The 57,671-nt window shown below is 35.8% G+C and carries 58 protein-coding genes, 1 tRNA gene and 1 pseudogene (1 of these 60 running past the window's edge); 23 read left to right on the top strand and 37 right to left on the bottom strand.

Annotation, left to right across the window (positions count from 1 at the left end; genetic code table 11):
* The 3 genes in view from glyS to xth are tightly spaced (at most 14 nt apart) and all read right to left on the bottom strand, a layout consistent with a single transcriptional unit that may run on beyond the window.
* Window positions 1–1,208 carry the 5' portion of a glycine--tRNA ligase subunit beta gene (glyS, locus tag DESAMIL20_RS02610; protein ID WP_086033269.1) on the bottom strand. 811 nt of this gene lie to the left of the window's left edge, so only the first 1,208 of its 2,019 coding nucleotides appear in the window; the start codon lies at window positions 1,206–1,208; its stop codon lies beyond the left edge, outside the window.
* Window positions 1,205–2,047, bottom strand: coding sequence for a glycine--tRNA ligase subunit alpha (locus DESAMIL20_RS02605; RefSeq protein WP_086033268.1), 843 nt, complete (start codon window positions 2,045–2,047; stop codon window positions 1,205–1,207). The genes glyS and DESAMIL20_RS02605 overlap by 4 nt, the downstream gene beginning before the upstream one ends.
* 14 nt (window positions 2,048–2,061) lie before the next feature.
* Window positions 2,062–2,829 (bottom strand): exodeoxyribonuclease III, encoded by a 768-nt coding sequence (gene xth / locus DESAMIL20_RS02600; protein ID WP_086033267.1) that lies wholly within the window; start codon window positions 2,827–2,829, stop codon window positions 2,062–2,064.
* A gap of 245 nt (window positions 2,830–3,074) precedes the next feature.
* Here xth and DESAMIL20_RS02595 point away from each other — a divergent pair, with 245 nt between their 5' ends.
* The gene (locus tag DESAMIL20_RS02595; protein ID WP_086033266.1) at window positions 3,075–4,295 is read left to right on the top strand and encodes an NRAMP family divalent metal transporter; all 1,221 of its coding nucleotides are present in this window, start codon (window positions 3,075–3,077) and stop codon (window positions 4,293–4,295) included.
* Window positions 4,296–4,311: 16 nt separating this feature from the next.
* On the opposite strand, the gene DESAMIL20_RS02590 is transcribed toward DESAMIL20_RS02595, so the two are convergent.
* Window positions 4,312–5,121 carry a DUF169 domain-containing protein gene (locus DESAMIL20_RS02590; protein ID WP_086033265.1) on the bottom strand — a complete coding sequence of 270 codons (810 nt, stop codon included), beginning with the start codon at window positions 5,119–5,121 and terminating at the stop codon, window positions 4,312–4,314.
* Between the two features lie 12 nt (window positions 5,122–5,133).
* Entirely contained in the window at window positions 5,134–6,174 is a 1,041-nt protein-coding gene (locus DESAMIL20_RS02585) for an aldo/keto reductase (RefSeq protein ID WP_086033264.1), read from the bottom strand.
* 132 nt (window positions 6,175–6,306) lie between these two features.
* On the opposite strand from DESAMIL20_RS02585, the gene DESAMIL20_RS02580 reads away from it, so the two are divergent.
* Window positions 6,307–6,648 carry a cupin domain-containing protein gene (locus DESAMIL20_RS02580; protein WP_086033263.1) on the top strand — a complete coding sequence of 114 codons (342 nt, stop codon included), beginning with the start codon at window positions 6,307–6,309 and terminating at the stop codon, window positions 6,646–6,648.
* A 123-nt stretch (window positions 6,649–6,771) separates the two neighbouring features.
* Here DESAMIL20_RS02580 and DESAMIL20_RS02575 read toward each other — a convergent pair whose 3' ends face one another.
* The 12 genes from DESAMIL20_RS02575 to hypF all read right to left on the bottom strand — a co-directional run bounded on the left by DESAMIL20_RS02575 (window position 6,772) and on the right by hypF (window position 19,298).
* Window positions 6,772–7,797, bottom strand: a complete 1,026-nt coding sequence (locus tag DESAMIL20_RS02575; protein ID WP_086033262.1) for an ABC transporter ATP-binding protein — start codon at window positions 7,795–7,797, stop codon at window positions 6,772–6,774.
* On the bottom strand, window positions 7,794–8,579 hold the full coding sequence (locus tag DESAMIL20_RS02570; RefSeq protein WP_086033261.1) for an ABC transporter permease: 786 nt from the start codon (window positions 8,577–8,579) through the stop codon (window positions 7,794–7,796). Before DESAMIL20_RS02570 ends, DESAMIL20_RS02575 begins: the two co-directional genes overlap by 4 nt.
* Window positions 8,580–8,607: 28 nt before the next feature.
* Entirely contained in the window at window positions 8,608–9,537 is a 930-nt protein-coding gene (locus DESAMIL20_RS02565) for an extracellular solute-binding protein (protein ID WP_086033260.1), read from the bottom strand.
* Window positions 9,538–9,548: 11 nt separating this feature from the next.
* Window positions 9,549–10,736 carry a molybdopterin molybdotransferase MoeA gene (locus DESAMIL20_RS02560; RefSeq protein WP_086033259.1) on the bottom strand — a complete coding sequence of 396 codons (1,188 nt, stop codon included), beginning with the start codon at window positions 10,734–10,736 and terminating at the stop codon, window positions 9,549–9,551.
* A gap of 10 nt (window positions 10,737–10,746) precedes the next feature.
* A complete protein-coding gene (locus tag DESAMIL20_RS02555; protein ID WP_086033258.1) occupies window positions 10,747–11,967 on the bottom strand; it encodes an NAD(P)/FAD-dependent oxidoreductase in 1,221 nt (406 codons plus the stop codon).
* Window positions 11,968–12,014: 47 nt separating this feature from the next.
* Complete coding sequence (locus tag DESAMIL20_RS02550) at window positions 12,015–13,823, bottom strand: aldehyde ferredoxin oxidoreductase family protein (protein WP_086033257.1); 1,809 nt, start codon at window positions 13,821–13,823, stop codon at window positions 12,015–12,017.
* A 1-nt stretch (window position 13,824) separates the two neighbouring features.
* A complete protein-coding gene (locus tag DESAMIL20_RS02545) occupies window positions 13,825–14,304 on the bottom strand; it encodes a 4Fe-4S dicluster domain-containing protein (protein ID WP_086033256.1) in 480 nt (159 codons plus the stop codon).
* Window positions 14,305–14,447: 143 nt separating this feature from the next.
* On the bottom strand, window positions 14,448–14,732 hold the full coding sequence (locus DESAMIL20_RS02540; RefSeq protein WP_086033255.1) for an RNA recognition motif domain-containing protein: 285 nt from the start codon (window positions 14,730–14,732) through the stop codon (window positions 14,448–14,450).
* A gap of 95 nt (window positions 14,733–14,827) precedes the next feature.
* Window positions 14,828–15,793: a hydrogenase expression/formation protein HypE gene (hypE, locus tag DESAMIL20_RS02535; protein WP_239393373.1), complete on the bottom strand. Its 966-nt coding sequence runs from the start codon at window positions 15,791–15,793 to the stop codon at window positions 14,828–14,830.
* Window positions 15,783–16,871, bottom strand: a complete 1,089-nt coding sequence (gene hypD, locus DESAMIL20_RS02530) for a hydrogenase formation protein HypD (protein ID WP_086033253.1) — start codon at window positions 16,869–16,871, stop codon at window positions 15,783–15,785. The genes hypE and hypD overlap by 11 nt, the downstream gene beginning before the upstream one ends.
* Complete coding sequence (locus tag DESAMIL20_RS02525) at window positions 16,858–17,097, bottom strand: HypC/HybG/HupF family hydrogenase formation chaperone (protein ID WP_086033252.1); 240 nt, start codon at window positions 17,095–17,097, stop codon at window positions 16,858–16,860. Before DESAMIL20_RS02525 ends, hypD begins: the two co-directional genes overlap by 14 nt.
* Window positions 17,088–19,298: a carbamoyltransferase HypF gene (gene hypF, locus DESAMIL20_RS02520; protein ID WP_086033251.1), complete on the bottom strand. Its 2,211-nt coding sequence runs from the start codon at window positions 19,296–19,298 to the stop codon at window positions 17,088–17,090. The genes DESAMIL20_RS02525 and hypF overlap by 10 nt, the downstream gene beginning before the upstream one ends.
* Window positions 19,299–19,566: 268 nt before the next feature.
* Between hypF and DESAMIL20_RS02515 the strand changes: the two genes are divergently transcribed.
* The 21 genes and pseudogenes from DESAMIL20_RS02515 to DESAMIL20_RS02420 all read left to right on the top strand — a co-directional run bounded on the left by DESAMIL20_RS02515 (window position 19,567) and on the right by DESAMIL20_RS02420 (window position 40,701).
* Window positions 19,567–20,787 (top strand): hydrogenase small subunit, encoded by a 1,221-nt coding sequence (locus DESAMIL20_RS02515; protein WP_086033250.1) that lies wholly within the window; start codon window positions 19,567–19,569, stop codon window positions 20,785–20,787.
* Window positions 20,788–20,800: 13 nt separating this feature from the next.
* The gene (locus DESAMIL20_RS02510) at window positions 20,801–22,516 is read left to right on the top strand and encodes a nickel-dependent hydrogenase large subunit (RefSeq protein WP_086033249.1); all 1,716 of its coding nucleotides are present in this window, start codon (window positions 20,801–20,803) and stop codon (window positions 22,514–22,516) included.
* A gap of 1 nt (window position 22,517) precedes the next feature.
* Window positions 22,518–23,201 (top strand): Ni/Fe-hydrogenase, b-type cytochrome subunit, encoded by a 684-nt coding sequence (cybH, locus tag DESAMIL20_RS02505; RefSeq protein ID WP_158090489.1) that lies wholly within the window; start codon window positions 22,518–22,520, stop codon window positions 23,199–23,201.
* Window positions 23,198–23,677, top strand: a complete 480-nt coding sequence (locus DESAMIL20_RS02500) for a HyaD/HybD family hydrogenase maturation endopeptidase (RefSeq protein ID WP_086033247.1) — start codon at window positions 23,198–23,200, stop codon at window positions 23,675–23,677. The genes cybH and DESAMIL20_RS02500 overlap by 4 nt, the downstream gene beginning before the upstream one ends.
* Window positions 23,670–24,020: a hydrogenase maturation nickel metallochaperone HypA/HybF gene (locus DESAMIL20_RS02495; protein ID WP_086033246.1), complete on the top strand. Its 351-nt coding sequence runs from the start codon at window positions 23,670–23,672 to the stop codon at window positions 24,018–24,020. Before DESAMIL20_RS02500 ends, DESAMIL20_RS02495 begins: the two co-directional genes overlap by 8 nt.
* Window positions 24,017–24,676, top strand: coding sequence for a hydrogenase nickel incorporation protein HypB (gene hypB, locus DESAMIL20_RS02490; protein ID WP_086033245.1), 660 nt, complete (start codon window positions 24,017–24,019; stop codon window positions 24,674–24,676). The genes DESAMIL20_RS02495 and hypB overlap by 4 nt, the downstream gene beginning before the upstream one ends.
* A 96-nt stretch (window positions 24,677–24,772) precedes the next feature.
* Entirely contained in the window at window positions 24,773–25,126 is a 354-nt protein-coding gene (gene rpsF, locus DESAMIL20_RS02485; RefSeq protein WP_086033244.1) for a 30S ribosomal protein S6, read from the top strand.
* Between the two features lie 8 nt (window positions 25,127–25,134).
* A complete protein-coding gene (locus DESAMIL20_RS02480) occupies window positions 25,135–25,527 on the top strand; it encodes a single-stranded DNA-binding protein (RefSeq protein ID WP_086033243.1) in 393 nt (130 codons plus the stop codon).
* A gap of 17 nt (window positions 25,528–25,544) precedes the next feature.
* Window positions 25,545–25,811 carry a 30S ribosomal protein S18 gene (gene rpsR, locus DESAMIL20_RS02475; protein ID WP_086033242.1) on the top strand — a complete coding sequence of 89 codons (267 nt, stop codon included), beginning with the start codon at window positions 25,545–25,547 and terminating at the stop codon, window positions 25,809–25,811.
* 37 nt (window positions 25,812–25,848) lie between these two features.
* The gene (gene rplI, locus DESAMIL20_RS02470) at window positions 25,849–26,301 is read left to right on the top strand and encodes a 50S ribosomal protein L9 (protein WP_086033241.1); all 453 of its coding nucleotides are present in this window, start codon (window positions 25,849–25,851) and stop codon (window positions 26,299–26,301) included.
* A 7-nt stretch (window positions 26,302–26,308) separates the two neighbouring features.
* The gene (gene dnaB, locus DESAMIL20_RS02465; protein ID WP_204218553.1) at window positions 26,309–27,694 is read left to right on the top strand and encodes a replicative DNA helicase; all 1,386 of its coding nucleotides are present in this window, start codon (window positions 26,309–26,311) and stop codon (window positions 27,692–27,694) included.
* Window positions 27,695–27,699: 5 nt separating this feature from the next.
* On the top strand, window positions 27,700–30,552 hold the full coding sequence (uvrA, locus tag DESAMIL20_RS02460; protein ID WP_086033239.1) for an excinuclease ABC subunit UvrA: 2,853 nt from the start codon (window positions 27,700–27,702) through the stop codon (window positions 30,550–30,552).
* Entirely contained in the window at window positions 30,512–30,964 is a 453-nt protein-coding gene (locus DESAMIL20_RS02455; protein ID WP_086033238.1) for a TIGR00725 family protein, read from the top strand. The genes uvrA and DESAMIL20_RS02455 overlap by 41 nt, the downstream gene beginning before the upstream one ends.
* Window positions 30,965–31,033: 69 nt before the next feature.
* On the top strand, window positions 31,034–32,680 hold the full coding sequence (locus DESAMIL20_RS02450; RefSeq protein WP_086033237.1) for a methyl-accepting chemotaxis protein: 1,647 nt from the start codon (window positions 31,034–31,036) through the stop codon (window positions 32,678–32,680).
* 8 nt (window positions 32,681–32,688) lie between these two features.
* Window positions 32,689–33,819 (top strand): glycerate kinase family protein, encoded by a 1,131-nt coding sequence (locus DESAMIL20_RS02445; protein WP_086033236.1) that lies wholly within the window; start codon window positions 32,689–32,691, stop codon window positions 33,817–33,819.
* A gap of 29 nt (window positions 33,820–33,848) precedes the next feature.
* Window positions 33,849–33,935: pseudogene (locus tag DESAMIL20_RS10845) on the top strand (IS607 family transposase); the annotation flags it as partial.
* On the top strand, window positions 33,925–35,280 hold the full coding sequence (locus tag DESAMIL20_RS02440; protein WP_086033235.1) for a transposase: 1,356 nt from the start codon (window positions 33,925–33,927) through the stop codon (window positions 35,278–35,280). The pseudogene DESAMIL20_RS10845 and the gene DESAMIL20_RS02440, both read left to right, overlap by 11 nt.
* Before the next feature lie 132 nt (window positions 35,281–35,412).
* Window positions 35,413–36,003, top strand: coding sequence for a LutC/YkgG family protein (locus DESAMIL20_RS02435; protein WP_086033234.1), 591 nt, complete (start codon window positions 35,413–35,415; stop codon window positions 36,001–36,003).
* Window positions 35,996–38,161 (top strand): L-lactate dehydrogenase (quinone) large subunit LdhH, encoded by a 2,166-nt coding sequence (gene ldhH / locus DESAMIL20_RS02430; RefSeq protein WP_086033233.1) that lies wholly within the window; start codon window positions 35,996–35,998, stop codon window positions 38,159–38,161. The genes DESAMIL20_RS02435 and ldhH overlap by 8 nt, the downstream gene beginning before the upstream one ends.
* Window positions 38,162–38,187: 26 nt before the next feature.
* Window positions 38,188–39,459, top strand: a complete 1,272-nt coding sequence (locus DESAMIL20_RS02425; RefSeq protein WP_158090488.1) for an efflux RND transporter permease subunit — start codon at window positions 38,188–38,190, stop codon at window positions 39,457–39,459.
* A gap of 36 nt (window positions 39,460–39,495) precedes the next feature.
* Window positions 39,496–40,701 (top strand): MFS transporter, encoded by a 1,206-nt coding sequence (locus DESAMIL20_RS02420; RefSeq protein ID WP_204218552.1) that lies wholly within the window; start codon window positions 39,496–39,498, stop codon window positions 40,699–40,701.
* Between the two features lie 520 nt (window positions 40,702–41,221).
* On the opposite strand, the gene DESAMIL20_RS02415 is transcribed toward DESAMIL20_RS02420, so the two are convergent.
* From DESAMIL20_RS02415 to DESAMIL20_RS02320, 20 genes are all read right to left on the bottom strand, one after another.
* Window positions 41,222–41,296, bottom strand: a tRNA-Thr gene (locus DESAMIL20_RS02415).
* A 64-nt stretch (window positions 41,297–41,360) separates the two neighbouring features.
* On the bottom strand, window positions 41,361–42,254 hold the full coding sequence (locus tag DESAMIL20_RS02410) for an RluA family pseudouridine synthase (protein ID WP_086033230.1): 894 nt from the start codon (window positions 42,252–42,254) through the stop codon (window positions 41,361–41,363).
* Window positions 42,232–44,172, bottom strand: coding sequence for a transglycosylase domain-containing protein (locus DESAMIL20_RS02405; protein ID WP_086033229.1), 1,941 nt, complete (start codon window positions 44,170–44,172; stop codon window positions 42,232–42,234). Before DESAMIL20_RS02405 ends, DESAMIL20_RS02410 begins: the two co-directional genes overlap by 23 nt.
* The gene (locus tag DESAMIL20_RS02400; protein WP_086033228.1) at window positions 44,169–46,256 is read right to left on the bottom strand and encodes a tetratricopeptide repeat protein; all 2,088 of its coding nucleotides are present in this window, start codon (window positions 46,254–46,256) and stop codon (window positions 44,169–44,171) included. Before DESAMIL20_RS02400 ends, DESAMIL20_RS02405 begins: the two co-directional genes overlap by 4 nt.
* Before the next feature lie 10 nt (window positions 46,257–46,266).
* Window positions 46,267–47,466: a pyridoxal phosphate-dependent aminotransferase gene (locus DESAMIL20_RS02395; protein ID WP_086033227.1), complete on the bottom strand. Its 1,200-nt coding sequence runs from the start codon at window positions 47,464–47,466 to the stop codon at window positions 46,267–46,269.
* Window positions 47,447–47,965 carry a pantetheine-phosphate adenylyltransferase gene (coaD, locus tag DESAMIL20_RS02390; protein ID WP_086033226.1) on the bottom strand — a complete coding sequence of 173 codons (519 nt, stop codon included), beginning with the start codon at window positions 47,963–47,965 and terminating at the stop codon, window positions 47,447–47,449. The genes DESAMIL20_RS02395 and coaD overlap by 20 nt, the downstream gene beginning before the upstream one ends.
* Window position 47,966: 1 nt before the next feature.
* Window positions 47,967–48,473, bottom strand: a complete 507-nt coding sequence (locus DESAMIL20_RS02385) for an RsmD family RNA methyltransferase (protein WP_086033225.1) — start codon at window positions 48,471–48,473, stop codon at window positions 47,967–47,969.
* Window positions 48,448–49,647, bottom strand: coding sequence for a peptidase U32 family protein (locus DESAMIL20_RS02380; protein WP_086033224.1), 1,200 nt, complete (start codon window positions 49,645–49,647; stop codon window positions 48,448–48,450). Before DESAMIL20_RS02380 ends, DESAMIL20_RS02385 begins: the two co-directional genes overlap by 26 nt.
* A 3-nt stretch (window positions 49,648–49,650) precedes the next feature.
* The gene (locus tag DESAMIL20_RS02375) at window positions 49,651–49,962 is read right to left on the bottom strand and encodes a DMT family transporter (RefSeq protein ID WP_086033223.1); all 312 of its coding nucleotides are present in this window, start codon (window positions 49,960–49,962) and stop codon (window positions 49,651–49,653) included.
* 82 nt (window positions 49,963–50,044) lie between these two features.
* The gene (gene fliS, locus DESAMIL20_RS02370) at window positions 50,045–50,422 is read right to left on the bottom strand and encodes a flagellar export chaperone FliS (protein ID WP_086033222.1); all 378 of its coding nucleotides are present in this window, start codon (window positions 50,420–50,422) and stop codon (window positions 50,045–50,047) included.
* Window positions 50,419–50,817 carry a flagellar protein FlaG gene (locus tag DESAMIL20_RS02365; RefSeq protein ID WP_086033221.1) on the bottom strand — a complete coding sequence of 133 codons (399 nt, stop codon included), beginning with the start codon at window positions 50,815–50,817 and terminating at the stop codon, window positions 50,419–50,421. Before DESAMIL20_RS02365 ends, fliS begins: the two co-directional genes overlap by 4 nt.
* Before the next feature lie 22 nt (window positions 50,818–50,839).
* Window positions 50,840–52,201, bottom strand: a complete 1,362-nt coding sequence (fliD, locus tag DESAMIL20_RS02360; RefSeq protein WP_086033220.1) for a flagellar filament capping protein FliD — start codon at window positions 52,199–52,201, stop codon at window positions 50,840–50,842.
* A 32-nt stretch (window positions 52,202–52,233) separates the two neighbouring features.
* Window positions 52,234–53,295, bottom strand: coding sequence for a flagellar biosynthesis protein FlhB (gene flhB / locus DESAMIL20_RS02355; RefSeq protein ID WP_086033219.1), 1,062 nt, complete (start codon window positions 53,293–53,295; stop codon window positions 52,234–52,236).
* Window positions 53,295–54,083, bottom strand: coding sequence for a flagellar biosynthetic protein FliR (gene fliR / locus DESAMIL20_RS02350; protein ID WP_086033218.1), 789 nt, complete (start codon window positions 54,081–54,083; stop codon window positions 53,295–53,297). The genes flhB and fliR overlap by 1 nt, the downstream gene beginning before the upstream one ends.
* Window positions 54,080–54,349 carry a flagellar biosynthesis protein FliQ gene (gene fliQ, locus DESAMIL20_RS02345; RefSeq protein ID WP_086033217.1) on the bottom strand — a complete coding sequence of 90 codons (270 nt, stop codon included), beginning with the start codon at window positions 54,347–54,349 and terminating at the stop codon, window positions 54,080–54,082. The genes fliR and fliQ overlap by 4 nt, the downstream gene beginning before the upstream one ends.
* An 8-nt stretch (window positions 54,350–54,357) precedes the next feature.
* On the bottom strand, window positions 54,358–55,110 hold the full coding sequence (fliP, locus tag DESAMIL20_RS02340) for a flagellar type III secretion system pore protein FliP (RefSeq protein WP_086033216.1): 753 nt from the start codon (window positions 55,108–55,110) through the stop codon (window positions 54,358–54,360).
* Window positions 55,094–55,423, bottom strand: a complete 330-nt coding sequence (fliO, locus tag DESAMIL20_RS02335) for a flagellar biosynthetic protein FliO (protein WP_086033215.1) — start codon at window positions 55,421–55,423, stop codon at window positions 55,094–55,096. The genes fliP and fliO overlap by 17 nt, the downstream gene beginning before the upstream one ends.
* Window positions 55,420–55,689 (bottom strand): FliM/FliN family flagellar motor switch protein, encoded by a 270-nt coding sequence (locus DESAMIL20_RS02330; RefSeq protein ID WP_086033214.1) that lies wholly within the window; start codon window positions 55,687–55,689, stop codon window positions 55,420–55,422. Before DESAMIL20_RS02330 ends, fliO begins: the two co-directional genes overlap by 4 nt.
* Window positions 55,686–56,192, bottom strand: coding sequence for a flagellar basal body-associated FliL family protein (locus tag DESAMIL20_RS02325; RefSeq protein WP_086033213.1), 507 nt, complete (start codon window positions 56,190–56,192; stop codon window positions 55,686–55,688). The genes DESAMIL20_RS02330 and DESAMIL20_RS02325 overlap by 4 nt, the downstream gene beginning before the upstream one ends.
* Before the next feature lie 45 nt (window positions 56,193–56,237).
* Window positions 56,238–57,671: aldehyde dehydrogenase family protein (locus DESAMIL20_RS02320; RefSeq protein ID WP_239393370.1), on the bottom strand; the 1,434-nt coding region annotated here is incomplete at its 5' end.

Genomic DNA, 57,671 nt, shown 5'->3' with positions numbered 1-57,671 from the left:
ATTACACCCTGAACTTCTGGAAATTCATAAACCATGTGCGTTAAAAGGTCGGCTTTTGATAGGTATGCTGCGCGCCTTGCAACCTCCCCTCGCGCACCTAAATCTAAATCATTTGCTATTTTTTGTGTAAGTTCCGCGAGTCGCATTGTGCGATCATACATAGAGCCAAGTTTTTTGTGAAAAAGCATGTTTTTTAATTTATCAACCAAACTCTCAAGTTTAACTTTTAAGTCTTCTTCATAAAAAAAAGCAGCATCTCTAAAACGTGCCCTTAAAACGCGTTCGTTGCCTTTTACAATTACAGAATCATCATCTGTAAATATATTTGATACTACACAAAACTTATTTGTAAGTTTACTATTATCGAAAGAATAAAAGTATTTTTGATTAGCTTTCATAGAACTTATTAACACTTCCTGAGGAAGACTAAGAAACTCTTCTTCAAATGTGCCTTCTAAACAATGTGGATACTCAACTAAGTTTGTAACTTCATTCAATAAATCTTCATCCAGTATGTATTGTTTGCCTTCGTTTGACAAATTCTTAAGCGCTTCTTTAATTAATGACTGCCTTTGGTTTTGGTCAACTATTACAAAGTGCCTTTTAAGTGTTTCTTTGTAGTCTTTTGATAAAAGCTCAACTTTACCGTTTGATAAAAACCTATGGCCAAAGGTGTAAGAAACGCTTTTCTTGCCAAACATTGAGCATTCAACAACCTTGCTATCAGCCAAAAGCACTAAGTTGTGCACAGGTCTAAGATACGCATAATCACCATTACCCCAGCGCATTTGTTTGCTAAAACTAATAGAACCTAAAAATTCGCTAAAAATAGAACACAAAAGCTCTTTTACCGGCGAAAGAGCCTGCTTTTTAAAAACGCATACATAAGGACCTTTTTTGGTATCTTCAAAAAAAATTTCATCCAGGTGGGTGTTATTTTTCTCCAAAAAGCTCAATAGCGCTTTTGTTACTTTATTTTTATCATCAAAGCAAGTGCTTTTTGGTGGACCTAGAATTTTTTGCTTTATTTGTTTTGTAAACTCATGACAGTCAAACAAAGCAGCAATGCGCCTTGGTGTATAGTAAACATTTACATCTTCATAGTCAATATTGTGTTTGTCTAAAATAGCTCTCAATTGGCTATTCTGTATATTCAACAACTCTTTTGCAGGCAATTCTTCTGTTAATATCTCAAACAATACTTTCATATGTGTTCTCCTATATATGCTTTTGCGATACCAACAGCCAAATCTCGTACCCTTTTTATGTAGTGTGTGCGCTCTGACACACTTATTGCGCTTCTCGCATCAAGAAGATTAAATACATGGGAACACTTTATACAGTAATCATAAGCGGGTCTTATAAGTTTTACCTGTATGCATCTGTTTGATTCGGCTTCAAACATATTAAACAACTCAAATAGCATAGCTACATCAGCAACTTCAAAATTGTACGTAGAATACTCCCACTCGTCGTGTTTGTGAATATCTCCATAGGTTAGAGAATCGTTAAATTTCATGTCAAAAACATTTTCAACGCCTTGTATGTACATGCCAAGTCGCTCTGTGCCGTATGTAATCTCAACAGGTATAAGCTTCAACTCCACGCCACCAATTTGCTGAAAGTATGTAAACTGCGTTACTTCCATCCCATCTAACCACACTTCCCACCCAAGCCCCCATGCGCCAAGCGTAGGAGACTCCCAGTTATCCTCAACAAAACGAATATCGTGCTTTTTTATGGATATACCTAAAAACTCCAGACTTTCTAAGTACATATCTTGAATATTTTCTGGTGATGGCTTAATTATAACCTGATACTGATAATAATGCTGAAGCCTATTTGGGTTTTCACCGTATCTACCATCAGTTGGCCTTCTTGAAGGTGCTGTGTAGGCCACACTCCAGGGTTTATCGCCTAAAGATTTCAACACAGTGGCTGGATGAAATGTTCCAGCACCAGCTTCAATATCGTAGGGCTGTAAAATAACACAACCTTTTGATTTCCAAAACTCAGATAATTTTAGTGGTATGTCTTGATAGTTCATGCGCCACTCCCCTGTTAATCGTTGATTTGCGCATAAAGTGGGGCGTGGTCAGATGAGCCACGCTTTGCCCGCTCTTTTGCGTCTATATCGCAAAACACTGCCTTTTTAAAAATTTCTTTTGTCATTAATATATAATCTACCCTCAAACCAACGTTTCTTAAAAACGAATTTGCCCTATAATCCCAAAAACTAAATATTTTTTCATTTTTGTGAAACTCGCGACACGCATCAAAAAAACCAATGTCTAATATATCTTTCATAGCATTTCTTTCTGGACTAGTAAAACCGATTTTGAAGCCCATCTGGTTACTATTATAAACATCTAAGTCCGATAATGCAACATTTAAATCACCCATGAGTATTATCCTATTCGTACTTTTAAGCAATGAGCTTAAATATTCTTTTAACTTTGCTAGATAATCAAGCTTGTAATAATAATCGGTTGCTCCAACGTTTTTTCCATTTGGAACATAGACATTTATAATTTTTATACCATTAATCTCACAGCTTATCATGCGTTTTTGATCCCTTGCATCAAGCACAAAACCCTTTTTAACATCTTCCATAGAAAGCTTTGAGGCAATTGCAACACCGTTAAAACCAACCTCACCAAAACTTTCGATATTGTAGCCCACATCCCTAAAATTATTGTAGGGAAACTTATCATCTGGAGTTTTAATTTCTTGCATGCCAAGCACATCAATATTTTCTTTTTGCAGCCATTCTAAAATCTGATCCAGCCTTACCCTTATAGAGTTTACATTCCATGTCGCTATTTTCATTATTTTTCCTTTCTATTTTAAGTAGATAACGCGCTATTTAAAAAATATGTGTTTTTAACACCTCCGTATAGCAAGCTATATTTGCTTAGCGCTAATACTAAAACCGCGCTTTCGATAGTTTTATATATGATAACACAACTTTTTGCAACTATTCTAGGTATATTTTTTATAGTTTAAGCATTTCGTCTTGACTTTTTATACTAACCTAATATATTTATAAGTGACTAATTTTTGGAGGTTTGAGAGTGAAAAAAAGTCTTAAAATATGGCTTTTGTCGTTTTTGGCTGTATTTGGACCTGGTTTTATAGTAATGATTGCGGATATGGACGCAGGTTCAATTACAACCGCATTTGTATCTGGTGCACAATATGGATATAAGCTCATACCACTGCAGTTATTACTTGTACCTTTATTGTATGTAGTGCAAGAAATTGCCTCAAGGCTAGGATGCGTAACAAGCAAAGGACACGGCGAACTTATAAGAGAATACTTTGGTGAAAAATGGGCGGCATTTTCAACTATTCTTTTGCTTTTTGTCGTCTTTAGCGCACTTTTAACAGAATTTTCAGGCATTGCAGCAAGCACACAAATTATAGGCATACCAAAATATTACTCGATTACCATTAGTGCTTTATTGCTTATTTCTGTAGCTTTAAGTGGAAAATACAAACGTGCAGAAACCGTTGCCATTGTTTTTTCTTTAGTTTCATTTGTTTTTATACCTGCAGCCATAATGTCGCACCCTAATTATAGTGAAATGGCAAAAAGCTTTATTTCACCTCAGCCCCTTAATAACAAAAATTATCTTTTCCTTATAGCCGCAAATGTCGGTGCAGTAATTATGCCATGGATGATCTACTATCAGCAAAGCGCTACGGTTGATAAGCGTTTGCAATCGTGCGATATAAAATTTGCAAAATGGGATACATTGGTTGGAAGTTTTGCCACACAAATTTTAATGATTGTTGTAATTATTCTTGGTGCATCTGTGCTGTATAAAGAGCATATTGCCCCAAACAATGCTTATAACTTTGCTTTGGCTTTAGTGCCCATTGCTGGTAAATACAGTGCTTTATTGTTTGCCGTTGGACTGTATGCATCAAGTATTTTAGCTGCATTTGTTGTGTCAATGTCATTTGCCTGGGCATCTGGCGAAACATGGAATTTTGGACACACACTAAATGCCAACTTTAAGCAAGAAAAGCTGTTTTATTTTATCTATATTGCTTTAGTTGTCCTAAGCGCTATTATTATACTCATCCCAGGTATTCCACTTGTAAAAATTATGATTGATGTAGAAGCATTTAATGGTTTCGTTTTGCCAATTGTTCTGGGTTTTTTAATAATGCTTGCAAGTAGTAAAAAAATACTCAAAAATTATTCATACTCTAGAGCATATATAAGTATAGTCGTACTTCTAGCTTTGGCAATAATTGTTTTGGGAATATATTCTGCTATCGTCTAAGTGAAACTTTGATAAACTATTTAATCAGCGATGACCACGTGGTCTTTTCTAAAAAACTGTCTTCAACAAAAGACTCTAGCTGCAAAAAGCGCTTTAGCGGCATATTAAACATTAAGTAATTAGTGCCAATAGCGTTTTTTATATAATTACGTGCCGATATATCTGTAAACCCTACAACACATCGAGGGTCATTAGAAAAGCACTCTTTGTAGGTAAAGATACCAAGAGTTTGACAGCCAGCAGCGTATGGTATAATACTTCCTTCAAAATCGCTTCTATCATAATTGGATAATATAACCAAAGCCGAAAGCTGATTTGCATCAATTAAAAAAGAAACTAAAATAGGTTTTTCAGTATCTTCTATCTGACTTAGTTGTTTTAATATTACATATTTTTTTGGAATTTCAAACATTGGCAAGTTTGAGACAAATTGCTCAACTAAAGCTGGATCTTTTACATAGCGTTCGCCTTCAACAAAATCTTCTATAAAAGAAGAATGATCGTACTTTGATAGTCTTTCTACCGCATCCTGAGCACTTTTGTTGTGTTTGTTGCCATGTGATAAAAAGTAGCAGAACCCGCTTATTCCACCTGGAAACTTAGTATACTGATTGCCAAAGCCTAAACCTACACCACCACCCCAGCAACCGTAAGTATTTATATCTGCTACAGATATATTGCCTCGCAGTGCATTACTGTATAAAAACATCACGCAGCCCCATTTGCCTTCTTTAAATTGCATGGCATTTTTTGGTTTTTCATCACTCCATAGTAAAGCAATTGGAGGGTATTTTAGGTTTAGCGCTTTTTGTAATTTTGATTCCATTTATTCCCCCTTTTAATACTCAAATTTATCTCTATTTTGGTTTTGCCTCTCATACATCCACTGAGGGTAAAGTGTTTTTGGTTGTGTAACGTTATCTAGCATTTTAAGCTCATCGGCACTTAAAGCTACATCTATACTGTTTATGTTATCTTGCAGCTGACTCATCTTATTTGCGCCAATAATAACAGATGTAACCTCTTGCTTGCTCAAAAGCCACGCTAAAGCCACCTGTGCAATAGAAACACCTTTTTGCTTTGCTATAGTGTCTAATACCTCAATTGCACCGTATGATCTTTCATCTATGGGCGGAAACTCAAAGCCGCTTCTGCGAGCATTTTGGGGTTTTGGATTTTCTTTTGTGTACTTTCCTGTTAGAAACCCTCCAGATAAAGGCGACCATGGCAAAAACGCTAAATTTTCTTCTTTGCAAAGAGGAAGTAACTCATGCTCTACATCACGACCAACAAGAGAATAGTATGCCTGGAGAGATACAAATTCAGCCCACCTGTTTGCTTTTGATAAATAGAGCGCTTTCATTATATGCCTTGCAGACCAGTTTGAACAACCTATGTACAATACTTTACCAGCTTTTACAAGCATATCTAGTGCCTCGAGCACTTCTTCTATGCTTGCTAGCATATCCCAGCCATGAACCTGATAAAGATCAATATAGTCAACCTGAAGCCTTTTTAGGCTTGCCTCGCATGATTCAATAATGTGTTTTCTTGAAAGGCCAATATTGTTAATATCACCTGTGTTTTCAAATGCCTCTTGCGTGCTTGCGCTTCTTACTTTTGTAGCTATGATTAACTCGTGCCTTTTAAAGCCCAATTTTTTTATAACATTGCCCAATATCGTTTCTGATTCGCCAAATGAATACACATCTGCTGTATCAAAAAAGTTTATGCCTGCATCTCTAGCATGTTTTACCAAGCCTAGAGCTAACTCTTCATTTACTGTACCAATGTTTCTAAAATTAGAACCAAAGGTCATTGTACCCAAACACAATTGAGATACCTTTAAAGCCGTTTTCCCGAATTTTTTATACTTCATCTTTCCTCCTTTTTAGTTTACTGCATTAATCTACTGACTGTTTGCGAATTTTTCAAGTATAAGCTGTGAATAATTAACTTGAAACATTTCTATAAGTAATTATTTTAGTTGAAAAAATAATGGAGGTTTTGTATGAGAGAATTTCAGAAAATTGAAAACTTAGAATTTATCGAGCATTCGGCAAACAAAAATGTAAAAATTGGTTATGTGTTTACGCATAAAAACGATAGTGTAGAGTTTACAAGCGCGATTGTAAAAATACCAAAAGGTGAATCAATACCAGAACATACCCACGATGTGTATGATATTATTTGTCCAGTTTCTGGCAAAGGCAGGATTTGGGTAGAAAATGCCGGAGAATGTGAACTTAAAAAAGGTGTTTTTGTAAAAGTACCACCTCATACAAAGCATAGAATTTTTGATGTTCAAGAAGATTTAGAAATTTACGATATTTTTAGTGGTTTTCTTTTATAAATACCCACATCTTATCATTCTTGTGAAAACAAAATTAATACAGAGTTTTATAAAATTTGGAAGCGAGTTTTTTGATTTTGCTTTTGATAAATAGAGCGCTTTTTTGTAATACTTTCTAGCTATTTAGCCGTCTTTTAAAATATTAACAGTTAATTTGTTAAAACTTGCAAAAACCTCTTGATTTATTTTTACATTCAGTTCGTCAAAATAATATTTTGTAAGGTTAACTTTTAGCGGAAAGCCACAATCTAACAAAACAGTATACACATACCCGTTAAAACTAAAATCAACAACAAAACATTTAAAGCAGTTATCCATATCTGTTTCTTGTTTTCTTAAAATAATCATATCCGGCCTTATAAGACACATTACTCTATCAAACTCTACATTACTTGCGACTATGGTTTGATTAGCTACGGTTACTTTATCACTTGAAATACGATTTGCTTTTAGTATGTTAAAATCCAAAAACAAAGCCCCGTGTGTATCGTTTGGAGAAGTTAAAAACTCACTTAAACTTTGCACATACTTTAGATAACCATCTTGCATAATACCTATATAGTCGGCTACATATATGCTTTCTGTGATATCATGTGTGACAAACAAGCAAGCGTAGTTGAATTTTTTTAATATAAATTTCATCTCTTTAAGCAAAAGAGGCTTTTCTAAGTACGAAATATCTGATGTAGGCTCATCAAATAAAATAATATCGGGGTTTGCGCAAAGCGTTCTAGCTAGCGCAACCCTTTGCCTTTGGCCACTGCTTATACTGCTGGGCTTTCTTGTTAAAAACTCTTTTAGATTAAATATTTCAATTACATCGTCAATGTTTAATTTTGCTTTGTTGAATTTTAAACCATAAGTTATGTTTTCATATATGCTCATGTGGGGAAACAAACCAAGATTAGCTCCAATGTAGCCTATTTTTCTTTCTTGGGGCTTTTTTTGTGTAATATTGATGTTGTTTAAAACAATTTTACCTGATCCAAGGGGCTCTAAGCCGCATAAGCACTCAAGAAGTTTTGTTTTGCCTGCGCCATTTTTGCCCAGTATTACCAGGATACTATTGTCTTTTAAGCTAAAATTAATATCTTTTAGCTTAAAACTGCCAAATCTGGCATTGAGATTTGTAACTTCCAAAAGATTCATCGTTTAATCAAAAATCTTAGCGTTAAAAAGAAACCTATACATATGAGCAAAAGGTAGGCTGCAATGGCAGCCGAAGTTTCTAGGTTCATTTCGTTAAAAGCATTGTAGATTTTAACAGGTGCTGTCATGGGATAATATGCAAGCATAACCACAGCACCAAACTCAGAAATTGCCCTTGCCCACACTAAGATAAAACCAGAGTAAATGGCGCTTTTAGACAATGGCAGATATATATCTTTGAACACATTAAATTCGCCTGCCCCAAGCATAAAGGCTGTTTTTTCAAGCTCTTTATCGATGCTCCTAAAGCTTTCTTTGGCAGAATTAACCATATAGGGCAAAGATACAAACAGCATGGCTATTACTATGGCAACGCGTGTGCCTGTAATTTGAAAGTTGAATAAATGATAGGAAAGGCTTCCTATGATACCTTGCTTGCCATAGATAAAAAGCAGCGCAATACCAGCTACCGTATGAGGTATAGAAATCGGTATATCAGCCACTGTTTCTATAAATTTGTTTAGTTTTTTAAAAAAGTTTTTAGCTAAAAGATAAGCAAACGGCACACCAATTACTATTGAAACCAACCCACATATAAATGATAAAGACAAACTGTTAAAAATAGCTTCTAAAACAGAACTTTCTTCAATTACACTCAAGGTTTTTGAGTTTATAAACAGTGTAAGGCGCGCAAGAGGAACTATAATAAATATAAGCACCAAAGCACTTATAAGCGCAAAAGCAAATTTTAGTGTTCTATCGCTTAGGTAATTGTGTTTCATAAAGAAAAAGGAGAGGAAGAACTTCCCCTCATTTTGTTAATTTTTTTACAATTTCTGGTATCTGGTTTTTAGCACCCACTGCTACTGCAGGGCTAATTGCAGGCTGGCCACTCTCATTCAATATTTTTTGGCCTTCTTTTGAGATTAAAAAGGCTAAAAATTTCGCTGCCAATTCTTTGTTTTTTGCCTGATTTGGTATTGATATGCCGTAAATTATAGGTATGCCAGGGGCTACTTTACCAGATTTTAGCTTAAATGACACCTGAGAGTAATACTTTGCAAATTTGGGATCACCAAAGTTAATTTCGTCTGGCAGTTTAACATAATCTAAACCATACTGCTTTGCAATGGATAGATACTCAAAAGCATAATCAAGCTCTGAAGCTTTTAGGTAGGCTATCAAGTCTTCTGCTTTAGGCCTTATGTTGTTTTTATTTACATGTGATAAAAGGTAGTCTGCCAACTTAGGATCATGATAGTATATAGATGCAAGCTTTAAAACCATAACGGCCGTATAACCGCCTGGATCTAAATTTGGGTTTCCATAACCCCAACTTACATCTTTCTTTGAAAGTATCTTGTACCAGTTGCTTGAGTTTATTTCTTTTGAATATTTGCTTTTTGGCGTATAAGCCAATACTTCTTGGTTTGTAGAAAACTGTAGATACCAGCTTGTGTACTTTGGCATTAAGTCTTTAGGAAATAAAGAGTAATCAGCCAGTGCCACAATATCTGGTATGCGGTGCAAATCGGTAATCATTCTTACGATCTTCACACTACCAAAAGGTTCATTTTGGAACACTACATTAGTGTGGTAAGTCTTATTGAAAGCCTCTTCAATTTCTTTAAAAGGCTTTGCAAGGCTTCCTGCTTGCATTACAACAAGCGTGTCAGCAAAAGCGCTGCTTGCAAAAAACACAACAGCAAAAATTACAGCAAGTTTGGAAAAAAGTTTCATATGAGTACCCCCTAAATAAAAAAGAATTCAAAAATATCAGCTAGTCTAGCATTTTGTATTTCTTTTGGTATAGCCAAAAAGGCATTGGCTTTCGATAGAGCACTAAAGTCACCAGAGCCATTATAGGGTATTTTATAGGCTTTATAGCCATTTTGATCAAATCTTACATCAACAGGCAAAAAATGCATTCTATCTGGTTTTTTATTGTAATCAAAAGTTATGCTGCACTTTAGAAACCTCACATCAAAATCACTGCATCCAAGCATCTTTGAGATGATGTTGCCTACAAAGAGTCTAAATACACTAAAGGTAGATACGGGATTTCCGGGTGAGCCTACAATATAACAGTTATCCTTTAAAGCTATAATTGTAGGCCGACCTGGCTTCATATCTATTGTTCTTACAAGTATTTTTGCACCAATGTTATTCAGCGCATCTGCCGTATAGTCTTTGTCGCCGAAGGAAGAACCACCCGTTATAACTACAATATCGCAAGTTTTTGTTGCTATATCAAGTGTTTTTTCTATTGTTTGCAAATCGTCTGGGAGTTTGCCGTAGTCAACTGCTTCTTGATTAAACTGATTTATCTGGGCAATTAAGCTGTAGTGCGAGGTATCAATAATGCTTGAGGGCTTTTGTGGCTCTCCTGGGCTTACCAGTTCATCGCCTGTTGTAATTACACCAATCTTTAGCTTTCTGTAGACCTTTATGGATACACAAGAAAGCTGGGCAAGTAAGTTTACCATATTGGTTTTTATAAGCGTGCCTTTTTTTAATACAGTTTCGCCTTTTTTTAAATCTTCACCAAAATAAGCTATATTTGAACCTTTCTTTGGTGGTTTTTTGGATACAATATAGCCTTCTTTTTCTGTAACTGCTTCAAACTCAACCACGCTATCGCAATACTCTGGGACTTTGGCGCCTGTCATTATACGGACCGCATCTTTGGGCTTTAGTGCTATATCTTTGTTTGATCCTGCAAAAAGCTCATCGGCTATTTTTAGCTTAAGCGTATCATCTACATCTGAAAACCTAAAGGCAAAACCATCCATTGTAGCTTTGTTAAATGGAGGAAAATCTATATCTGATGCAATATCAACAGCCAGCACTCTATTTATAGAGTCAAGCAAACCCACTTTCTGTATTTGAGTAATAGGCTTTGGCTGGATTGCTTCTATTGCTTCATAAAATGTCGTCATCTTAACCCCTTTACCTATAGTTTATGCTGCGCAAAAATTTTGCGTAATTTGCAAATTGGTTTAAATTGTGAAAAGTGTTTATTTTAGTGCGTGTCTTTACTAAGTTGTAGTAAAACCCCGCATCGTTTGTGTCTTTAATGAGTGTAGCGCCAATGATTATGCCTAATTCATCAAAAAAAAGCTTCCTGTAAAAATTTCTTTGCGGATCAAAAAATTCAATACTTTTTGCATCGTCTTTGTTATAACCCACAACTGCCACATCTGTGCCAAAAACTTCTGTGGTGTTGTTTTTTATGCTTCCTTCATAGGAAACATCAAAACCTGCTATGTTTTTTGATGCAATAGAGGCTTGCTCTACAGCTGTAATCCAGTTTCCTTGAATGAGGCTTTTGCCTGCAATGAAATCTTTACCTTTAGCACAATCACCTGCTGCATACACATCTTGCGCGCTTGTTTTGCAATGCTCATCTATTACAATGCCTATGTCAATATCAAGCTCATCTTTTAAGAAGTCAACATTGGGTACAACCCCTTTGCCCACAAGCAGACAATCACAGTTTATTGTTTGGTTTGATTTTAAAGTAAGCTTTATTGAGCCGTCTTTGTTATCTTGAGAGCTTTCTACATCATCATGTTTGTAAATAAATACATTTTTGTTTTTAAAAGCCTCTTCTAATATGTAGGAGGCTTCTTTGTCCACTACTTGAGAAAAAACTCTATCGGATGAAACGATTATATATTTTTTAACATCGTCTTTTAAATGAGAAAGTGTTGGGATGCTCACAAGACCAGCCCCAAGTGCAGCTACAGACTTTGCGTTTGCAAAAAACTCATGCAGTTTATCTGCATCGGAGATATTTCTTAGCGTCAATACTTTATCGTGCTTTATATGGGGCGGCCTTGCTGAAGCACCTGATGCTATAAGCAAATTCTTATATGTGTACACACCTTTTTCCGTGTGGATTGTTTTCTTATTTGTATCAACTTTTATTACCTCTTGTCCCAAATAGGTGTAAACGCCGTTTTTTGAGTAAAAGCTCCTATCTACTATGTATAGGTGGTCTCTATCCGTATCAAAACCTGCATAGTATGGTGTTAAAACCCTTGAGTATGCCGGCTCGTCTTCCTTGTCAAATACTGCAATAGAGATTTTTTTGTCAACTGCTCTAATTGTTTTTATGGCACTTAAACCTGCTGCAGAGTTGCCTATTATAATTAGATCATAATACATTTAGCCCCCCACTAAAAAAGGCGCGCTTAAAAAAACGCGCCCATAATTTATGCAATATTGAGTTCTTTGAGCTTTTCTTGTGTTGGTATGCCGTCTAAGCCCCAACCGCGCTCTTTATAGTACTCAGGCAAAAGCACAGAAAGCTTTGCCACCATTCCCTTTCCAGGGCCTTGTTTAACTGGCTCTTCAAGGAGTCTTTTTGGCAGCGTATCTTCAGATGGCTCAATGCCTGCGTTTAGGTTAAATAAGCGCTCCAGGTTGTATATGCGCTCTCCTGCTTTCATCATATCATCTTGCGTATAATCAAGTCCTGTTGCACTGGTAAAGAGGTTTGTTATGTGGTTTATGTTTATTGCAAATGTAGTAAACAAACACATACCCACAGAGTCAACAACGGCTGTTACATCCTGAAATGTTTTTGTCCAGAATGCTTTGTTTTCTGTTGTGTGTGGGTCAAGTTTTTCGGGCACGCCCATAATCTCTGGCGATATCATATAGCCTCTTACATGGCAAGCACCGCGGTTTGAAGTGGCATACTCCAAAGCCATGCCTTGTGCTACACGTCCATCGTATGCTGGGAATTCCTGTTTTTTAACGCTCATGGAAAACTCTGGATGTCCATAGAGGCTTGCAAGCCTGTAAGAGCCCAGCGCAAGCTTATCCCCAAAACCTTCTCTTTTCCCCGTTAGCTCAATCATTTTAACAAGTGAATCAGCATCGCCAAACTTCAGTGGCATTCCTATATCGCTTTGGGGGATTATACCTTTTTCAAACATCTCCATAGCGCATGCTAGGGTAGTGCCTGCGCTTATTGGATCCATGCCGTACTCGTTGCATAAATAGTTTGCTTTTGTTATAGCGCTTAAATCCGATACACCGCAGTCTGAGCCTAAAGCAAATATGGTCTCATACTCTGGTCCCTCGCCTGTTTGAGCCTTGTATCTGGGATCAGCCAATTTTGTTACCCTAGCGCACCCAATCATGCAAGACATGCAAGCCTTGTTTCTAACAAGCAGCTGTTTAGCCAGTGTCTCGCCTGAGATTTTTTCTGCATCTTCAAAAACATCTTCTTGGAAGTTTCTTGTTGGGAATAAACCGTTTTGGTTAATGACATTTACAAGTACCGCTGTGCCGTATGCTGGAAGACCAGCTGCGGTTACGGGTGATTCTTTTATTGCACGAAATGCATCTGTTGCTGCCTCTCTAAATTTTACCCTATCTGCTACTTTAACACCCAATGTACCCCTTACGGCTATGGCTTTTAGGTTTTTAGAGCCCATTACAGCACCTACACCGCTTCTGCCTGCTGCCCTGTGCTTATCATTCATAATAGCAGCAAACAGTACCTGCCTTTCGCCAGCTTGACCAATGGAAGCGATTTTGGCATCCCTGTGGAAGGTAGAATGCAGGTAATCTTCTACTTCATCTGAATTTTTACCCCAGATCTTTGAGGCATCTTTTATAGCTACCTGGTTATTGTAGATTGTTATGTATACAGGATGAGCGGCTTTGCCTTCTATGATTACTAGGTCAATGCCTGCGTATTTTAACTCAGCAGGAAAATAACCTCCAGAGTTTGAAGAGGCGATTGTACCAGTAAGCGGCGATTTTGTAATCATCATATAGCGGCCATTTGCTGCACCGTATGTGCCAGTTAAAGGGCCTGGAGATAAAATAAGTTTGTTGTCTTCAGAAAACGGATCCACTGTTGGGTCAACTTCTTCTATAAAATATTTAGAAGCCAATCCTCTGCCGCCTAAGTACAGCTTTGCCCACTCGTAATTTAGTGGTTCAAAGCTATATGTCATCTTTGAGAGATTTATCCTTAAAACATTTCCTATCCATCCACCTAACATACTACACCTCCAATTGCCCTTCTTTTACGGCATTTACATAATTTAATATTTTAGTCCTAAGAGGTGCATCCTCTTCCTCAAAAGTTAGACAGCCTGTTGGGCAAAATGCCACACATTCTGGGAAATCGTCGCCGCAAAGGTTGCATTTGTCTGCCTTTTGCTTGTACTCCACATATTTTATCATACCAAATGGACACGCACTTACGCATGTTCTGCACCCTACGCATTTTTCCTCAATCACCTCTACAACACCCGTATCTGGGTGCTTTACAATAGCTTGCGATGGGCACGCCCTAGCACACCACGGATCATCGCACTGCTGACAGGTAACTGTTATAAACGATGCTTCTTCTAAAAATACCTCGTTGTAGATACGCGATAGGCTTGGCGCAAACATCCCCTGATGCTTAAAGGAACAGGCAAGCTCGCACGTTTTGCAACCAATACACTTTGAAGGTTCAATTCTGATTCGTTTTGCCATAAAAGACCTCCTCATTAACTTATTAATTAATTATACCCCAAATTTATGTTTTTTCAATTTTTTATGGTTTTTTAAGAAGAATTTAAGTTTTAAGGCAAGTAAAATATATCAGCAGGGCTATCAAGCCCTGCTTTAAAAGAGGATTAAAATCTGTTTCTTGAGTTAGAGTAGTTAGATCTTGGTCTTGGGTTTGACTCCCTAGGTTTTGCTTCATCGACCCTGATGTTTCTGCCGTCTAAGTCTGTGTTGTCTAGAGCATCTTTAGCCTTTTGAGCATCATCTTTTGATTCCATCTCTACAAAGGCAAAACCTTTACCTTCAATAACTTTTACCGATACCACACTGCCATAACCTGAGAAAACTTCTTTAAGTTTCTCTTCCGTTGTTTGGTAATTTAGATTACCTACGTACAACTTGTTCGTATTCACAAAACACACTCCAAAAAAGAATTTCCGATGAGACCTTTTGTACAGCCTGCACCAATTTTAAATAATCTATCACAATAAAACTCAAAAGTCAAGTTTTAACAAATCCTTGGCATTTTTTCTACAATAGGCATAGAAAGCAGTCTTTTTGTGCCATAGCTTAAGTTAAGCAATACTTTTTGAGGGTGATCTTTTGTAATCTCGCCAATTAAACTAGCATTTTTGCCCAGTGGGTGTTTATGGAGTAAATCTAGAATTTTTGATGCATCTTTTGGAGGTACAACTATTACCATTTTGCCTTCATTTGCACTGTAGTATGGCTCAATACCGAGCATCTCAGAAATGGATAATACTTCTTGAGAAATAGGTACAAGTTCTTCAAATACTTCAACACCAAAATCCCTTTTATAGCATAACTCGTTTAAACACATAGCAAGCCCACCACGCGTAGGATCTCTCATCCAGTGTATTTCTAGATCAGATTCAATAATTGGCAAGATAAGACCAGTTAGTTCTGCACAGTCAGATGCTAAATGTGAAGTTAATTGAAGATTTTCTCTTTCGTTTAGTATTGCAAAACCATGCTCACCTATATTGCCTGTGGCAATTATCTTATCGCCTTCTTTTATTTTTGAGCCATCTATCGGCCTTATAATTTTACCTATAGCAGAAGTATTAACATAAAAGCCTTTATTTGATTCTATAACCTTTGTGTCTCCACAGACAATCTCGACATTAGCGCTTTTTGCTTCGCTAAGCATTGATTGGACAATTTTTTTTAAATCCGAAATTAAAAAACCTTCTTCCATAATAAAAGCACTTGATAAATACATAGGTTTTGCACCTACACATAATAAATCATTCATAGTACCACTAACCGATAATTTACCAATATCTCCCCCTCTAAAGAAAAGTGGGGTTATCGAATGTGAATCGGTTGTAAATGCTATATCGCCTAAAATTGCACTATCTAAGCCTGCGTTTGCTTTAAAAATATTTTCTATCAGCTCGAGCGTAAGCTTGCCACCAGAGCCATGATCCATTGTGATTTTATCAAATGTCACCTTTAACCTCCCACCAGTTTCTGCAGGTACCTTCATCTGAAACCATACAAGGCCCAACAGGATTATGCGGGTTACATATTTTAGCATACATAGGACACTGTGGCGGCTCTATAGTGCCCAATATCACTTCTGCGCATCTGCAACCTTTTTGCTCTTCTGTATAGCTATCGCTAAATGGAATGTTAAACTTTAACTTTGCATTTAAGTAATTGTAAGTTTTTTTAAACTCAAATCCACTGTTTTTTATTATACCAAGCCCTCTCCATATACTATCTGTTATATCGAAAATATCATTGAGTGCTTTCTGCGCTAACTTGTTGCCTTCATAGTTTAAAAGCCGCTCGTACTCGTTTTCCACTTTACAAATATTATCCTCAAGCTGATTTATAATCATTAGTATGGCGCCTAAGACATCGACTGGCTCAAAACCCGCTGCAACGCATGGGAGATTAAAACTACTGGCAACTTTTTCATACGGTGCAAGACCCGAGACTATACTTGCATGGCCTGGTAAAATTAGCGCATCAATGTTTAGTTTTCCAGCTTTTAGCAATTCTAATACGCCATTTGGTGTGTATTTGTGCACGCTAAAAAAACTCAAATTTTCTGGTAAATTTACGCTTTTTATTATGCTTGCAACAGGCGCTGCTGTGGTTTCAAACCCCACAGAAAAAAATATTGCATCTTTTTTAGCCTGTTTTGCATAGTAAATAGCCTCATCCAAACCATATACCATTTTTACATACAAACCTAATTTGCTTGCACTTAATAATGAGTAAGCGCTTCCTTTGACCCTAAGCATATCGCCAAATGTCAAAATTGTACAGTCGTTTTTTATGCCATAGTTAATAATAGCATCTATGTCTTTTGAGCTTGTAACACACACAGGGCAGCCGGGCCCTGCTAGCAATTTGATATTATTCGGCAATAAATCCCGAAGTGCGTACCTTGCAATAGCATTTTCATGTGTGCCGCATACATGCATAATGCGCAATCTATCAAATTTCTTTGCTTTTTGTTTAATACCATGGGCAAGCGATAAAACTAAGTCTTTGTCTTTAAATTTACTCCACTGCACCTTTTGCCCCCAAAAGACACTGCTCTATGAGTTCTAAATTTTCTTTTGCTTCTTGTTCGTCAAGCTTTGATATAGCGTTTCCTGCATGTACAAGCACATAATCGCCTACTTTGGGGTTGTCTATCAACATAAAAAAACAGTGCTTTTTTGTTCCACCTGCCTCAATCACACCGCTTATTCCGTCTTCGTAAACTTCAACAATCTGCATTGGTATACCTATACACATATCCCCTCCTTCGCTAAATAGATCTGGCCGATAGCAATCGAGCCATCATTTATTGGAAATCTTGAGTTAAACATAACCTTTAAGCCAGCTTTAATTAATTTTTTATAAAGGCCAGCAAAAACTAAACTATTTTGGAAGACTCCGCCGCCTAGCGCTATAGTATCTATACCTGTGTGTTTTGATATTGATAGGACGTTTTCAAATATGGCTTGTGTAAACGTATTGTGAAAAACTCTAGCGGATAATAAATCTCGCCTTTTTGCTATTGTTTTTAGTGTTTCTGAAAAATCAATAATAAAATCATTGATCTTATAATCAAGTATTTTTGTTGATTTGTGTTTTTCTGCCTCATATTCCAAAAGCATAGCAGATTGTGCTTCAAAAGTATTTTTGTGCTTTATATTAATCAAGGCGCTAACTGCATCAAACAGCCTTCCAGCCGAGCTTGTAAGCGCTGGTTTTAGTTTTGGTATTAGCGAAATTACATCTTTGTACTCAGGAAACAAAAATTTTACATATTCAATATCTTTTGTAACTTCATACATATATGAGGCTGCTATGCGGTATGGCTCTTTTATGGCTTTGTCGCCAAAAAAAATGGGAAAGTATTTAATATGGCCAATGCGTTTTATTAGCGTTTTCTCTTTAACAAAAAACTCACCACCCCAAATATTGCCATCATCGCCAAAACCTGTCCCATCAAGCACTACTGCAACACAATCGCCATAATAATCATTTTCCATTAAAACACTTGCGAAGTGTGCCTTGTGGTGCTGTGTTTCAACTACGCAAGGAAATGCCTCTCTTGCATAACTGCTTGATAGGTAATTTGGATGTTTGTCACATATAGCTAAATCGACTTTTTTTATGTCAAAAAATGATAAAAAATCATTAACTTTCCTGCTAAATTGCTCGTAGTTTTCGTAATTTGACAAATCAGGCGTGTATTGGGATAAAACTATCGTATCTTTTAGTGTTATTGCAATATTATTCTTCATATCTGCACCTAGCGCTAAAATATTGGGTTTTACGCCTTTTAGGTAAAACGGTGAGGGCGCAAACCCTCTTGCATATCGATAGATTAACTGCTTGTTTAGAGAAAAATGTACAATGGAGTCTTCAATGGGTCTTAAAATTTTCCTATTGTGAAGCAGCACAAAATCTACACCACTAAAATTAACAGCATCACTATCTTTATAAATGAGTGGAGACTCGCTTAAATTCGCACTTGTTGCTGCAAGGCAATCCAGGCGTGAAAAATAAAACAAAAGTAGATGAATCGGTGCATATGGCAGCATTATGCCCACAAAAGGACTTTCAAGGTTTACTAATTTTAAATAATCATTTTTGGATTTTGCAAGCAATATGGGTTTTATTTGAGATTCTAATATATCAATTTCGCTTTTTTGTAGATAAGCGTATTTTTTTGCAGTCTCAATATCTCTTACAATTACAGCAAAAGGCTTTTCTTCTCTGTGCTTTATGTATTTTATTTTTTCAACGGCCAGCTTATCTAAGCAATTGCAAATTAAATGATACCCGCCTATGCCTTTTAGCAAACCAACTTTAGATCTTGTTAAATCAATAGCTGCTTTTTGAATTGCCTGGATATCTTTTAGCACAGCTTGATTGTTTTTTACATAAAAATAGCGAGGACCGCATTGTTTGCACGAGATAGTTTGAGCATGAAAACGCCTTTGGCTGCTATCGGTATACTCTTTAGTGCACGCATTGCACATTTCAAAGGCACTCATTGTGGTATTTAGTCTATCAAACAAACCATCTTTTGCAATACTAAAACGAGGACCGCAATCTGTGCATGTGATTAAGGGGTGAAGGTAGCGCCTGTTTGTAATGTCAAACAATTCTTTTTGACAACTTTTACACATGCCCCAATCGGGCGTTATATTGATATTTTTTTGGTTATTTTTTTCTTGGCTATATTTAATTACAAAGCTTCTGTAAGCGCATTTTTTTATTTTGTGGACGCTGTAGTCTATCGATCTTATAAAAGCATTTTTAGGCTTATTTTTAATGATAATTCTTTCAATATTTATTGGCTTTGCTGATTCTATATACAATTCAACACAGCACGATGAGTTGCGCACCCAGCCTGTATAGCTCTTAAATATGTTATAAAGAACAGGTCTAAAACCTACACCTTGCACAATACCATATATTTTAACTTTAATTGCTAACATTTAGTGAACAAATTAAATATTTAAATGATGCAGTTAAAATATCACCCACAAAAATCCCCCCTCTCTCTTACAATTGCCATCCTAATAACATTACTATTCAATGTCAATACAATTTTATCATAATTGTATTTAATTTCATATATATTATTGCATATTTAATGACAAATATATGACAAATATATAATTAGAAATAATTAATTTTTTTATTGACAAACCCAAACTTATTACCTAAAACAATTTGTAAATATATGCAAAAGAGGAGTTGGCTATGAAAAAAGACAGTCTTAGCTATGAAGCATTGTTGTCTGAAGTAGATGAGCGTCTAAAAAACGGTTGCTCAAAAGAGCGAGAGCAACAATTCTACACCAAACTCAAAGAAGCTGGTTTTTCAAGAAGGGATTTTTTAAAATGGACATCTATGATTACAGCTGCCTTGAGTCTGCCACCCATATTTGAGCCGCGCGTTGCAAAAGCAGTAGCAGCAATTGCTCAAAGACCTACGGTTATCTGGCTGCACTTTGCAGAATGTACGGGCTGTACTGAAGCTTTCTTAAGGACTATAAACCCTAGCATTGAGCAGGTAATTTTTGACACGATTAACTTAGCTTTTCACGACACGCTTATGATGGCATCAGGAAAAAGGGCAGAAGAAGCTTTGGAGTCAGCAATAGCAAAATACAAAGGCAGTTATATATTAGTAGTAGAAGGGGGCATACCCACAAAAGATGATGGCATATACCTACGCATTGGTGCAAATGCAGAAACTGGGCTTCACAGGCTCAAGAGAATATCAAAAGATGCAAAATATATACTAAATTTTGGCACCTGCTCATCCTTTGGCGGTGTGCAAGCAGCGTACCCAAACCCCACAGGCGCAAAAGGTGTGCATGATATTTTGGGCTGTGAGGTTGTAAATGTATCAGGTTGTCCGCCAAACGCTGTAAATATGATAGGCACTGTAGTGCACATTTTACTATTTGATAGAGTACCACCGCTTGATTTAAGCTACAGGCCTATTTGGGCATATGGCGGCAGAATCCATGATAACTGTGAGCGCAGAGCGCATTTTGACGCAGGCGAATTTGTCCAAGAATGGGGCGATGAAGGCGCAAAAAAAGGCTGGTGTCTGTATAAAATGGGCTGTAAGGGTCCACTTACATACAATAACTGTCCAAGGTACAGGTTCAATCAGGGTACAAACTGGCCAGTAGGCGCAGGCCATGGCTGTATTGGATGCTCAGAACCTGATTTTTGGGATACAATGGCACCATTTGAAGAGCCAAATGATAAAGCAGGCATCAGGATACCAGCATTTGGTGGTGTAGAAGCTACAAGTGATGCAATAGGCGAACTTGTAACCGGTATTACAATTGGTGCAGTAGGCGTACACGCAGCAGGCTCAATTATAAGAGCAAAAGCTCAAAAGAAAAAAGAAAAAGAAGAAAAAAATAACAAGAATAACCAAGATACACCAGATGAAAAAAAATAAGAGGGGGTAAAAAATGGCTAAGATTTCAACAAAAGAAGTTAACCAACACTTGGTTGTGGATCCAATAACGCGCATTGAAGGTCATTTACGCATAGAAGTTGATATAAAGAATGGCAAAGTATCTGATGCATGGAGTTCTGGTACATTATGGCGCGGCATAGAGCCTATACTGCAAGGAAGGGATATTAGAGACGGTGGCTTGCTTGCACAGCGCATTTGTGGCGTATGTACTTACTCTCACTATGAAGGCAATACTATGGCTACAGAAGTAGCCCTTGGTATAAGACCTCCAACAAATGCAAGACTTATTCGAAACCTAATTAATGCCACTCAATTTATGCACGATCATATAGTCCATTTTTACGCACTTCACAGCCTCGATTGGGCTGACGTTGGCGGTGCTTTAAAAGCAGATCCACAAAAGGCTGCAGATTTAGCTTACGAATTTTCAAAAACACCTTATAATGGCTCGGTTTCGCATTACAAAGAAGTTAAAGCAAAGTTAGAAAAATTTGTTGCAAGTGGACAACTAGGCCCATTTACAAATGCTTATCTAGGCAACCCTTTGTATAAAATGTCCCCGGAAGCTGATCTTGTAATGATCAGTCACTACTTAGATGCATTGCATACACAGGTGATTGTTGCACAGATGCAAGCAATATATGGTGCAAAAAATCCACACCCTCAAAGCTTAGTCATAGGTGGCATATCAAGCGTAATGGATATGCTTGACCCAAACCGCCTTGCAGAGTTCCAATTTAAGCTCGATAGTGTAAAAAATTTTATATACAACGCATACTTGCCCGACATTGACATGCTTGTGCATTTTTACAAAGATGAGTTTGTAAAAGACTGGGGTATTGGAAACTACAATTTCTTAAGCTATGGCGGTTTTCCAGAAACAAACGATTGGGAAGCAAAGTATAGATACCTGCCCCAAGGTGTAGTATATGATGGAAATCTCAATATATTTGAGTCTACAGTAGATGAGAAATCAATCACAGAAACCGTTGCCCACTCATGGTACGAAGGCTCGAAGACAGGTTTATACCCAGGCATTGAAGAAACAATACCTCAGTATACGGGCCTAAACCCCAACAACACAGTTAAAAAAGACGGCAAATACTCTTGGATAAAAGCCCCTCGATACAAAAGAAAAGTTATGGAAGTAGGGCCTCTTGCTAGGTGGATAGTAGGATACGCTACAAACCATAAAGATATGAGAAAACGCTTGGATGAATTTTTGAAGAAACACAACGCAAGCTTTGAGCAAATGTATTCTACAGTAGGCAGAACTGCTGCAAGAGCCTTAGAGACTGCCTATATTTGCGATGGCACGTATATATTTATCAAAGACTTAATTGCAAATTTAAAGCAAGGTGACGAAAGCACATGGACACGCTTTGAGTTTCCAAAAGAAGAAACAAATGCCTGCGTGGCACTTGTTGAAGCACCACGTGGCTCCCTAGGGCATTTTATTACAATAAAAGGCAAAACAATTAAACACTATCAGGTAGTTGTACCATCTACATGGAATGCTTCTCCAAGGGATGAAATTGGCCAAAAAGGGGCATATGAAGCTTCGTTAGTGGATTTGCCAGTACCAAACCCAGAAGAACCGCTGGAGATTCTCCGCACCATCCACTCATTTGACCCATGTTTGGCATGCGCTGTACATTTAATTGATGCAGACACTGGCAAGTTGCGCGAATTTAAAGTCGAGGTGTAATATGGATAACGAAGTTAAAATGCACTATAGGTGGACAGTTGCACGTAGACTCATACACTGGACAACGTTCATTTGTATAGTAGTATTGACTTTCACAGGCTTTTATATAGCTGATCCTTTCTGGTTTATCTACTCGCCAGGCACTCGTGAAGCTTATAATACATTTGCTATGGCAGATGTTAGGTTTATTCACTTTACTTTTGGGTTCATATTTATGTTTGCCATTATAATGAGGCTATATTATGCTTTCTTTTCCAGATACGACGCAGATTGGAAAAGTTTATTGTTTGAATGGTTTAATATTAAAGAATGGAAAACTGTTATTTCCTATTACATCACATTTAAGCCCTATGGCGTGCCAATTAAGAGTAAATACAACCCGCTTCAGTCATTATTTTACTTTTTATTTATTATTGCCTGTATTTTTCAAATTATCTCTGGACTTGTAATGTTTACAATGGGTCAAAACACCATTCGTGGGATGTCTTTTATGCAAAAAGCACTGTACTGGTTTGTAAGCCTAATGAGTGGTTATGCGAATGTGTATGATCTGCATAGATTACTTACATGGTTTTTTATAGTTTTCTTTATAGGACATGTTTATATGATACTAGCCCATGATGTAGGCGACAAAAAAGGTACAGTATCATCAATGATTTCTGGCTACGAGGCAGAAAAAGAATGAGTTCTATTGCCGTAGTGGGCTTGGGTAATACGCTGCTTGGAGATGAAGGCTTTGGCGTTCATTTAGCAAACGATTTAAAAGCAAAATACACATTTAGCGATAATGTTAAGATTTTAGATGGGGGAACCATAGGGTTCCTCTTGATTGAACATTTTTTAGAAAACGATAAACTTATATTTGTTGATTGTATAAGGGCTGATAACGAGCCAGGTAGCATATACAAATTTAATGTTAAACAGCTTCCACCTCATATTACATTCGTTTCTTCCATTCATGAGATAGGCTTGGGCGATATCTTAGGCCATGTGGCGCTAATGGGTTTAGAAAAAGAAACAGTAGTAATTGGCATAGAACCCTTATCGGTATGTCCAAATGATTTAACAACAACCCTAACACCATTAATGAATGAAAAAATGCCAAAAGTAGAACAATTAATATTAGAACAAATAAAAGAATTTGGTGGAAGTTATGCATGAGGGGGCAATAGCCCAGTCTGTCGTGGATATTTTACGCGACATAAAAGACCAAAACGGGCTATTGAGCATAACTTCCGCTACCCTAAAAGTTGGTGCTGTGTCTGGAGTCATGATTGACGCCCTTGAGTTCGCGTTTGAAGCCATCAAAAAAGAAGAAAGCTTCATTAAAGACGCAACATTAAACATAATAAATGTAAATGTAAAAGCAAGGTGTAATATTTGCAATAAAATTTATGAGTTTGACAATACGGATGATTTGATTATGATTTGTCCGGATTGTCAGATGCCGCTTACAATAATAAACGGCAAAGAATTAGAAATTGTAGATGTGGAGGGGGGATGAAAAGAATAGTCGTAGAAAAAAAGATACTAGAAAAAAATGATGACATTGCAAATCAAATTAAAAACTTGTTGGATAAAAATCGTATTTTTGGCCTAAATGTAATGAGCTCACCTGGTGCTGGAAAAACCACACTAATTGAGCAAACGGTAGAAGCATTGAAACCACAGTACAAAATTGCAGCTATTGATGGCGATCTAGATACTCAAAGAGACGCTCAGCGTATAGCTGCACTTGGCATTGAAGCTATCCAAATTAATACATCTGGCACATGTCACCTAGATTCTTCAATGGTTCAAAAGGCACTCGATCACATATCTCTTGATTTAGATCTGCTTATAATAGAAAACGTAGGAAACCTTGTATGCCCTGCAAGTTTTTATTTGGGTACGCACAAAAATGCTGTTTTAATAAGTACGCCAGAAGGAGACGATAAGGTAAAAAAATACCCTACAATGTTTAATGTAGCAGATGTGGTATTAATAAACAAAATGGATATTGCTAAATTTGTAAATTTTGATGTTAAAAAAGTTGAAAATGAAATAAAAGAATTAAATCCAAACGCAACAATATTTAAAATTAGTGCATTAAAAAATGAGGGGTTGAGACCATTTTTAGACTGGATTCAAACAAATATTAATTTAGTAAAAAATCAATAACTTTTTGATTTTTTCTAAAAAAATGATACAATAAAAAAAGATTTATATCCTTGCTATCTTCAAAGGTAAGATAGCCAAAGTCCAAAAGGAGGTTTGATGCATTACGATTTTCTCTACATTGTACAACCAAATGTAACAGATGAAGAATTTGATACTATGCTCTTAGATGTAGTATCAAGAATTGAAAGCAACGGCGGAAAAGTCTTAAAAAAAGCCATATGGGGCAAAAAGCAACTGGCCTACCCCATAAAAAAATACAGGCAAGGTATTTATGTAAATCTTTTTTATGAGGCACCCCCAACAGTCCCGAAACAAATTGAAAGTTTTCTTGCCTTAAAAGACGATATCTTGAGGCAAATGACGGTAAAAACATTAAAGAAGGATATTGCGCGTTTAACTTTAGTGGCTCAAAAAACAGAAAACACTGAAACACAAAGCGAAACTAATTAGGAGTCAAAGTGTCAAACTTGAATAGGATCTTTCTTATGGGTAACCTTACAAGAGACCCAGAGTTACGCTATACACCTTCAAATGTTGGTGTTACAACATTTGGGTTGGCCGTAAACTCTAGCATTGGCAAAGATGCTGACGGCAATAGAAAAACTGAAACACTATTTGTCGATATCATTGCATTTGGCAAACAAGCAGAAACAATAGCACAATACTGTAAAAAAGGTTCGCCGCTTTTTATTGAAGGTCGTTTAAGGTTACGTACATGGGAAGACAAAGATGGAAACAAACGTTCAAAGCATGAGGTAATATTAAATGCTTTTCAGTTTATTGGGCAAGCTAATAATAGTTTAAAAGATGATATTAAGCTACAAGAAGATGATGAAGATGTACCATTTTAGAAAACAAAGGAGTAAAGATGGAAAATAACGACAAAAATAAAAGAAAAAAATCATTCAAATTTTCAAGAAAAAAGGTTTGTTACTTTTGTATAAACAACATTGACGAGATTGACTACAAAAATACAGAGGTTTTGTCACGCTTTATAACCGAAAGGTATAAGATTGTGTCACGAAAAGCCAGCGGCGTATGCGCAAAGCATGAAAGAAAACTTAGCACAAGCATTAAACGTGCAAGGATTATGGCACTTTTGCCATTTACCATCAACACGAAACTAAAAAGCTGATTAAGCTTTTCAAACTAAAACAAAAGGGGATTTGCGTATGAAGGTTGTTTTACTTGAAGATATAGAGAATTTAGGTTTGGCAGGCGATGTGAAAGAAGTTAAATATGGCTACGCACGCAACTTTTTATTTCCTAAAAAACTCGCCCTAGCCGCCACAAAAGAAAATGTAAAACTAATAGAAGAAAAAAGCAACAGCATAATAAAAAGAACACAAAAAAGGCTGCAAACAGAACAAGCGAAAAAAGAACAACTTGATGGTTTAACAGTTGAGATTAAAGCAAAAACAGGCGAAGGTGGCAAATTGTTTGGCTCAATTGGCGCAAACGACATATATGCGGCTTTAAAAGAAAAACAAATAGAAGTCGACAAAAAAAGCATAAAACTTGATGAGCCAATAAAACAATTGGGAGAATACGAAGTTACAATAGCGCTTTATAGAGAGATAAAAGCTACGATTAAAGTAATTGTGCACAGTTTAAATGAAAATTGATACACCCTTGAAACCTATCATTAAGCCATCCACGATTGAACTACCAAATGCTTACGAGGCAGAAAAAGCTTTACTTTCTGCCTTATTTTTAGATAACTCAAAAATAGGCCAAGCGCTAGAATACATCACACATGAGCATTTTTACGATAAAAGAAACGCGCTAATTTTTAAATCAATGCTATCTTTATACTCTCAAGGTATAGCTTTTGACCACATCATTATTGCTAACCATTTGGGTAGCCAATTGGAAACTATTGGCGGCATGGATTACCTCATAGAAGTTACAGAATACCTACCAAATGTTTCCAATATAACATATTATGCCAAAATTATTTACCAGAAAAGCATCTTAAGGGAATTGATTTTTGCTTCGCAAGAAATTACCGATAATTGCTATGCAGATACGCTAAACACAGAGGAAATTTTAAATCTTGCAGAAAAAAAGATATTTAATATATCAACCAAAAAAACAGAAAGCTACAAATCTCTAAACGATATTGGAGATGAGATTAGAGATTTAATCCAAAACTTAAAACAAAGAGACACGGTAGTTACGGGGCTTCCTACAGGTTTCATAGATATAGATAAACTCCTAAATGGTTTTCAAAGAAGCGATCTAATCATATTGGCTGCAAGGCCAAGTATGGGAAAAACTGCTTTTGCTGTCAACATAGCCACAAATATGGCTACAAGAGGTAATTTCTCAGTTGGTATATTCAGTTTAGAAATGACATACAGACAAATTGCTATGAGAATTTTGTCTTCTATGAGCGATATTGCCTTTTACAAGATAAAATCTGGTAAACTAAGCACAAAGGAGTGGGATTTAATTGTAAAAACTATCGATCAAACCAGAAATATGCGAATATATATAGATGATTCTTCCCTTATAACGAGTCTTGACATTAGAACAAAGGCAAGGAAATTAAAAATTGAGCGCAATATAGATTTTTTGATTATAGATTATCTGCAGTTAATTGAAGGTTTAAAAAGGGAAAATCGCGTTCAAGAGGTATCAGAGATATCAAGATCGCTCAAAATATTAGCTAAAGAATTGAACATTCCCATACTGGCACTGTCTCAGTTAAACAGAGGGGTAGAGCAAAGGGACAATAAACGTCCAATGATGTCCGATTTAAGAGAATCTGGCTCCATTGAGCAAGATGCCGATATCGTTATGTTTATCTACAGAGACGATGTATATAACAAAAAATCTCAAACAAATGAAGAACGAACTACAGCTGAAATCAATATAGCAAAACACAGAAATGGGCCCACAGGTACAATCCAGTTATTGTTTCACAAAGATACCACTACATTTAAAAACTTAACGGATAAACAAGAGTTAGATGTATTTTATAAAAACTACGTAAGCGAACATGAAGAATTCTAAATTTTATGTTAGATTATATATTTATCAAAGGTGCAAAACAGCACAACTTAAAAAATATAGATATTAAAATTCCTAAATTTAAAATTGTAAGTTTTGTTGGGCCATCTGGTTCTGGAAAGTCAACCGTTGTATTTGATATCGTATACGCCGAAGGCCAGCGCAGATACATTGAGTCATTGTCAGCCTATACGCGTCAGTTTTTGGAGAAACTAGAAAAAAGCGATGTTGACCATATTGAAGGGTTATCTCCCTCTATCAGTATCGATCAAAAACTTTCATCAAACAGCCGATCTACCGTTGGCACAACAACAGAAATTTACGATTATGCAAGAATTATTTGGGCAAATCTAGCGCAATACTATTGCTACAATTGTGGTCGCAAAATCGAGCAGCAAACACCGCAAGATATTGTTGATAAAATTTTTGAGCTTAAAGATAAAAAAATACTTATAATGCGCCCCATTGCAATAAACAAAAAGGGAGAATTTTCTCAAGAGTTTAGCCTTCTTGCAAAACAAGGATTTTTGAGGATTATTGTAGATGATATTGAATACACGCTTGATGAACCACCAAAATTAGATAAAAATAAAAAACATACGATTTTTCTTGTGGTAGACAGAATCATTGTAGATGAAAATTCAAAAGAGCGCATACAGCAATCTGTAGAGTTAGCCTTAAAGAACTCGAAAACAATATATGTAAAAGATGTAGAAAAAGACTCGCAAGATGTATATTCTACTGAATTTAGTTGCCCTGTGTGTAATATCAATTACTCACCCAAAAACGCTCAAAGCTTTTCTTTTAACTCTCCGCTTGGTGCATGCCCTGTGTGCCACGGACTGGGCTTTGTAAATAAATTAAAACTAGAGGCTTTGATTAACGAAAATCTATCCTTAAAAGAGGGTGCGGTAAAACCATTTTCAAAGCCTCGATACGCTCAAGCAAACGACTATGCAATGCAAAAATGCAAACAATTTGGCATAGATGTTTACGTGCCGTTTAAAGATTTAACAAGTCATCAAAAGGATTATATCCTTTTTGGAAGTGGCGATTTTGACGGGATTATAGCTATGGTTGAGCGTTTTTTTGAATCCGATATCTTTTTTGCAAGCCAAAATGCCTATTTACACGCTAGCGTTGTATGTCCGGAGTGTAAAGGTTTTAGATTAAACAAAGAAAGCTTGTCGGCTAAAATAAACGGCCTTAATATTATAGATGTTACAAATTTGCGCATAGACGAAACGTTGGAGTTTTTTAAAAACCTTGAAAAAAGCTTAGCACCCACACAAAAACAAATTGCAAAGAACCCTTTAAACGAGATAATCAAGCGGCTGAGTTTCCTTGTGGATCTAAATTTAGATTATTTAACACTCTCAAGAAACACAGCTACTTTGTCTGGCGGTGAAGCGCAAAGGGTAAAACTAGCAACCCAGATTGGTACCTCGCTAAGTGGCGTAACATACTGTTTAGATGAGCCATCGATTGGCCTGCATCCATCAGAAACGGAAAAACTCATAAAGATTTTAAAAGAGTTGTGCGATTTAGGCAATACAATTTTAATGGTAGAGCATAATGAGTTTTTAATAAAAAATAGTGACTATATTATAGATATTGGACCTAAAAGCGGAAATTTTGGCGGAGAAGTATGCGCATCTGGTACATTAAAAGAAATACTGGAAAATGAAAATTCTCTAACTGGCAAATACCTATCTGGTAAACTAAAGATAGAAATACCAGAAAAAAGAAAAATCAAAGATTTTATTAAACTAAAAAATGTCAATGTACATAACATAAAAGATTTAAATATTGATATAGCGCTTGGGTGCTTGGTAGGCATAAGCGGAGTCTCAGGCAGCGGCAAATCAAGCTTGATTTTTGATTTTCTTTTGCCAAAATTAAAAGAAAAAATCAACATCCAGCAAGCCTTTGATAAAAAAGCTCCTCAAGAAATAGACGACGCTTCTTTAAATTTAACAGATAGCGAAATTTTTGACTCTAATGTGTCTGGCGATATCGAAAACTTTCAATTAATTGAGCGCGTTATTGCCATTAACCAATCGCCGATAGGCAGAACACCTAGATCCAACCCCGCAACCTACACTTCTGTTTTTACGGATATTAGAGAGTTATTTGCAAATGTTACGCAGGCAAAGATACTTGGGTTTACACCAGCGCGCTTTAGCTTTAATGTAGCTGGTGGCAGGTGTGAAAAATGCAAGGGAGAGGGCTATATTAAAGTTGAAATGCAGTTTTTGCCCGATGTGTACGTATTGTGTGAGACTTGCGCAGGCAAAAGATACAACGAATCAACTCTATCTGTTTATTATAAAGATAAAAATATAGCTGATGTACTAAATATGAGTCTAGATGAAGCCTATGAGTTTTTTAGCAATGTTCCAAAAATAAAAAATAAATTAGGTGTATTGAGAGATATTGGTCTTGGCTATATCAAATTAGGCCAAAACGCAACAACATTATCTGGCGGTGAAGCCCAGCGCGTAAAACTAGCCAAAGAACTAATAATTCCTCAAAATAAAAAAACTCTGTACTTATTTGATGAGCCATCTCGCGGTTTACACCCAGACGATATAAAAAAATTATTGCAGGTAATAAACAGGCTAATAGATAATGGCCACAGCGTAATTATTATTGAGCATGATTTAGATATACTAAAAAGCGCTGACTATATTATTGATATGGGCACAGGTGGTGGTGATAAAGGTGGAGAAGTTATAGCTATAGGCACGCCACAAGATATTGCAAAAAACCCCAAATCGCTTACGGGAAAATACTTAAAAGAAAAATTGGAGGAATCAAATGTATTTAATAGGCGTCATAGGATCTCAAAAGGCAACTGAAAAAGCAAAAAAAATTGCTTATGAGGTGGGAAAACTCATAGCTTTAAATAATTTTGTGCTTGTATGCGGCGGTTTAGAAGGTGTTATGGAAGCAGCGAGCAAAGGCGCTTTTGAACATGGTGGTCTAACCGTAGGTATTTTGCCAGATAAAAACAAACAAAACGCAAATCCATATATTAAAATACCTATAGCCTCAGGTATGGGTTATGCGCGAAATTTCTGCATTGTGCAAAGTGTAGATTGCTTGATTGCCATCGAAGGCAGTTTTGGCACGTTAAATGAAATCTCTGCTGCACTTAATTTGCAAAAGACAGTCATTGGCCTTGAGTGTTCATGGAATATTGAAAACATGAAGTTTGCCAAAGATCCCCAGGAAGCAGTTGAGTTAGCTAAAAAATTTACTTTAAGTTAATTATAAATCGTTGACATATTTAATAACAGTTATATAATAAGTTTGTAAATCATAGTAGGAGGGGCATATATGGACATTGTGTTTTTAGCTTTAATGGTTTTATATATATTGTTTTGCGCTATATTTTACTACTTTAATCAAAATTTGATTTTCTTACTTTTTTGTTTATTTTCTGTTGGCTTTTTTGTTTTGCTTGGGGTTCTGCTAAAACACAAGTTTATAAAGTTAATCAAAGTTGAATCAACCAAATTAAAAAACAATTTTTTTAAAAAAGAACGTATAGACTTAACTAGCACAATCAACTTAAATAGTATTTTTAAAGGATTTATTAGTGTTTTGGACAACATAAAAACCCAGCTAAAAGAGATATTTAATGAAAAATTTACCAATGATACATACATTGCAATATCAGCTGCAAAAATAAGTTTTGATACACAAAAAACAAATGACGATGTCAAAAAAACTTTTCAGGAACTATCAATCATAGAAACAGGCTTAAATGACTCAAACAACGCCGTAAAAAACATTGCTGAAAACACCGTTGCAATCGTAGACTACATGGGCAAAATTAATCAAGTTTTAGAAACATCCTCTAAAAATGCAAAAAGCGTTATAGAAACAACTGAAAATATTTCGATGAAAATTAACAGCAACCGCGAACATATAATGAAGCTAAATGAGTCCTCATCAAAAATAGGTGAAATAATTGATGTAATCAATGAAATTACTGACCAAACCTCCCTTTTGTCGCTAAATGCTGCCATTGAAGCTGCCCGTGCTGGAGAACACGGCAGAGGCTTTGCCGTTGTTGCAGATGAAATTAGAAAATTAGCCGAAAATACGCTTAATGCAACAAACGAAATCTCAAACCATATAAAAACAGTTCAAAATGATGTAAAAACTGTTATAGATGCAAATACACAGGTAGGTGAGTTGGTTGTCCAAAACAAAGAAATTGTTGAGCAAAGCATAAGCGCTTTTTTAGATGTTACAAATCACATTAATCAAGCAAATAAGATGATAAACAACATTGCAAGCGCAGTAGAAGAACAATCAAAATTAATAAGTGATATTAATCAAAGAATGCAAATAATCACAGATCACTTAAAAAATGCATCAAGTAGCGTCGATCAAATTAGTTCAAACACCGCTGAATTCGCAAAAAAAGCCGAAAACGGCTTTAAAATACTGCAAAACGTAAACAGCAGTCATCATCTAGATAAAATTTATGAAATTGCTCAAATAGGCAAAGAAAAAATTGAGGCTGTGTTCAGCGATGCGGTGGCAAAAGGCATAATAACATCAAGCGATCTTTGGGATAGAAACTACATAGCTATACCCAACACAAAACCACAAAAGTATGAAACGCGTTTTACAAAGTTCATCAAAGACTATATACAGTTAATTGAAGATGAACTTTTAGCAAAGGATGCAAATTTTTCAACAGTTGTAGTTGTAGATAACAATGGCTACCTAGCTGCGCATAATTCAAAATACGACAAACCCTTAACAGGCGATTACCAAACAGACTTAAAAGGCAATAGGTCAAAAAGACTTCTAAATGACCCCATTAGCTTAGCTTCAGCCCGCAGCACACAACCCGTATATGTTCAAATTTACCCACGAGACACAGGCGAGATAATGTATAGGCTTTCTGTGCCTATAGTATTTGAAGGCAAACACTGGGGTGCTTTAAGGATAGGCTTTAATATATAGGAGAAAATATGAAAATTTTGGTCAGCATTAATGCATTTAAAGGAGCAATATCTACAGTTTTGGCAACAGATACAACAGCACAGGAGCTTTTAGGTTTTGACTTTAGTGTAGAAAAAAGCTACATTGCAGATGGTGGTGATGGAACCGTTGAAGTAGCTGCCACAATGGGTGCAAACTTAAAATACTACGACACCTACGACCCTCTTATGAGGCCAATTAAAGCCCCAATTGCGTGGTTTGAAAAAATTGCAGTGATTGAGATGGCAAAAGCAAGCGGCCTTGCCCTCATTAAACAAGAAGAAAAAAATCCTCTAAAAACAACCTCATTTGGTACAGGCGTCCTTATAAAAAAAGCTATTGAAGAAGGAGCGGAAGAAATTATACTCGGTATTGGCGGATCTGCTACGGTTGATGGCGGCATTGGGATACTTGAAGCCCTTAATTTTAAATTTCTGGATGCAAAAGGTAATCCATCGTGGATGGGCGGCGAGTCATTACAAAATATTCGCACGATTGTAAAAAGTCCTATAAATTTTCCAAAAATTACAATAGCAAGCGACGTAACAAACCCGCTACTTGGACCAAACGGCGCAAGTAAAGTATTTGGTCCACAAAAAGGAGCCGATCCTCAAATGGTGGAATTTTTAGATGATGCACTAGCTCATTTTAATGACATCACAAAAAAATATTTCAATATCGATATAGCAGATGCTCAAGGCGCAGGTGCAGCTGGCGGTATTGGCGGATTTGCAAGCGTATATTTAAATGCACAGCTAAAACCTGGCGCTGAACTATTTATGGACCTAGGTAACTTTAATGAAAAAGCTAGTGAATCAGATGTACTAATAACAGGCGAAGGTGCGCTCGATAAACAAACATCCTGCGGCAAAGCACCATACCGTGTTGCAAAAAGGTTTAAAAGCATAAATAAAAACGGTTTAACAATTGCTTTATCCGGGAGTGTTTTAGATAGAAACACTTATGAGGATGCAATAGATGTTGCCTTAAGCATCATACATAGACCTTTATCTATAAAAGAATCTATTGAAAGCACACAATCATTGTTACGATTGACCACTCGCGAGGTTGCAAAAATTTTATTATGGAGTCAAGCACACAATGAATTCAAGGTAAACTAACTGTTAAACATTTTATGTATTTTTTTACCATAATACATGTATTTTCTTGCGAACTAAACGGCAAAAAAAGTCACATAAATAAAAAAATAGCCCAGAGGCTTTTAGATGAAAACTAGCTTTAAAAAAGAAAGTATTGGCCCAGATGAAGAACTGCGAACATTTTCTATAAGAATAAACTCAAACAAACTAAACAAAAAAGTTCTTTCCTTGATTTATTCGTACCGCCACTTTGAAAACATCCTGCTTATACTTTTAAAGCAAAATTATGAGCCGTTTGCTCAATCCAAAGGCAGCAGTGATTTTAAATATCTCACCAATAAACAGACTCTAAGAAACGCTCTTTTAGACTACAAAGCCAAAAACTCAAAAGATGCAGACTGCTTAAATGGAAAATACAAAGACAATCAGTTATGGCAGGACTTAAAAAAAGCAGCTAAAATCATTAAACAGCACAATTTTGTCTATATCGTGGATAGGGTAAAATCAAACTACAAAACATACTTTGCCAATACAGCTCTATGGCATAAAAACCATGAGTTATTTACAGGCAAACCCCAACATCCAAAGCCTAAAAAGCTCTCTAAGTTAACCAACTATGCTGTTGATATAGATAAAAGCGATATTGGTGTAAATAACCTTGCAGCGGTTTTTGTAAACGATAAAACAACTCCATCTCTTGTAATAGACGGCACGCCTTTTAAACGCTACAATGCAAAATTCAACAGGCTCGTATCAAAGCTCAATGAAGCAAAGTCTAAAGAAGTATCAAACACGCAGTATCCAATAGAATACACTCAAAAAGGCAAGAACATAATACGATTCATTTCTTTTCTGCATTCTAAAAGGAATAAATATTTTTATGATCAATTTCATAAGGTCTCAAAACGCATCGTAGCGTATCTGCAGTTCGCCAATGTAGCGGATCTTTACTTGTCTAAAAGTCTTTCAGAGCTTAAAAACAACGGCGAATGCAAATTAAGAAAAGTCACGAAGCAGAATTTTATGCAGATACCTTTTTTTATTAAGCTTTTAAAAAACATCGAATATAAAGCACAAGAAAAAGGCATTAATGTCCACTGGATCAACGAAGTTTACTCTTCCAAATCAAGCTGTATATCAGACAATGTGGTTGATATACAAAACAACCCTCAATTGACTAATGCTTTCAATGGAAGGCGTGTTAAGAGAGGGTTGTTTTTAGACACTTGGCTAAACAAGACATTCAACGCAGACATAAATGGAGCAGTAAACCACATTAAGATAGCTACAGCAAAAAACTTCGAGTGGTTGAAAAGCAGTCTTTATAAACTCTGCAACCCAATTAAACTAAAAAGCGACTACAAATTCTGCAGACTTTTAAAGCATTTGCAGAATAGTGGGTTGGGCAAGTCTGTGTTTTTCGCAAACCAAAACGAAAAAGGCGTTGTGTCTGTTATTGGAGTAGAAAATGGTAGAAAATAATAGACGTAAGCCGACGGAATTCAAAAATGTTTACACTTCAAGATTTAAAAGAAATAACCGAATTAACAAAGATAGAAGAATAGTTTTTGCTTTTTAATTAAGTCGCAGTTTTGCATGTTTAAGGAGGTTTAAATGCAGCTAACACTATGGGATGATAGATTTTCAAATAATGATTCATTTAACTTTCAAGCATTTGAGAAAAAAGTCAAAACAGGAAAAGGTAATTCTGTAGAAGTATATAACTGTAATATAGAATCAGCAAGGTTAATTTTAAACAATATTATAAAACGCATAGATGCAAAATACATCATTGCTTTTGAGTCTTTGCTGGTTAAGAGCATTTTAAGAGGTTTAGAAGAAAACTCTGTGAATGTATATTATTCCGGTGACAAAAAAATAGCAAATAGTGCAGATATTGGCATTTCTGAAGCAGAATTTGCCATAGCAGAAAGTGGTACTTTGGTTGAGTATTCTTACTCCATATGGAAGCGTTTGGTGTCTGCTATGCCAAACGTACATATTGCTTTGGTTAAAGCAAATAGAATCGTTAAGGATTTTGAATCGGCCTTTGAGATATTAAAAAACCACATCATTGATGCTTCACAGATTAGCTTCATAACGGGTCCAAGCATCACAGCAGACATTGAGAGAGTACTAACAATTGGTGTTCACGGCCCAGGAAAGCTTGTTGTAATTTTTATACAGGAGAACAATAATGAATAAAAAAGAGTTTAAAAATAAAATTAATGAAAAACTAAACGATACTGTCCAGAAGAAAAACCTAACTAAGTTTTACGAAGAATACCCACAGGCAAGAAAAAGAGCATTTTTGGGCTACGACTTTGAAGCCTTAAGAAGTGATATTGCACGCATAAAGCAAAACACAGTTTATAAGCTTCAAGAGCTTGCTGATAAATTTCAAAAAGCCCTTGAGCTAAACGGCGTACACTTTTATAAAGCTACAACAGATAAAGAAGTGGTTGATTATATACTAAGCATATGCAAGCAAAAAAATGTAAAATTGGTTGTAAAAAGCAAATCAATGCTCTCAGAAGAAGTAGAGTTAGCACAAAGCTTCAAACAAGCAGGCATAGAGTCTCAGGAAACTGATTTAGGAGAATGGATTATACAGATTGCAGGTCACAGGCCATCACACATGGTAATGCCTGCTATACACTTAAACAGACAGCAAGTTGCAGATTACTTTGAAAAGCAGCTTGGCAAAAATATGAAGCCCGATATTGAATTTCTTGTTCACACCGCACGTGTGGAGTTAAGGGAAAAGTTTCTAAAAGCGGATCTTGGTATATCTGGTTGCAATATAGCAGTAGCTGAAAATGGAGCAATGTTTATATTAACAAATGAAGGTAACGCCAGACTCACCTCTTCTTTGCCAAAAACACACATAATACTTGTAGGTTATGAAAAACTCGTTGAACACTTTGAAGACGCAATACCCATTCTAAGAACGCTACCAAGAAGCGCTACAGCCCAAATACTAACATCTTATGTAAACATCATATCCGGTCCCTCAGAAGCGTTGATTGAAAAACCAGATGGCACTTACTCAATTGAGAAAAAAGAACTCCATGTAATTTTAGTAGACCACGGCAGATTAGAGATGGCAAAAGATCCTATATTCAAAGAGCTCTATCAGTGTATAAGATGTGCAGCCTGCACTAATGTATGTCCAGTGTATGCTTTAGTAGGCGGCCATGTGTTTGGACATATTTATACAGGTGGCATAGGAGCGCTATTAAACGCTTTCATTGGAAGTGCTTCTTTAGCAGATCAGATACAAAACTTATGTATTACCTGTGGAAGGTGCAAGGAAGTGTGTTCTGGTAACATAGATATACCAAACTTGATAATTGAAATGAGAAAAAAAAGCGTAGAAAAAGAAGGCCTAAGCACTGTCCCTAAAGTAGCTTTCCAAAACATTATGTCAAACAGGGCAGTATTTCACAATATGTTAAAGCTTGCAAAGTTAGGACAAAAGCCTTTTAGTAAAAATACACAGTTTATAAGAAATCTGCCTTTGTTTTTATCAAAATACACAAAAGATAGGTCATTACCTGCTATTGCAGATGTAGCTTTTAGAGATTCATTTAACAGCATAAAACAAAGAAAGCCAACAGAAGATAAAAAAATAGCCTTTTTTAGTGGCTGTTTGATTGACTTTGTCTACCCAGAAGTAGGTAAAGCTGTAGTAGAAAGCTTAAATAAATTGGGGTTTAACGTCTTTTTCCCAAATGAGCAAACCTGTTGCGGCACACCTATGTACTTAACAGGCGATAAAGAAACTGCCAGAAAGGTTGCCATGCAAAACCTCGATGCAATGGAAAAACTTGATCCGGACTACATAGTTATAGCTTGCCCCACAGGCGTAGAAATGTGGGAGAAGTACCCAAAAATATTTGAAGATGATGCAGTCTATCTTGCCCTTGCAAAAAAGTATAAAGAAAGGGTCAGGGAATACACAAGCTTTGTAAGTAATTACTTAAATGAAAAGCACCTAAAGCTCAATTCGCTAAAAAGTTTAGGTATTGCCACATACCACGACTCCTGTCACCTAAAAAGGGTGCTTGGAGTAGAAAAACAACCCCGAGATCTCCTAAATCAAGCATTTGACACTAACTTTGTAGAAATGGAACACCCTGACCAATGCTGCGGTATGGCTGGCTCTTACTCCGTTAAGTTTCCTGAGATTTCAAGAGAGCTTGGCAATCAAAAGCACAAAGATATCATAAGTTCGACTGCAAATATAGCTTTTGTGGGATGTCCTGCATGTATGCTTCAAATTAGAGGGCTAATGGATAAAAAAGGTGGCAATATAAAAGTTATGCATATCGCACAGCTTGTTAATGAGGGTCTTGGCTAAACCATCTCTTCTTGCGTTGATTAATTGTGACTGATTGTTTGCAAACAAACAAAAATTGTTCCATTTTTTTAATTCTAACTTGGAGGCGGAAAAAGGGGACAGGCTACTTTTTCCTGACTTGCGGTATTTTAATTGTCTTTGGTGGTGCATTTGCCCTCTTTTTTTTACCAGAAAGCATCTTTCCAAATGTAAGCTTTCCTAAGGTATCTATTCTTGTACATAATCAAGATTTACCCGTAAAATATATGCTTGTCAGTGTAACAAGACCGCTTGAAGAAGCAGCAAGGGCTGAACCTGGCGTAAACCTTGTCAGATCCCAAACAGGCAATGGTTTATCTAAAATTCATGTTTATTTTGATTCAAATGTCAACCCAAAAACAGCGTACTTAATGTTACAAGCAAGAATAGCTAAAATAAATTTACCGCCAAATTCTAGCTTAAGTGTCCGCTTAATGGAACCCAACATATATCCATTTGCAGAATATGCGCTTGTTTCAAACAAAATTGACAGTGCAAACATGATGAACTACTACTATTTTCAGGCAAAACCTATGCTGCTTGGTATAAATGGTGTTTATAAAGTAGAAGAAACTTCACGTGGTTGGCCTGAGATTAATATAGCTCTCAATCCTCAAAAATTACTACAGTATAGAATATCACCCCAAGAAGTCATAAATTCTCTTGTTTTAAATGAAGGACCATTTTTTTCTGGGGTAATAAACTATTTCAATCAACAATTAACCTTGTCAACCACAAAAATGCCAAACAACATTAAAGACTTATCCAATTTTACAATATCTGTGAAATCGGAAAACTCCCAATACATTCCATTGACATTAAGTAGTATTGCCAGTATAAAAAGTCAAAACCCACCTCTAATAAAAGATGCGAAAGTATCTGGGTATAAGCACGCTTTAATAATGGACATACTTTCACAAAGTAAGGCTAATGAAGTAAAAGTATCAAAAGAACTTCAAAAAGTTGTTGAAACAATTAAAGAGAGGCTGCCTTCTACTATAAACCTAATAAAGATTTATGATTTAAGTGACTTGATTAAAAGTAATCTAAACGATGTATGGATTGCGCTTATTATTGGCAGTATCATTGCTTTGGTTGTTGTAATGCTATTTATTGGAAGAATAGATGGTGCTTTTAGCGTATTTATAGTGGTGCCGCTTTCTTTGTCTTTAACTTTTATTGCACTATACCTGCTGGGCTTTGGGTTAAACATAATGACATTAGGGGGAATTTGCGCTTCAATTGGTGCAATGATGGTCTTGGAAATTAATATAACTTGACACATAGAGTAAGTATTTCTATAATTCAAAAGTTTTTTGAAAAACATCTATTTAAGGGGAGAAAACACCTTGGAGAACCTAAAAAAGAAATCTATGATATTCATAGTCCTATTAGGGATTGTAAGCTTGTTTTCGGATATGACGCATGAGGGTGCTAGATCCATTTCAGGCCAATATCTAGAAATTCTTGGTGCTAGCGCTGCTGTGGTGGGCTTTATTGGCGGATTAGGCGAGCTTTTGGGATATTCTATTAGATTTTTTTCTGGAAGACTTGCTGATAAAACTCATAAATATTGGCCACTAGCAATTTTTGGATATTTTATAAACCTACTATCGGTTCCATTGATAGCCCTTTTCCCTCATTGGCAGTGGGCAATATTGCCAATAGTATTTGAAAGAATTGGGAGAGGCATTAGGGTACCCCCAAGAGATGCAATGCTTTCGTTTGCTACAAAATCCATCGGGTCTGGGTGGGGTTTTGGGATTCATGAATTTCTAGATCAATTAGGAGCTGTCATTGGTCCTATTTTTGTATCGATAATTCTTTTTCTTTTAGGAGAAAATAACTTTAGGATCGCCTTCTTCCTCCTTATAATCCCTGCAACTTTCGCTATCGGAGTATTGTTTTTCTCAAGATTTCAATACCCAGTTCCATCAAAATTAGAAGTAAAACTAGTAGAATTCGATTCAAAGGGTCTGCCAAAGCTTTTTTGGATATATTGCCTTTGTGTATTAGGATTTGCTATGGGCTTTTTAGATTTCGTCTTGATAGCTTTTCATCTTGAAAAAACAAGGTTAATAGCCCAGCCTATGATACCTATACTCTATGCCTTTGCAATGGGGATAGATGGTGTAAGCGCTCTTGCATTTGGCAAACTTTTTGATAAATACGGCTTTATTATACTTCTCTTTGCTATCGTGATATCTGTTTTTGCAAACCCACTTATATTTCTGACTAGATCAGTTTACCTAATAGTAATTGGAATGACTTGCTGGGGCATAGGAATGGGTGCGCTTGAGTCCATCATAAAAGCCGCAGTGGCAAACATAGTCCCTATGGATAAAAGAGGCAGTGCCTTTGGTATATTTAACACATTGCTGGGTATATTCTGGTTTATTGGTAGCTTTATTTGCGGGATACTATACGGTATCTCGCCAACATACCTTGTAGTCTTCTCGGTAACCGCGCAACTTTTCTCGATAGGGAGCTTTTTGTATTTTAGAAGCAGCTTAAGGGTATAATTTTAAAAAAGCCCACTAAAAACTAATCAATTTCGGTATTTTTTGCAGAAAATTCATTTTATGACTAATTTAATTGCGTAATTAAACGTGGTTTGTTTTTGTATTGACTTTTGAATTAAAATGATTAATTATACGTTTGATTGATTAATTTTTTCTAGGTTTATTATGAAATTTATTAGTAGCAAAGTAAGTCCGGGGGGAAAAGGGGACAGGCTACTTTATTCTATCTTCTATTTCTTTTTTGGTCTTCCATTTCGCTTTATGGTTGATTCCAAGCCAAATACTTTTTTGATTCTTGCTTGCCATTTTTTACCTATAAAAGTAGCCTGTCCCCTTTTTTCACCTAGGGAAAGCTAACTCGTTTACAAGATAGGTACAGACACTTTTACCACTCAATACGCAATATAAAAGTGCACCATTTAGCAACACAAATTTAGGGAATGCCACTTAATTTAATTTAAAGACTACAAGCAAGAGTTTATACACAACCTTAAAGTTTTGCATAGGCACAACCAAAGACTGGAGCCAGCGAGAGGATTTGAACCTCCGACCTACTGATTACGAATCAGTTGCTCTACCCCTGAGCTACGCTGGCACTAAAAGCTTTTATAAAGTATACTATAAAAATTGTCAATAGTTTCTTTTAAAAGGTTTTAAAATCAATCCTCTTTTAAACCCAATAAATTCAATATATCTTCTGAAAGCTTAGAGTAAAATTTTAAGAATTTATTGCTTATTGGATGATAAAACCCTAAATAGAATGCATGTAGCGCTTGTCTTGTAATTATTTTCGACTTGGTTTTAGAATACACACTATCGCCTACTAGCGGGTGGTTTAAATACTGCATGTGAACACGAATCTGATGCGTTCTACCTGTTTCTAACTCAAAACGCACAACATCCATATCTTTTAAGCGCATAATTACTTTATAGTGAGTTATAGCATGTTTGCCTTGCGTTACACTGAAAATTTTTCGATTTTTTAGGTGGCGTCCAATTTGTGTTTCTATTGTGCCATGATAATCCTTTAGGTGCCCCTCGCACACGCCTATATAATAACGCTTACAAATATGCGCAGCAAACTGATTTGCAAGATTAAAATGGACATTGTTGTCTTTAGCTAAAACGATTACGCCGCTTGTGTCTTTGTCTATGCGATGAACTACACCAGGCCTTAGTGGAACACCGATATCCGATAATTTCACACCCCTATATAACAGTGCTCCAACTACGCTTAACTCTTCGTTTGCAGCGCCAGGATGCACTACAATACCTGCTGGTTTATCGACTACAACCAAAAAATCATCTTCATACAATATTTTTATATCACAGTCAGAAACTTTAAGGTTTGGTTTTTCAAACTCAACAGGCTCAAAGGTAATTTTTTCTTCGCCTTTTAATTTGTAATTTTTATTTACAACATAGCCGTTTATACAAACTTTACCTTTTTCAATCCATTTTTGAATTTGATTTCTGGGTATTTCCAAAACTTCAGCCAAATACGAATCTATGCGTTTTTGACTGCCAACATTAGTAAGTTGAATTTGTGGCATTTATTGGTGTTTGTATAGTAGCATTTGTCGAGTTTGTAGTATTTGTCACATTTTGGTTAAGATATAGCGCTTGTGCCCATGCAGGTAGATTTTGTGGCGGCGACCAATCTTCTATGGGTTTTCCAGACAAAGCATTTTGCATAAAATTAAGCCATATCGGTAAAGCCATTGTAGCGCCAACAGCTGTTGGCCCACATGAGCGGTAATCATCATAGCCTACCCAAACACCCGTAACTAACTGTGGAGTAAACCCAATAAACCAGTTATCACGCGATTGATTTGTAGTGCCAGTTTTGCCTGCTGCAGGCCTGCCAAGAGCTTGGGCTGCTACACCTGTACCTTCTTTTATTACATCCTGCATCATTTTAACAAGCACATAGCCAGTATCTTGAGGAAACACGTTTTTTAATTCAGGTTTGTCTTCATAAATTTCATTACCGTCTTTATCAGTAATTTTGGTTATAAATATTAATTTTGGCAAATACCCCATATTATCGAATGCACAATAGGCTCTTGTAAGCTGTGCTAAAGTTGTGGAGAAAGAACCCAATGCTATAGTTAAATTGTCTGGTATAGGCTCACTTATACCTAATCTTCTAGCGTTGGCAATAGCATTCTCAACGCCAATTTTTGACAACAAATTTATTGTGGCAACATTCACAGAGTGGGCTAAAGCATACTGAAGCGTAACTTGACCATGAAAGGTATGTGAGTAGTTTTCTGGTCTCCATATTTTATTACCTGTTTTAAACTCTATAGGTTCATCTGCAATTGTATCTGTTGGCTTCCAACCTTGCTCTAGTGCCGTTAAGTAAACAGTTGGCTTAAAAGCACTACCTGGTTGCCTTTTAGCCTGAACAGCTCTGTTGTATTGGCTGATTTGGTAGTCAAAACCGCCTATTAAAGCTTCCACATAACCGTTTTTTGGGTCTATCGAAATAAGAGCTGACTCAAGACCATTGTATTTGCCACCTGATAATCTTAATATGCCGTTTCTTACCGCATTGTAAGCATCGCGCTGCATATTCATATCAAGTGTTGTATAGACCTTCAAACCACCTTTATTTACAACATCTTCACCATATTTATTCAAAAGCCACAGCCTTACATATTCAATAAAGTAAGCAGCTTTAGGGTTATAACCATAGCGTATCATCTCGCTTTGATGAGATAAAACAATTTTTGAATTTACAGCCTCTAAATACTGTTGTTTTGTTATAAAATGATTTTCAAGCATATTATTTAAAACATAAATAGTGCGCTTTGCAGCTAGTTCTGGATGATAGTATGGGTTATAAGCGTTTGGCGCCTGAACAAGGCCTGCAAGCATGGCAGATTCTGCAACTGTAAGATCGCTTGCATGTTTGTTAAAATAAATCTCACTTGCAGATTCGATACCATAAGCTCCACTTCCAAAATATACTGTATTTAAATAAAGCGTTAAAATTTCATTCTTTGTAAGATGGTTGGCAATTTTGTAAGCAAGAACCGCTTCTTTTAATTTTCTGTAAATCGTTTTTGATGGTGTTAAATAAAGGTTTTTTACAAGCTGTTGTGTAATGGTGCTACCGCCTTGCACAATTCGGCCATGAATTATATCTTCAAACAGAGCGCGTCCAATAGCACGAAAACTAATTGGGCCATGCTCATAAAAACGTGCATCTTCTGCTGCCAGTATCCCTTTTTTCATGTTGTTAGATATTTGATCAAAACCTACAACCTGCCTGCGTTGTGCTCCAAAAATAGCTATTTTTTTGCCAGCAGCATCATAAACAGTGGTAGGCACAGGGAAAAAACTACCACTCATAAGTGTTTGAAAGTCTTTGTTCGTATCTATATATAAAGATACTACAAAAGAAGTAAAGCCTACAAATAACAAAAAGAAAATTAAAACAACAGCAATTAGCACTTTTTTCATTTTTTAACCTCTATGTCAAAAGACAACAAACCTCCGTTGGAGTTAATTTTTTTTGTTAGCTCCTGCATACCGCTTAGGTTTTTATTCATAATTTGAATAACAAGTTTTGCAAACAATGGATTTGTATAATTATCTTTGGAATTCTTACTAAGTAATATGGATTTTGTTAAATAATTGTCTGCCTGATTTTTATAACCAAGCAGCAAATAGCATAAAGCCATTTTGTAGTAATCTTGAGCATTGTAGTTATTTAAATTGGCAAATATTTTAATCGCTTGATCTGGTTTACCCTCAAGTAAATATAAATTAGCCACCACTCTATTTAATTCAGGATTAAAATTACTTAACGCGCTCATGACATTTAGCATATTGTAATCGCCCATATCTATGCGTAATTTATCATTTAAATAATTTTTTTCAAGTTTTAAATAATCAAAATCATTATTCGATATGGCTTTGAGTAAAACAAAATTTTGAACGCTGATATTTTGAGGGCTCTTGAGTTTTCCAAGCAAACTATCTGCATAAGCATTATATATTAATATGCTTTTTGATTTATTGCGAAGTTCAGAGTACTTTAATAAAAATTGTTTTAGATAGACTTGTGCTTGTTGGCTTGAGCCTTCGGTAAAATTTATCAAAGCCATATTAAAGTATGGTAATGGGAAATTAGGGTATCTACTAATTAAAATTGAAAACATTTGTTTTGCTTTATTAAAAGCATGATTCTTTTCGTATAATAAAGCTAAGTTGTAGTATAAGATAGGGTTTGAAGGGTTGTTTTCAGAAGCTTTTTGATAAAAAGTTAAAGCTAAAGGCAGGTTATTTTCTTTAAAATAAGCGTAAGCTTGGTTTGCAAAATTAAGGCTAGCACTTGCACCAATTGCGTTCAAATAAGATTCTTTTGCTTGATTTAGCAAACCAAAACTCAAATAAATATTGCCAAATTCAACATTTGATGAAGGGTTTATGTTATAATGAAGAGGTTTAATTAATTGCATAATAAGTAAAGACTGTAAAGCCAAAGAAATGTTATGATCTTTAAAATTTGTTTGTTTTAAAAGTTCTTGTTTATTTATAGTTGGTACGATAGAAAATTTATTTATTGGCTTGTCTGAATTTAAATTAGATACAAGACTGTAAGCTATTTGTATTTGATTATTCTTTAGGGCAAGCAAATATGCAAAATACGCTAATTGGGGATCCTGCTTTTTATTTAAACTATCTATTGCATAATTTGATGCGCTAATTAGGTTATTTCTTGCAAATTCTAAAAAAGCAATATTGCGCTCAGCCTCAGAGCTCAAATTATCTACTTTCGAAAAATATTCTATAGCTTTTGGGTAATTCTTTTGACTTGCGTAAACATAACCTGCTATCTCATAAAGGATTTTGTCTCTGTAGCCTTCTTTTAGCATTTGATTGATTTGGTTAAGTACATTTTTGTTAGTTTTTTGCGTAATAAAATTATAATAAATATCCATTATTTGCACTTCGTGATTTTTTAAATGTGCGCTTTGCAGTACATGAAGTAAATTTCTTGCTTCATTAAAATGATTGTTTTGTAAGTAGTAACTAAAAAGGTACATATATGAATCTATATACTCGCTTGGGTTTGAAAGCGTGGAATTGAGGTAATCATTAGCTTTTTTTATGTATTCGTACGCCATTTGCCCATCGTTTTGCATTTGGTATATTTTTGCAATATTTAAATAAGCCAAAAATAAATAGTTATTTGATTTTTTGAATTCCTCTATCGCGTCTTTTAGGTTGCCTTTATTTTCTAAGTTGAGGCCTTCTATAAAATGCAGGTCTAGGTTTTCCTTTGTTTTTGTGATTTTTTTAGATACGGGCTGAGGAACTTTTTTTGGCGGGTAGTTTTTTGAAAAAAAAACAAAAGCTAATACTAAAATAATAATTAAAACAAAGAAAGCAAAGCCTATGCCCAAGAAAAGTTTTTTCTTGTTTTTTTTGCCTGGCTTTGCTAGCTTGGGAGTCTCTTGCAACTCCTCTTGCTTTTCTATTTCCTCTTGAGGCTTTTGCTCTTCTTCTATGACTATTATTTTATCTTTATCATCAGCCATTAAAAGAAAGCTATTTTAGCTTAGAAACAAATTCTTTTATGGCCTCTATGCCCTCTTGGATAACCTGCATGCTTGTGGCAAACGATAACCTTACATAATTGTCATCGCCAAACCCAATGCCAGGCACAACGGCTACTTTTGCTTCATCCAACAAAACGTTAGCAAAATCCATAGAGTTGTTAATTGTTTTTCCATTTATGCTTCTGCCATAAAGACTGCTAATATTTGGAAAAACATAAAATGCACCCTTTGGCTTAAAGCATGTAATGCCAATAATTGAATTTAGTGCGTTTATTATGTAGTTTCTTCTTTTTTCAAATTCTTTTCTCATAACCCCAACGCTATCTTGAGGACCAATTAAGGCTTCAAGTGCAGCCATTTGAGCAATAGATGTAGGGTTTGATGTGCTTTGGCTTTGAAGCTTGATCATATTTTCTGTAATTTCGCTGTCCCCACAAGAATACCCAATACGCCAGCCAGTCATAGAGTACGTTTTACTAACACCATTTACTACAATAGTTTTATCTTTTATTCCTTTTGAAAAACTGGCAATACTTACAGGCTTATAATTATCATATACAATAGACTCATACATTTCATCAGATATTACCCAAAAATCATTTTTTAGGGCAAGTTCAGCCAAAAACTCTAAATCTTTCTTTTCATAAACACCGCCGGTTGGGTTTGATGGGTTGTTTAGTATAATAGCTTTAGTTTTTGGTGTAATAGCTTCTTTGAGTTGCTCTTGTGTAGGTACAAAACCTGTTTTGTCAGATGCTTTAATTACTACTGGCACTGCATTCGCATACTTTACAATCGCCTCATATGTGACCCAGTAGGGGCTTAAAATTATTACCTCATCGCCTTCTTCAAATAACACTTGAGATAGATTAAATAAATTTTGTTTACCGCCTGCAGATACGCAGATCTCATTCCTTTTATATTCTACACCATTAACCTTTTTTTCTTTTTCAATAATAGCGTCTTTTAACTCGTTTATACCACCAGCTGCTGTGTACTTTGTAAAACCATTTCTTATAGCTTTAATAGCTGCTTCTTTAATGTTGTCTGGTGTGTCAAAGTCTGGTTCGCCTGCACCAAAAGACAAAATTTTTATACCTGCGGCATTCATCTCTTTGGCTTTGGCGGTAATTGCAATTGTGATAGATTCCTCAATCCTTCCCATACGCTCAGCAAGTTTTTTCTTCATTGCTCCCCCTTAAATTTTTTTTCATATGCTCAATTACTATTGGTGATACAAACGCACTTATATCTCCACCATTCACAAATACATCCTTTACTATAGTCGAACTCAAAAAAGAATACTTAATGTATGGCATAAAGTATATAATTTCTATTTCTGGGGCAAGCGAGCGATTCATAAAAGCCATTTCCATCTCATACTCAAAATCAGAAACAGCCCTAAGGCCCCTTACTATAACTTGGGCTCCTCTTGATTTTGCAAAATTAACAAGCAAACCGTCAACCTTCTCAACACTTATGGATGGTATACTTAACGCGTCCATAACTTGTTTTGTAAGATCAAACCTTTCTTCAAAATCAAAAAAAGATTTTTTAGCCGTGTTTTTTGCAACGCCTACAATTACTTTATGAAATATCTTTGAAGCTCTTTTAATAATATCTACATGACCGTTTGTTATGGGATCAAAACTACCGGGCACAATTGCTACTACACAACACTTATCCATATTACCTCAAATAATTCAAAACGGTATTACCAAATTGTTTTATTTTAAACACCCTTTCATGTTCAATCATTTTATCACTTTCTATGCACACTATAGCACCTTTTTTTAGCTTTTTCAATAAAAAAACCACAATATCATCTATTTTTATAGCATAAGGTGCATCGATATAAACTATATCTGCATGTTCTATTGTATCTAAGTCCAAGAAATTAAATGCATCCATCCGGTAAATTTCAAATTTTTCGGGATCTACCATTAGGTTTTGCAAATTTCTTTTGATAAAAGTATCGTCTTTATCAACAAAAATAACTTTCTTAGCACCCCTTGATATTGCCTCTATACCAATAAAACCATTGCCCGCAAACAAATCAAAAAATATTGAGCCATCTATAATGTGAGAAATTGTATCAAAAAACGATTTTTTTACTATCTGTTTTGTAGGCCTAATTTCTTTGCTCTTTTTAAATTCCAACGGCCTGTTTTTATAAACTCCCGCTATTACCCTCATCACAAAACCTTAGGATATCATTTTTATTTACATTGTCAACGCTTTTTATGTAGACTATCTCTCCTGGATGTACTACTTGCTTACAAGAAAAGTCACTTGCGTATATTGTATCTATATCAATTCTTAGGTTATCTTTTGGTGTTATAAACTCAAATGAGCCTGCTTCAAACCTGTTTTTCACAAGGAGCTTTATTTTGTTATTAGTATTTTCCAAAACAATAGCCACATATGTGCAAGGCTGAATATATGCACTGTTTTTGATGTATTGTTTTGGTTTTGCTAAGAAAAAACCCAAGTTGTATGGTCTGTGGCTTACACTTTTTAACTGGTTGTACAAATATGCCACATGTTTTTTAAATGTACCTTCATAGTAGCTATCAATGGCTTTTCTGTAAAACTTTGTTGTAACTGCCGCATAGTAGTCACTTTTATTCCTACCTTCGATTTTGAGTGATTTTACGCCCAACTCAATGATTCTATCCAAAATAGGCAACGCACATAAATCATAAGAATTAAATATAAATGAGCCTTCTTTGTGTTGCTCTAAAAATATAGGTGCATTTTTGCGCGTATCTTCATAAACTGTGTATTTCCACCTGCAACTTTGTGCACAATCGCCTCTATTTGCACTGCGCGAAGTCAAATGTGAGCTTATAAAGCATCTGCCAGAATAAGCCATACACATAGCGCCATGAACAAAAACTTCCACATCTAAATTCGTATTTGTTATAAATAATTTCAAATCTTGTAATGTAAGCTCACGTGCTGCAATAATGCGCTCTACATTAAATTGCTTTAAAAAATTTGCAGCAAAAGAGTTTGTAATATTTGCCTGTGTGCTTATGTGTATTGGTATTTTCGTTTCTTGCAAAATGCTCAACACGCCAAGATCGCTAACAATGACTGCATCTGGAGGGTTATTTTTTAAAAAAGACAAAAAATCTTTCAATTTAGCAAAATCGTTATCAAATAAGTAAGAATTCATAGTTAAGTAAATTTTTCTGTGCGCTTTTTTAGTGTAATCTATAGCTTCTTTTAACTCTTTTAAAGTAAAATTGCCAGCATTTGAGCGCAAACCAAAATCCTCAAAGCTGCAATACAGCGCATCTGCACCAAAATGTATGGCTGTTTTTAATTTTTGGAAATTTCCTGCAGGACTTAGTAATTCTACCATTATTTAGGCAATCCTCAAAATTATACTGCCTGCCAAAATGAGAATTAGGCCTAAAGCTTCAATTGAATTAATCCTTTCGTGAAAAAGCATCAAATCAACTAACGTAATAGCGATAATCCCCACGCCAGACCACACAGCATACATTACGGCTAGTTTTAAATATTTTGTTGCCATTGTAGCAAATATAAAGCTTACAGCATAACAAACAAACAGAGACACAGAAGGCAACAATTTGGCAAACCCATTTGACAAGCGCATAGAGGTCGTACCGCCAATTTCAAACAAAATAGCCAATGCCAAATAAACCCAGCCCATTTTTTAATTATAGCAGTTAAAAATACATATATCAAGTCTTGGATAAAAACTATACGGCGTCAATACACCAAACCCCGATTTCTTATTTCTTAAGGACTTCTTTATTCCAGATTTCGCTCATTTGTTTCAAATATCTTATAACTACGTCCATTTCTTCTATATTGTTATTTAAATTAGCTTTTAGCGTTTGTAAAAGCAAAAAATCATAAACAGATTCTAAGAATTTACCTGCTTCTGGGTAGTTTTTTACATCCAACACATTTCTTAGTGCTAGCAAAATAGCATCGAGTCGCTCAATGGCGTATACTTTTTCAAGTATGTTTTTACTCTCTATCGCCTCTTTGGTTTTAACAGCAAAACTTAATGCACCATCGTACATTATGGCAATAATATTTAGTCTGTCATCAATTGTGTTTGTAAGTGTATTTTTATAAGCCTTATACGCGCTGCTTGCTATCATTTGACCTCCTTATTAAAAACTATTCCTATTGATTGAGCTAAACTTGCTTCTAATTTAATGAGTTCTTCTGGTGGTATCTGACGAATTACCTGACCCGTTTTGCTATCTACTACTTTTACTACCAAAGCTTTCGCGTCCTCAGAATAGCTAAATTTAACACTATTATTGAGAGTACTAATGGAACTGTTAAGTTTTTCGACCAAGCTTTTTACATCATTTTTATTCATGCTTGCCGCATTTGTGCTATTTTGCAAACTTTGGCTAGCTTTCGTTAATTTTGTTGCGGCAACAGAAGAAGTACCGTTTGCATTTTTTTGTGGAGGCGAGTATGTCTGGCTCTGAATAGTGTTTTGCACAACAGCTAAGTTTGTTTTAACTAAACCTGTTATATCCATTGTCTTCCTCCTTTTTTAGTAACTAGCCACCACTTGAGCTCTTGCCATTTAAACTATTAAACATGGTTGTAAGGTACTGGCTTTGAGATTGCATTTGATTCATCACAGTATTAAGCTGAGAAAATTGCACAACTAGATTATTCTGGTAAGTTTGAAGGTTTTGCTGCAAGGTATTTATTTGGGACTGAATAGAACTAATTTGGTTTTGGATTTCATTTTGAGCGGTTGTAATAATACCACCATTTGTTGATGTAGCCTGGTTAACCATATTATTAACGGAATCCATTATGCCGTTATTTGAGGAATTTGTTAAAACACTTTTAACAGCATTAAAGTCGCCAGACACTGCCTGCTTAAAAGCAAGGCTATTAAATTGTAAATTACCGTTGCTATCAAAAGACAAACCTATGCTCATGGCTGAATTGATTGATTGGTTTGCGCTTTTATTAAACAAACCAAAAAACGAGTTTCTCAAACCTGACATAACAGACTGAACAGCCGTTGAGCCAAAAAACGCACCGGCAATATTTTTTGTACTGTCATAAGAATTATTTTGATTAACATATTTCAATAGCTTGTTGTAATTATCAACAAAGGTTTGCATATCTTGCGTTAGTTGCGAAGTACTGTAATTCAGAGTAATTGTTGTTGCACCTGCGCCTTGTAATTGTATATCAAGGCCCTGTATGTAATTCTTTAAATCATTTGATTGTGATGTAATGTTTATACCATCAAGCGTTGCTTGGGCATTCTGTGAAGCCTGGCTAGGCGATGAGCCAAACACAGCAAGTGTGTTGTTTGTGTTTATCGTTAAGTTGTTTGCAGTACCAGTAGGCGTGTTTAATACAAGGTTGTATGTAGATCCGTTGTACACAATGCTTGCGCTAAGTCCAGAATTAGTGGCATTTATGGCATTTGCCAGACCTTGGATCGTAGTTGAAGAATTTACATTTACTGAATATGTTTGGTTGCCTATGGAAAAACTAAAAACACCGTTTGATGTTGCAGCTTGGCTGTTTTGGCTAGAAAAGCCGTTTGTAGATGCCCATACTTGACCTTGAGCTAATTGGGTTACATTAAGCGTGTGAGTGCCTGTAGCTGTATTTTGTGTCGTATTAACCGTGGCAACGGATGTCTTGCTGGACGTTGCAGTCTGCTGCGTAAGGTCTGTTATGATACTATTTGCACTTGTTTGCAAATTTGTAAGCTGACTTGAAAAATTGGAAAATGTTTGCAAGTATGCTTGCTGTTGCGTTTGTTGTGCCTGGAGGTTTACAATTGGTTGGCTTTGAGCTGTGACTAACTGCTGAAGCATACTTTGCAGGTTAAGGCTACTTGTATTGCCCAAACCTAATATGAAATTAGAACCTACTTGCGAAGTCATATTACACCTCCATTTTGTATATCGGATGATTTTTATAAAAGTTTATTAGTTTTTTTATTTTTTAAATTATAAACATAGGAAAGAATTTTGGCTACTGTTTCGTATAGTTCAATAGGTATTTCTTTATCAATCTGAGCTTGTTTGTATAAACTTTGTGCAACAGGCGGGTTTTCTACAATAACCACATTATTTTTTATTGCAATTTCTTTTATTCTTAGCGCAACTTCATCTAAGCCTTTGGCAACTACTTTAGGTGCATTCATTTTTGACTGATCATATTTTAGAGCTACCGCTATATGCGTAGGGTTTGTAATAACTACATCAGCAGTCTTAACATTTTCCATCATACGCCTGCGCGCTAGTTCCATCTGCATTTTTCTTATCTTTGCCTTTATTTTTGGATCACCTTCCATTTGTTTAAACTCTTCTTTTACTTCTTCTTTGCTCATCATGATTGAGTGCTCAAAAATATACTTTTGGTATATATAATCTAAAATAGCTAAAAAAACCATAAACAATACCAGGTAAAATGTAATGGCAAACATGTTTTTTGCAAGCACAACCGTAAAAACATTAATTGGCTGATCTGTTAAATCCAACCAGCTTTTGTATTTTACTTTGATAAAAAGATACATTATGGAAAAGATAATGATAATTTTTAGTATGGATTTCGCTAGCTCACCCAAGGCTCTAAGCGAAAAAAGATTTTTAATGCCGTTTATAGGATTTAGTTTTTCTAAATCAAAATTCAATTTCTCAAAACTCAGCATTATACCTGTTTGAGCAACATTTACTAGTAGAGCAACAATAACAATCAAAACAAAAAACACACCAACGAACATAAAAAATATTTTCATAATGTCTGCATACAAACTACCCACGTTATTCAAACTTATATGGTACGGTAGGTTTAAAAAATAATTAAACGAATAACTTGCCGTATCTTTGAAATTATTAGCATTAAAATAAAAGAAAATTAAAGCTACAAACAGCAATACAGCGCTGTTGAGCTCAATTGATTTTGCAACTTGACCCTTTTTGCGGGATTCTTCGCGGCGCTTGGGTGTGGCTTTTTCGGTTTTTTCGCCTGCCATTACTTAAACCTAAACACTTGATTATAGTACGAGGGCAATTGATAGTAGTATTTTATCATAACATTTGCCGCAAAATTAAATGTTACACCGAGCAAAAATAAGCCAATTGTTATTGTAATAGGAAAAGATGCAATAAGCACATTCATTTGAGGCATAGTGCGCGATATTATGCCAAAGACGATATTTGTTATAATTAAAGCAACAACAACAGGTGCTAATATTTGCACAGAAACAGAAAACATCGTTAGTATCAAGTACACAATAAACTCAATTAGGCTCTTGTTTATTACAAATGAACCAATTGGTATAAGTTGAAAACTTTCAACCAAAGAACGTATTACAAAATATTGGCCATCAATAGCCAAAAAAACCAAAATTGCAAATAAACTTTCAAATTCTGTAATAATAGAGATTTGTGTGTTTGTCTGCGGGCTTAGCACATTTGCAATGCTAAAACCCATCATAAAAGAAATCAAACTAGCAGCTATCTCTATGCCTGCCCATACAAACTGTATGCAAAAAGCCAAACTTGCACCAAGCAGTATTTCTCTTACAATTAACACAATAAGTTCAACTGTATTTGTAATGTTTACATTTACATAATCTCTAACAATAGGATACAGCACAAAAGCCATAACAACACTAAGTAGTATTTTAACCATCGCAGGAATTGATTTATAGCTAAAAATAGGGGCTAAAAGCAAAATAGAGGCTACCCTGATAAAAATCAAAAAGAAAATTTCTAAGTCAGAAAAAGGCACGTTTAGCAGTGCAAGGCTCTGATTCATCTTATGTAATTAGGTATGTTTTGGTATAGTTCAATAGTATAATTTGTGAGTAACTTTGCCATCCATGGAGCCAAAAACAATAAAGTCAAAGCAACGGCAATAATCTTTGGTATAAATGTTAGGGTCATTTCTTGAATCTGTGTGATAGCTTGAAAAATACTAACAAGAAGACCTGCAACAAGACTTACAATTAATATTGGCAAAGATAGCATCAAGGCTATTTGCATAGCACTCCTGCCAATCCCAACTACAGTTGCTACATCCATAAAACCCCCTAATGAAAACTTCTAACTAAAGATAAGACAACCAGATTCCACCCATCTGCCAATACGAATAAAAGCAACTTAAATGGTAGTGATATCATAACTGGCGGCAGCATCATCATACCCATGCTCATAAGCACACTCGATACTACAATGTCTATAATAACAAAAGGTATGTAAAGCAAAAAACCTATTTCAAAAGCCGTCTTTAGCTCGCTTATGATAAATGCGGGCACAAGTATATTTAATCCCAACTGCTGCTCGTTTTGAGGGTTTGGTTGTTTAGCAATACGCAAAAAAAGCGCTATATCTTTTTGGCGTGTTTGTTTTAACATAAATGACTTAATGGGTGTTTGAGCTGCATCGTAGGCTTGCTTTAAACTTAACTTTCCTTCATTGAATGGTTTATAGGCGTTGTTATAAACTGCACTAATCGTTGGCGACATTATAAAAATAGTTAAAAAAAGCGCTATACCTAGCAATATTTGATTCGGTGGCTCTTGCTGTAGGCCCATTGCCTGTCTTAGGATTGAAAGCACTATTATTATGCGTGTAAACGATGTTAGCATAATTAAAAAAGAAGGGGCAACGGCCAAAGCTGTGAGCAGAATGAGCAATTTTACAGCATTTGAAATATTTTGGGGCGTTGTGGCGCCATTTAGGCTTATACTTAGAGAAGGTCCCTGAGGCACTTGAGCTCCAAAAGCATTTAAACACAAACCTATTAAAACGAAAAGAATGGTTAGGTTAATTATTTTTTTCATTTTCGCTCAATTGTGCTATTAAGTTTATTTCATTGCCTACACTAAGTAAAAATTGCTTTTCTTCAACCTCAATAATTATAAGACTGTGCTTGTTATCAATGTAGGTTCTATCTAGTATTTTAATGCGACCACCTTTTTTAGTGTTAATTTGAAGCTTTTTTAGTGCCCAAACGCTAGCAAATAGCAATGCCACAACTATTATGACACTGCCAAGCGCTTTTAGCGTATAGCCTAAATAATCTATTGAAGATGCATAAACGGCAACAGGGCTAAATACAAAAAATACAAGCAAAAAAGCTATCAAAAGCTTCATTCTATGCTGTACTCCATTATTTCTTCTGGAGTCAAAATTTGGAATAGCCTTATACTAAATTTTTCGTCTACTATAATTACTTCACCTTTTGCAAAAACCTGATTTTCAATAAATACATCGATATATTCTCCAGATAGGCGGTCTAATTTTATAACACTACCTTCACTCCAGTGTAAAATATCCCTTAGCTTTACTTTAGCTCTACCTAATTCATAGTATGTTTCAACTGGCACATTGTAAAAGCGGGCTAATTCTTCTTCTTTCATTGTATGATAAAGTCAGTAAAATAAATATTCCTTACTGCATCTTCGCCTAAAACATTGTTTATAGCTTTTATAAGCTGTTTTTTAAGTTCTTCTTTGCCATATAGTGTTAGCAGCACATCCGATGTTTTTGTAGAAATTACTGTAATTATAGCATTTTTAATTGCTGCATCCTCTAGAGTGCCGCCTGATGATTCAGCGCCTTTTGGTTTTTCTTTTCCATTCATTACCAAAGCAAGAGAAATTTTTAAATACCTATCACCTGATGGATCTGCTAAATTGACAATCATGGAAGGTAAATTTTTTATATGCACATTTTTGTCATTAATGATAGCCTCAGGATTAGCATTCTGAGCCTGAGTATTCTTTGCACTGTTAGATGAGCCTTTCTTTAAAAAGAAAAAGGCGAAAGCACCACCTACAATTAATACCACTAATATTACAGCAATAAGTAATATAGGCTTTTTTTTCTTTTTTTGACCCTCTGTAGCTACTTCTTTTGCCATGTTACACCAATTCTATCAAAAAGTTTTTTTTTGTAAAGAAATTAATTAATTTAAATTTATCATTACCATCTTTATATTTGTCATCTCATTAATTGCAAAGCGCACACCTTCTCTGCCAATACCAGAGAGTTTATTGCCGCCATATGGCATATTATCTACTCTAAATATTGAAGTATCATTTATCATTACACCGCCTACATCAAGGTTATCTATAGCATAGTGTATTTTTCTTATATCGTTTGTGTATATGCCTGCTTGAAGCCCGTAGTCTGAATCATTTACATGCTTTATTGCTTCTTCAAAGTTATTATACTCTACAATAGATACTATTGGGGCAAATACTTCCATGCACATCACCTTCATGTCTTTTGTTGTATTTTTCAGCACTGTGGGGTATAAAGTTCTGCCTTCGACTTTTCCACCACACACAAGCGTTGCACCTTGAGAGACTGCTTCATCTATCCAAGACTTTGCCCTTAGCGCTTCTTTTCCATCAATCATAGGTCCAAGCTCTGTATCTTGATCTAGAGGGTTTCCTACTTTTAAAGCTTGCGTTGCTTGCTTGAATTTTTGGCTAAACTCATCTGCTATATCCTTGTGCACATATATGCGCTGCAGTGATATGCATACCTGGCCTGAGTTTGAAAAAGCACTTGCAATGCATCGTGGGATAGCCTTATCTATTATAGCATCTTTTTCTATTATTGTAGCTGAGTTGTTGCCAAGCTCTAGAGTCACTCTCTTTATGCCAGCTTTTCTAATGATTGAATCACCTACTGCAGGTGAGCCTGTAAATGTTACCTTCTTTACCATTGGGTGGGATACAAGATAATCACCTATGCTTGAGCCAGAGCCAATTACCACATTAAACACCCCTTTTGGCAACCCTGCTTCTTCTAAAATTTCAGCTAATATCAAAGCCGTAACAGGTGTAGTTGAAGCTGGCTTTAGTACAATTGTATTGCCTGAGGCAATAGCTGGTGCTACTTTGTGTGCAACGAGGTTTAAGGGAAAGTTAAATGGTGTAATAGCTGCAATCACACCCATTGGCACCCTTATGTAGTAGCCCACCCTGTTTGTCCCAGATGCGCTTGCATCCAAAGGCACAGTCTCACCATGTATGCGTATGGCTTCGCAGCTTGCAAACTTGAATGTTTCGTAGCCTCTTATTACTTCCCCTAGAGAATACTTCCAGGCTTTGCCTGCTTCTTTGCAAATCACAGCTGCTATTTCATCTTTGCGCTTTAGAATTAGATTGGCTGCTTTATCTAGTATTTGTGAGCGCTCATATGCAGGTGTTTTTCTGAAACTTTCAAAAGCATCTTGAGCAGCACTAACTGCTGTATCCACCTCTTTGGTATCGCACAGTGGAACTTTTGCAAACACTTCATTCGTATATTTTTCTGTAACATCAAGTAATTTGTCTGTTTCAACCCAACTGCCACCAATATAGGTTTTGTAGGTTTGCATCAGGGCACC

Source organism: Desulfurella amilsii, from assembly GCF_002119425.1.
Taxonomy (GTDB): Bacteria; Campylobacterota_A; Desulfurellia; order Desulfurellales; family Desulfurellaceae; genus Desulfurella; species Desulfurella amilsii.
This window is presented reverse-complemented; position numbering and strand designations above follow the sequence as displayed.

Coding starts and splice junctions, on each gene's coding strand:
- DESAMIL20_RS02605 (WP_086033268.1), bottom strand. CDS start 2,047: ATGAACTATCAAGACATACCACTAAAATTATCTGAGTTTTGGAAATCA.
- xth (WP_086033267.1), bottom strand. CDS start 2,829: ATGAAAATAGCGACATGGAATGTAAACTCTATAAGGGTAAGGCTGGAT.
- DESAMIL20_RS02590 (WP_086033265.1), bottom strand. CDS start 5,121: ATGGAATCAAAATTACAAAAAGCGCTAAACCTAAAATACCCTCCAATT.
- DESAMIL20_RS02585 (WP_086033264.1), bottom strand. CDS start 6,174: ATGAAGTATAAAAAATTCGGGAAAACGGCTTTAAAGGTATCTCAATTG.
- DESAMIL20_RS02580 (WP_086033263.1), top strand. CDS start 6,307: ATGAGAGAATTTCAGAAAATTGAAAACTTAGAATTTATCGAGCATTCG.
- DESAMIL20_RS02575 (WP_086033262.1), bottom strand. CDS start 7,797: ATGAATCTTTTGGAAGTTACAAATCTCAATGCCAGATTTGGCAGTTTT.
- DESAMIL20_RS02570 (WP_086033261.1), bottom strand. CDS start 8,579: ATGAAACACAATTACCTAAGCGATAGAACACTAAAATTTGCTTTTGCG.
- DESAMIL20_RS02565 (WP_086033260.1), bottom strand. CDS start 9,537: ATGAAACTTTTTTCCAAACTTGCTGTAATTTTTGCTGTTGTGTTTTTT.
- DESAMIL20_RS02560 (WP_086033259.1), bottom strand. CDS start 10,736: ATGACGACATTTTATGAAGCAATAGAAGCAATCCAGCCAAAGCCTATT.
- DESAMIL20_RS02555 (WP_086033258.1), bottom strand. CDS start 11,967: ATGTATTATGATCTAATTATAATAGGCAACTCTGCAGCAGGTTTAAGT.
- DESAMIL20_RS02550 (WP_086033257.1), bottom strand. CDS start 13,823: ATGTTAGGTGGATGGATAGGAAATGTTTTAAGGATAAATCTCTCAAAG.
- DESAMIL20_RS02545 (WP_086033256.1), bottom strand. CDS start 14,304: ATGGCAAAACGAATCAGAATTGAACCTTCAAAGTGTATTGGTTGCAAA.
- DESAMIL20_RS02525 (WP_086033252.1), bottom strand. CDS start 17,097: ATGTGTATAGGTATACCAATGCAGATTGTTGAAGTTTACGAAGACGGA.
- hypF (WP_086033251.1), bottom strand. CDS start 19,298: ATGTTAGCAATTAAAGTTAAAATATATGGTATTGTGCAAGGTGTAGGT.
- DESAMIL20_RS02515 (WP_086033250.1), top strand. CDS start 19,567: ATGAAAAAAGACAGTCTTAGCTATGAAGCATTGTTGTCTGAAGTAGAT.
- DESAMIL20_RS02510 (WP_086033249.1), top strand. CDS start 20,801: ATGGCTAAGATTTCAACAAAAGAAGTTAACCAACACTTGGTTGTGGAT.
- cybH (WP_158090489.1), top strand. CDS start 22,518: ATGGATAACGAAGTTAAAATGCACTATAGGTGGACAGTTGCACGTAGA.
- DESAMIL20_RS02500 (WP_086033247.1), top strand. CDS start 23,198: ATGAGTTCTATTGCCGTAGTGGGCTTGGGTAATACGCTGCTTGGAGAT.
- DESAMIL20_RS02495 (WP_086033246.1), top strand. CDS start 23,670: ATGCATGAGGGGGCAATAGCCCAGTCTGTCGTGGATATTTTACGCGAC.
- hypB (WP_086033245.1), top strand. CDS start 24,017: ATGAAAAGAATAGTCGTAGAAAAAAAGATACTAGAAAAAAATGATGAC.
- rpsF (WP_086033244.1), top strand. CDS start 24,773: ATGCATTACGATTTTCTCTACATTGTACAACCAAATGTAACAGATGAA.
- rpsR (WP_086033242.1), top strand. CDS start 25,545: ATGGAAAATAACGACAAAAATAAAAGAAAAAAATCATTCAAATTTTCA.
- rplI (WP_086033241.1), top strand. CDS start 25,849: ATGAAGGTTGTTTTACTTGAAGATATAGAGAATTTAGGTTTGGCAGGC.
- uvrA (WP_086033239.1), top strand. CDS start 27,700: ATGTTAGATTATATATTTATCAAAGGTGCAAAACAGCACAACTTAAAA.
- DESAMIL20_RS02455 (WP_086033238.1), top strand. CDS start 30,512: ATGTATTTAATAGGCGTCATAGGATCTCAAAAGGCAACTGAAAAAGCA.
- DESAMIL20_RS02450 (WP_086033237.1), top strand. CDS start 31,034: ATGGACATTGTGTTTTTAGCTTTAATGGTTTTATATATATTGTTTTGC.
- DESAMIL20_RS02445 (WP_086033236.1), top strand. CDS start 32,689: ATGAAAATTTTGGTCAGCATTAATGCATTTAAAGGAGCAATATCTACA.
- DESAMIL20_RS02440 (WP_086033235.1), top strand. CDS start 33,925: ATGAAAACTAGCTTTAAAAAAGAAAGTATTGGCCCAGATGAAGAACTG.
- DESAMIL20_RS02435 (WP_086033234.1), top strand. CDS start 35,413: ATGCAGCTAACACTATGGGATGATAGATTTTCAAATAATGATTCATTT.
- ldhH (WP_086033233.1), top strand. CDS start 35,996: ATGAATAAAAAAGAGTTTAAAAATAAAATTAATGAAAAACTAAACGAT.
- DESAMIL20_RS02410 (WP_086033230.1), bottom strand. CDS start 42,254: ATGCCACAAATTCAACTTACTAATGTTGGCAGTCAAAAACGCATAGAT.
- DESAMIL20_RS02405 (WP_086033229.1), bottom strand. CDS start 44,172: ATGAAAAAAGTGCTAATTGCTGTTGTTTTAATTTTCTTTTTGTTATTT.
- DESAMIL20_RS02400 (WP_086033228.1), bottom strand. CDS start 46,256: ATGGCTGATGATAAAGATAAAATAATAGTCATAGAAGAAGAGCAAAAG.
- DESAMIL20_RS02395 (WP_086033227.1), bottom strand. CDS start 47,466: ATGAAGAAAAAACTTGCTGAGCGTATGGGAAGGATTGAGGAATCTATC.
- coaD (WP_086033226.1), bottom strand. CDS start 47,965: ATGGATAAGTGTTGTGTAGTAGCAATTGTGCCCGGTAGTTTTGATCCC.
- DESAMIL20_RS02385 (WP_086033225.1), bottom strand. CDS start 48,473: ATGAGGGTAATAGCGGGAGTTTATAAAAACAGGCCGTTGGAATTTAAA.
- DESAMIL20_RS02380 (WP_086033224.1), bottom strand. CDS start 49,647: ATGGTAGAATTACTAAGTCCTGCAGGAAATTTCCAAAAATTAAAAACA.
- DESAMIL20_RS02375 (WP_086033223.1), bottom strand. CDS start 49,962: ATGGGCTGGGTTTATTTGGCATTGGCTATTTTGTTTGAAATTGGCGGT.
- fliS (WP_086033222.1), bottom strand. CDS start 50,422: ATGATAGCAAGCAGCGCGTATAAGGCTTATAAAAATACACTTACAAAC.
- DESAMIL20_RS02365 (WP_086033221.1), bottom strand. CDS start 50,817: ATGGATATAACAGGTTTAGTTAAAACAAACTTAGCTGTTGTGCAAAAC.
- fliD (WP_086033220.1), bottom strand. CDS start 52,201: ATGACTTCGCAAGTAGGTTCTAATTTCATATTAGGTTTGGGCAATACA.
- flhB (WP_086033219.1), bottom strand. CDS start 53,295: ATGGCAGGCGAAAAAACCGAAAAAGCCACACCCAAGCGCCGCGAAGAA.
- fliR (WP_086033218.1), bottom strand. CDS start 54,083: ATGAATCAGAGCCTTGCACTGCTAAACGTGCCTTTTTCTGACTTAGAA.
- fliQ (WP_086033217.1), bottom strand. CDS start 54,349: ATGGATGTAGCAACTGTAGTTGGGATTGGCAGGAGTGCTATGCAAATA.
- fliP (WP_086033216.1), bottom strand. CDS start 55,110: ATGAAAAAAATAATTAACCTAACCATTCTTTTCGTTTTAATAGGTTTG.
- fliO (WP_086033215.1), bottom strand. CDS start 55,423: ATGAAGCTTTTGATAGCTTTTTTGCTTGTATTTTTTGTATTTAGCCCT.
- DESAMIL20_RS02330 (WP_086033214.1), bottom strand. CDS start 55,689: ATGAAAGAAGAAGAATTAGCCCGCTTTTACAATGTGCCAGTTGAAACA.
- DESAMIL20_RS02325 (WP_086033213.1), bottom strand. CDS start 56,192: ATGGCAAAAGAAGTAGCTACAGAGGGTCAAAAAAAGAAAAAAAAGCCT.